We start from the raw sequence: 42,115 nt of genomic DNA, 5'->3' as shown, positions 1-42,115 counted from the left end.
CTGTGATCCTAGCTTTTAAATTTCCTTTTTCTATCTCTTTAGCTGTTGATACTGATTGATTAACAGCAGTAGCATCTTGATTAGCAGTGTCTTGTATCTTTTTGATGTTTTCGTTTATGAGTTGTGCCATAACGCCGAATTCATCTTTAGAATTTATATATATAGGGTCTGCTTTATTTGTCTTATAGTTAAGTAGATCAAAGAAAGATAGTAGGCCTGTTTTTAGTTTGAGGATGATTTTTAAAAGATATGAAGATAGATAAAGTGAGAGTAATAATCCTAAAATAAGCACTACTACAAGCACTCCGACAGATGCATATGCAAGCGAGTTTAGATCCTCTAAAAGCTCGTCTTTATCAAGCTCACCGATAAGATACCAGCCCATATTTTTGATATATTTTGAGCCAATCAATAAATTTCTGCCATCTTTTTCTAGTGAGACATAACCACCATTTTCACTGAGAAGTCTTTTGAGATTTGCATCGCCGACTATATCTTTTAGGTTCCCGCTTACGTCTTTACCGATCTTGATGTCGCCTTTTTCATCGACTAGTAGAAATTTACCGCCACGACCTATCTTTTGTGACTGGACAAAATTTACTATCTCGCTTAAATTTACGCCAGTTGCTGCGATGCCATAAAATTTATCATCTTTTTGAACTTTGTAGTTTATATACATCATTATCTTGCCGCTGCCGTCTTCAGCCTTGTTGATGTCGATTAGGCTTGGGCTGCTGCCATCTTTTAAGGCGTAGTACCATTTGTCATTTTCTGGATTAATGACCTTTAAAATTTTATCTTCGACGTAGTAGTTTAGGGTTCTATCTGAGCCAAACATTATTGTATCTAGCTTTAAATTTTTAGCAAGAGTTTGAAAATAGTCAAACAAGACCTTTCTACCGTGCTCGTCCTCGCCATTTTTGACCCAGTCTATTAAAAAGCTATTTTGAGTTATCTGATAAGAAGCGTCGATTATCTTATCAATGTAAGATTCTATTTTATAACCAACTTCATTGACAGCAAGTGGGAATTCTTTACTTTCGACCCTGTCGGTATATAAATTTTTAGCCATGTTATAGGTCACAAGACCAACCACACTGACACAAACCAAAAGCATGACACTTAGCACAAGTGCCGTTCTCATCCTGAGTGACTTCATTGCGTTCTCCTTAAATTAAATTGACAATTTTATTACAATATATTTAAATAATATTAAATTTTATAAATTAGAAATTTGTGATATTTTTTGCAAGAAGCATTTTTGCCTCTTGCAAATTTATATTAGGATTTATTTTTTAAGGTCGTATTTAGCGAGCATTTTGTCAAATTCGCCAGACTTTTGTAGCTCTTCGATCGCAGTATCTATCTTTTTGATAAGATCAGTATGTTTGCCCTTATCAAATGCCATCGCAAAGCCCTCTGTGCCGTCAGGAAGTCTTAAAAACTCCTCTAAGTCTGGATTTTGTTTTAAAAACTCAACACCTATTGGGCTATCAGTAAGCACAACATCGATTTTGCCGGCATTTAGTGACATTATAGCTGCCGCTACATTTTCAGCTGGGATTGACTGAGTTGTGATATTTTTAGCTGCCTCTTCTTGAAGTGTGCCAACTTGAGCTGAAATTTTCTTATCCTTAAGGTTGTCTTTATTTACATCTGAGCCTTTTTTGCGGATAAATAAATTCTCTGAAAAATAATATGGCTTAGTAAAATCAACAGACTTTCTTCTCTCATCAGTTGCACTCATGCCGCTTATCGCGATATCGATCTTGCCTGTTTTTAAAGCAGGTATTAGCCCATCAAAACTCATATTTGCAATGTCAAATTTTATCCCAGTTTTTTTAGTGATCTCATTTAAAAGATCGATCTCAAAGCCAACGATTTGATTTTTATCATCAAGATACTCAAAAGGAGGATAATCAGCACTTGAACCCACCTTATAAACTACCTCTTTGCTAGCTTCTGGCGCATTTGTAGCGGTTTTTTTGCCACTATCATCACTACAACCTATAAAAAACAGGGCTAACCCTAACGCTAGAACTTTTAATAAATTTTTCATTTTACTCCTTATTAGTGATTTAAAATTTTACCTAAAAACTCTCGCAGGCGCTCGTGCTGCGGATTTGTAAAGACATTTTTTGGTGTGTCATCAACTGCTATCTTGCCTTTATCCATAAAGAAAATTCTATTTGCCACGTTTCTTGCAAAGCCCATCTCGTGAGTTACAACAAGCATCGTTATGCCCTTTGCTGCGACATCTTTCATGATATCAAGCACCTCGCCGATCATCTCAGGATCTAGCGCACTTGTTGGCTCGTCAAATAGTATCACCTCCGGCTCCATTGCAAGGCTTCTAGCGATTGCTATACGCTGCTTTTGACCGCCTGAGAGCTTATGCGGGTAGGCAAATTTCTTATCGCTTAGCCCAACGCTCTTTAGCAGCTCATCTGCCCTCCTCTCAGCACTCTCTTTATCTAAGATCCCAGCTTTTATCGGAGCTAGAGTTAAATTTTGCAAGACGTTTTTGTTTGCAAAAAGGTTAAAGTGCTGAAACACCATGCTCACTTTTTGGCGAATTTTATTTATGTCTGATTTTTTATTGAGGATATCTTTGCCATTTATCTTGATATGCCCGCTATCTGGCTCTTCAAGGCGGTTTATACAACGTAAAAATGTACTTTTTCCACCGCCACTTGGACCAATTATCGCTATGACTTCACCCTTTTTGATATCAACACTAATATCATTTAAAACACGCAAATCGCCATAGCTTTTGTTTAAATTTTTAATCTCAATCATGGCGATTTAGTCTCCTCTCAAGTAGTTTCACCAAAAGAGTGAAAAATTTAACGCTCACATAATATACAATGCCCGTAAAAATAACTGGCTCTGGGCTGTAAAAGACCGCTTGAAGGCTCTTACTTTGCATCGTAATATCAACGACGCTTATGTAGCCAACGACTGAGGTCTCTTTAAAAAGTGAGATAAACTCATTTGCAAGTGCTGGCAAGATATTTTTAGTAGCTTGTGGGAAGACTATCTCACGCATCGAAACGTAGTAGTTTAGCCCCATCGCCCTAGCTGCCTCCATCTGACCTTTATCGACGCTATTTATGCCGCTTCTTACGATCTCGGCTACGTATGCAGAGCTATTTAAGCCAAGTGCGATCACAGCGACGTAGAAGTTATCGCTCCAAGTGGCAAAAATCACCACAGAAAATATTAGAAGTTGAAGTATTACAGGCGTTCCACGCAAGATGTCGATATACTCATCTATGACGAAATTTAAGACCTTGATATCTAAAAATTTAATAAAAGCTAAAATAAATCCAAGTGTGATGCCTATAGCGATACCACCTATCGTAAGGCCAAGTGTTACTCCGTAACTTTTGATATATGCGATCTCTTGCGCCTCACTAAGATCTCTTGGATAGAAAAAGTATGTTCCAAGTGAGACGATTATTATAAAAAATAGAAATTTGGCTAAATTTTGAGCGTTCAACTTCGTCCTTTCTTTAAAATGTAGCCTTAAATGATACGAAAAAAAATATATCATTTTGCTTAAAATTTTTTAAGGAATAAGCCAGCTCATTGAAATTTAAATGAATTTATAATAACATAAGCGTTTTATTTTATTTGAAAGGAATTTTATGAGCTTTGGGTCTTATTTAGCCATCGCCATCTATTTTGGTTTCTTGCTCTTTATCGGACGATATTTCTACGATAAAAACGCAAGTATGAACGAGTATCTACTGGATAACCGCCAAATGGGTCCAGTCGTCACCGCACTTAGTGCTGGCGCTTCTGATATGAGTGGTTGGATGCTACTTGGCGTGCCCGGGGCCTTATACGCAACTGGCGTTGCAAATGTCTGGATGATAGCTGGTCTTATCGTGGGAGCTTACTGCAACTACTTATTTCTAGCAAAAAGACTTAGGGTCTATACTGAGGTTGCAAGCGACAGCATCACGATACCTGATTTTTTAGAAAACCGCTTTAAAGATAGGACGAAAATTTTAAGGATCATCTCAGGTCTTATCATCTTGATATTTTTCACACTTTATGTAAGTAGTGGCATCATCGCTGGTGGCAAGACTTTTGAGAGCTTTTTTGGCTTAAAATTTGCATACGGAGCGGTCTTTACGCTCATAATCGTAGTCTTTTACACATTTTTTGGCGGATTTAAGGCTGTTAGCATAACTGACGCATTTCAGGGGCTTTTGATGTTTTGCGTCCTAGTTTCGATCCCAGTCGTGGCATATCTAAATTTAGACCTGCCAAGCGATACAAATTTGATAAAAGAGATAAGCAGGCTTGATGCAAATCACCTAAATCCATTTAGAGACCAGACTTTTTGGGGCATTTTGGGCCTTCTAGCTTGGGGCTTTGGTTACTTTGGACAGCCACATATCATCGTTAGATTTATGGCGATACGCGACTCAAAAGAGCTTGCAAAGGCAAGAAGGATCGGCATCGGCTGGATGACGATCGGCCTATTTGGTGCTATCATGAGCGGACTTATCGGCTTTGTCTATTTTAGCCAAAGAGGCGGACTAAGCGATCCTGAGACAGTGTTTTTAAAACTTGGTGAGCTACTTTTCCCACCATTTTTTATAGGCATTATCATCTCAGCCGTGCTTTCAGCGATCATGAGTACCATCTCAAGTCAGCTCTTAGTCACTTCAAGCTCGGTCACAAAGGACTTTATCTTTGCCTTTTATAAAAAAGAGGTGAGCCAAAGCACACAAACAGCGATCAGCCGCTACGCGGTCGTGGTCGTAGCGCTAATTGCCACAGTGCTTGCCTTTATCTCGACAGATAACGTTCTAAACGTCGTTGGCAACGCTTGGGCTGGATTTGGCGCGAGCTTTGGTCCGGTGCTGCTTTTTAGCCTTTACTGGAAACGTATGAGCGCACTTGGAGCGCTTGCTGGCATGATAGCTGGCGGTGCGACCGTAATATTTTGGATAACATCAGGACTAAATGCCTATGTTTATGAAATTTTACCTGGCATTTTAACCTCAAGCCTAGCCATCATCATGGTCAGTATCTGGGGCGACGCGATAAATAAAATGACTAGCGAGCCACACGAGCAAGTGATAAAAGATGAATTTGAAAAGATGAAGACAAGGCTTTAAATTTAAGCAAGGTGGCTAGCTTTAGCCACCATCAAATTAATTTTAAATTTCAAACTTCTTAAAACTAACCCTTGGATTTATAGTTAGCTTATCATGCGAGATAAACTCTTTTTTTAGGTATTTTTCTCGACCAGCTCTTGCTATCATCAGCGCGTTATCAGAGCAAAACGCAAGTGGGGCTAGCAAAAGTTCACACTCATTTTTTTGGCAAAGAGTTTCAAGCCTTTTGCGTAAATTTAAATTTGCGCTCGCTCTGCTAAGCATGCCAAAATGTTTAAATTTTATAAAATCAAATTTTATACTTTATCCCCTTTTTCAGTTTTCTTATCAAAAATCTAGCAGGGTGTAGCTCAAAAAATAGCGATCTTTCTATGCAAAGTGGGCGTGCAAGCACAAGATCCGTTATCAAATTTGCTCCAAGTATCGCTGTGCCAAGGCCACGTGAGCCGTGAGCGAAATTTACAAAGAGATTTTTTTCGTAGCTTGCTTTTTTGTTGTTATCTTTATTTTTACTCCAAAATAGCCCTTTGTAGTTTTGCTTGTAAAACTCCTCATCGTGCAGGGCGCCAATTATCGGAAACCTATCTCCACTGTAACTTCTATATCCCACACGTGAGCCGATGATAGTGGCTTTTGTGGTGTCAAAAAACTCGCTCACGTCGCTTAAATTTTTAGCGTTATCCTCGTCTTTAGGCGTGTCGCAAATTTCATTTCTAGCGTAGGTTGCGCCGATGACTTGCACGCCTTTTACGGCTGGGCAGATGTAGCCTTTTGTGCTTAGTGGTAGCTCATTTTTTAGCACTGGTTTTAGGTGCGTGACTTGGCCGCGGACGCTACTTATTTGCATGTCGTAACCTTTAAATATCTCGCTACTCTTGCTGCCTGTGCAAAAGACCAAGATATCAGCCTCCAAGCTTTTTTTATTTTTAAATTTAACGCTTATCTTGCCATTTTGCAGGTGCGTCCTGCTCTCATACTCGTGGTTAAATAAAATTTCAAAGTTACTTGATAGAAATTTACAAATTTCTCTTGGTCTAGCATAAGCCGCCTCTTTTATAAATATCCCAGGATATGGCTTTAAGCTCTCATCAAATTTAAAAAGATCCTCCGCGCTTTGATCCTGCCACGAGGCATATCGCTTGACAAGCTCATCATCAAATGCATAGTCGATGCAGCCATTAAATTTGATGAGACTTTTTGGCAAATTTGCCTTGTAAAATCTCACTGCTTGCAAAAACGCATTTATGTGCATGCGGCCTAAATTTACCCCAGGCTTCGTAACTAGTGGCATCAAGGCGCCGCAGTGGTTGCCTGAGCCATTTGTCGCGACCTCGCTCTTTGCCTCGGCGATCACCACTTTAAAGCCATTTTTGGCTAGCTCTCCAGCAGTGGCAAGTCCAGCCACACCTGCTCCTATAACAAGCGCTGTTTTGCCTTTTACGCTGGCAACTGGCTCGCACCTCGCAAACCAAGCATCCTTTAAATTTTCATCCTTTTTCTCTAGCACGGCGCTGCTCATCTGGCGTTTTCTAGCATAGCCCTCTTTTAGGCTCAGTAAAAAGCCAGCATTTTTTAGCCCTACTTTTACCATTTTTGCGCACGAGTAGGTTCTAACTATGGTGCCAATCCTGCTTAGCCTTGCGATCTGCTTAAAAACCTCTTCGCTCCAGATCGAGCCATTTTTGCTTGGGGCAAAGCCGTCTAAAAACCAGATATCAGCACTAAAATCAAGTTCAGGCAAAATTTGATCTGCCTCGCCGTAGCAAAGATCAAGGGTGATGTTTGGGGCGAAATTTATGCGGTGTATGCCTGAGATTAGCAGTGGATAGAGTGAAACTAGCTTTTTAGCATAAGCTTTAAAAATGCCTAAATTTTCATAAATTTTTAAAAGATCTTCTTTTTTGATAGGACTTTTTTCGATGCTAACGAAGTGAAGTTTTTTGGGGCTAGCTTTAAATTTCTTACAAAGTGTGAAGAAATTTAGCCCAGCACCAAAGCCGGTCTCAGCGACTATAAAGCTATCTTTGCTCTGCCAAATTTCATCAAGTGCGCTCGCAAAGACAAATTCGCTCTCAAGCCAGGGTTTTTCGGTGTTAAAGTAGATGTCGCCAAACTCTTCGTTAAATGGAATTTGCCCTTTAAAGCTTAAATTTGCATTTGTCATCTATTTTTTGCGAAATATCCATCTATGCCGTTTGCAATGCCGTTTGCAAGGGCTTTTTGATAGGCCTCATTAAATAGTTTTTCGCCCTCGACTGGATGTGTGATGTAGCCGATTTCTACAAGAACCGCTGGCATAAGAGCGCCCACGAGTACCCAAAATGGCGCCTCTCTCACGCTGCCGTCGCTGGCTGCATATACCTTTCTAGCGCTTGCTAAAATGTCCTTTTGGATGTCAATACCAAGCTTGTTTGAAGCGATGATCTTCTCGCGGTTTAGCACGTTTAGAAACGTCTGCTGAGAAAAGTAGTTCATCTCTTCGATGTCTGATTTATTTTCAAGTGCGGCTGCGTTTTTACTGCGCTCGCTTCTTGCAGGTGATAAGAAAAATGTCTCGATGCCGTGCATACTCTTTGCTTTTGTAGCGTTTGGAGCGGCGTTTGCGTGGATCGAGACGAAGAGGTCAGCCATCTTGTCGTTTGCAAATTTAGTTCTTGATCTTAAATTTATAAAAACGTCAGTTGATCTGGTGAAATAGACCTTGTAGCCACGAGATTTTAGTATCTCTCCAAGCTTTTTGGCTACACCTAAAACGGCTGTTTTTTCTTGCAGTTTTCCATTTACAGCGCCTGGGTCTGTGCCACCATGCCCTGGGTCGATGACGATCGTTTTGTTGCGTGAAAACTTACCCGCCGCAACTGGAGGTAAAGGCTCTTCTACTGGCTCACTCTGCGCTGGCTCAGACTTTAAATTTGGCTCTACTGCGCTTTGTGCTGGCTTTTCATTTTTATTTTTAAGCTTATGAAGTGGCGCTCTTACATTTTCATTTGAGATGAAATTTTGAGCGCTGATTATTAGCAAGTCCCCAGTTGCATTTGCCTTTATCGTCTTTTGCACCTTGTCAGAAAAAATGATCCTAACGGTGTTTTTGTCATACTGAGAGATGTGGATGTAGTCTGAAATGAAATTTTTATATGTTAGTGGGTTGCCATTTAGCCTGCCATCGATGTCCATGATGTTTTTGTAGGCGTTTTGCTGTTTTAAAAACGATGTTTTTAGCTTTGCGGTATCTAGCTTTGTGTTAAATTTAAGCACCAAGGTGTCATTTACCTTTGTAGCGCTTAGTAGCGTTAAAGCTGGCGAAACCGCTGGCGCGCTGGCACCTTTTACGCCGTTTATCGCATTTAGGTCTCTTATATATGCACTTGAGTCAAAGCCAAGCGCCTTTGAGCTTGTTATTAGCCTAGTAAGTGCCTGCTTTTTTGTGTTTTTGTCGTTTTTGATGATCGCATCAACGTAGATATTTTTTATATCGTTGTGAAGCTTGATCTTAGCGCTTCTATTTAGAGCCATAAAATTTCTATCAAATTTTGCAAAAGTCTCCGAATTTGTCGCCGCAAAAAGAAAGCTAAATGCTAGAAAAAGAGATATTAAAACCCGTTTCATTCACCATGTACCAGCTTATGCATTAGCTCTTTTACGCTTATTAGCTCTTTTAGTTTGTAGCCGTTTGCTCCCGTGAAAAATAGCCCACTCTCCTTTTTGCCGCTATATGCGTCAAATAGCCTATCTGCGATGCAGTATCCCACCTGCTTTGCCTCTTTGCCTCTTTGGCAAGGGCTTACGCAGTTGCTTATGCATTGGATCTTTGGACCCATTCTTTTATCGACTAAATTTATCAAATTTGTTCTTATCCCGCGAGCTGGGTAGCCAACTGGACTCTTTATAAGCTCGATGTCTTTTTCTTCAGCTGCTAGTATGACCTCTTTAAAGCCGATGTCTGCGTCGCACTCGTGTGTGCCGATGAAGCGTGTGCCCATTTGAACGCCATTTGCTCCAAGCGATATCGCCTTTTCGATGTCGTTTTTATCCCAAATTCCACCAGCTGCGATGAGAGGGAAGTCGCCCCACTCTTTGATCTCAGCTTTTACTTGTGGGATGAGGTTAAATAGTGAAAACTCAGGATCAAGGCACTGCTCGTATGTAAAGCCCTGGTGGCCGCCACTTAGTGGTCCTTCAAGCACGACAGCATCTGGCAAGCGCTCATATCGTTGAAGCCAGCGCTTACAGATGATCTTTAGTGCTTTTGCGCTTGAGACGATCGGCACAAGTGCTATCTCTTTAAAATTTTGTGTAAATTCAGGTAAATTTGTAGGCAGACCTGCACCAGAGACTATGATATTTATACCAGCCTCGCAAGCGTCTTTTACAACCCTTGCGTAGTCGTTTGCAGCATACATTATATTTACGCCAAGTGGCAAGTCACCGCAAATTTTACGTGCATTTTCTATGACAGCTCGAAGGCCTCTTGTAGAGTAGAAATTTTCACTTCCAAAAGGCTTTGCGTTTAGCTCTTTATCTATAAATTTGCGGTTTTCATAGTAGCCTGTGCCAACTGAGCTAATTATGCCAAGACCGCCTTCTAAGCTCACATTGCCAGCTAGTTTGTCCCAGCTGATGCCAAGCCCCATACCGCCTTGAAATATCGGGTATTTTATCTCGTATTTACCTATTTTTAACGGCTTTAACTCCATTTATTCAACCTTTATCTTCGCAAATTTACGCTTTCCAACCTGCAAGATATACTCGCCTGCTCCTAATTTTAACTGCTCATCACTAATTTTTTCTTGATTGATGCTAACTGCGTTTGCTTTTATATCTCGCCTTGCTTGAGAATTTGACTCACTTAGCCCACACTGAGATAAGGCTTCAACTATCCAAACTGGAGCTTTTAAGCTAAATTCTTTCATATCTGTTGGGAGCTGATTTTGAGAGTGCACGCTATTAAATTCAGCCATAGCAGCCTTTGCTACCCCCTCGCCGTGATACCTCGCTGTTATCTCATAAGCAAGATCCTCTTTTGCCTTTTTTGGATGATATTTGCCACTATTTACGTCATTCATCAGCTCTTCTATCTCGCCAAGTGTTTTTGTGCTTAGTAGCTCGTACCAGCGCCACATAAGCTCGTCACTTATGCTAAGCGTTTTTGCAAACATATCATTTGCATTTTCAGTTACGCCGATGTAGTTGCCAAGGCTCTTACTCATTTTATTTACGCCATCAAGCCCCTCAAGAAGTGGCATCATGATGACAGCTTGCTCTTTGCCGATATTATATGTTCGCTGCAAGGTTCTGCCCATTAGAAGATTAAATTTCTGATCTGTGCCGCCCATTTCGATGTCACACTTCATAGCAACGCTATCATATCCTTGAAGAAGCGGATACATAAACTCAGAGATTGATATAGGATTGCCCGCTTTTATCCTCTTTTCAAAGTCATCTCGCTCTAGCATCCTAGCTACTGAAAATGTGCTAGTTAGCTCGATCAGCCCAGCAGCGCCAAGCTCATTTGACCATTTTGAGTTAAACATTATCACGGTTTTTTTAGGATCTAAAATTTTAAAAACTTGCTCTTCATAAGTTTTAGCATTTTTTAAAACGGTCTCTTGATCTAGCTTTTTTCTAGTGGCTGATTTGCCTGTTGGATCGCCTATTTGAGCGGTAAAATCGCCTATTAAAAACTGCACGATAGCACCATGTTTTTGAAGCAAAGCCATCTTGTTTAAAACGACTGTGTGACCTAGGTGAAGGTCTGGAGCTGTTGGGTCAAAGCCTGCTTTTACGTAGAAATTTTCGCCTTTTTCATAATAATTTTTAATTAAGCTTTCAACTCTCTCAGCATCGATCATCTCAGCAACGCCGCGGTTTATCTCTTGTAAAATATCATCTATATCTTGAACCATTTTTCTCTCCTAATTATGATATGGGTCGCTTTGCGAAACAAAATCAATAATCTTATATCTATCTTTGATCTTCTCTTTGATCTCGTTTGCATCTATGTTTTCTGCTATTTCGACGCTTATTTCAAACGTATCTCCGCTAAGATCATTTGCTTCGTTTAGCGAGATTGTAGCTAAATTTATATCAAGTCTAGCAAGATATGTTAAAAATTCAGCCAACGCACCTTTTCTGTTTTCTAAATTTAATAAAATTTTATACCTATGTGGGGCATTTCTCGTCCATTTGACAAAGATGATCTCATCGCCTTTATCCATGAGCTTACCAGCGCGCTCGCAAAGCTTGTGATGCACTGTCACGGTGTGACCATTTTTAAAGCCAACTATGCTATCGCCCCTTTTTGGATTGCAGCAATAATCAAACTCGACATTTGAAATTTTGTGATTTGAGTAGATCACTATGTTTTCAAATTTTTGCTTTTTGATCTGGTATTTGTCGCCCAAAGAGATCATAAAAGGGCGCTCCTTTCTAATGTATTTTTTAAGCATATTTGCCACTTCTTGCAAATACTCGCTATCAGTTGCCGCGCGAAAGACCTTTTTGCCTAAATTTTCACTCTCTACCCACTCTAAAATTCTATCTTTTGAGACATTAAATACTGATTTTAAGATATCTATCGCCATTTTGTAGTTTATATCTTTGATCTTTTGCTTGCAAAATGACCTTATCGTCGCCTTTGCCTTGCCTGTTCGCACGCTATTTATCCACGAACAGCGAAATTTAGCCTCTTCGCCAGTTACTATCCTAACGATATCGCCATTTTTTAGCTCTGTTAGAAGCGGCATCCTAACGCGGTTTATATAAGCCTCTTTTGCGTAAAGTCCGATCTCTGAGTGAATCTCATAAGCATAATCAAGCGCCGTAGCACCACGTGGCAATGTAAAGACCTCTCCCTTTGGAGAATAAACTGCGATATCTTCGATATAAAGGCTATCTTTTGCGTATTCATAAAGCTCTTCGACGTTGCCCTCGTTCTCGCTATTTTGCATGCTGATGTCATTTAGCCAGTCAAGCTTTGGATTTAAGAGGCTGCCCTCGCCGTTTTTATATTTCCAGTGCGCAGCAACACCGTATTCAGCGGTTTTATGCATATCATAAGTGCGAACTTGCGCCTCAAAGATGCTTTTGTTATCAAAAATGGTTGTGTGTATCGTTTGATAGCCATTTTGCTTTGGAAGCGCGATATAGTCTTTAAATCTAGAAATTAAAGGGTTAAAGTTTATATGTAAATTTCCAAGTGCCAGGTAGCAATCAAGCGGCTTTTGCACGATGATCCTAATGGCAAGCAAGTCAAGCACCTCTTCGATAGAAATGCCCTTTCTTTGCATTTTTAGATAGATCGAGTAGTAGTGTTTTATGCGTTTTTGTATCTCAAAAGTGCCCTCGATAAAGCCATTTTCAAGTAAAATTTGACTTACCTTTTCGTGAAAAGCATTTAGTTTTAGGCTAAGCTGCTGCTTGTTTTTGTTTAAGTAGCTATCGATCTTGGCGTACTCTTCTGGCATCGCATACTTAAAGCTTAGATCTTCAAGTATGTTTTTGATCGATGAAATTCCCAACCTATGAGCGATCGGAGCATAAACCATAAGCGTCTCTTCAGCTATACGTTTTTGCTTTTCAGGCCTTAGCGCTTCAAGCGTTAGCATGTTGTGAAGTCTGTCGCAAAGCTTTACGACAAGGACTCTGACGTCTTCTATGGAGATTAAGAGCATCTTTCTAAAAGTTAGCGCCGAGCTTGCCAGTTTTTCGTTGCTATCTGAGCTTGCAAGCTTATTTTCTCTAATGGCAACTATCTTTGTAAGCCCTTCAACTAGCTTTGCAACCTCATCGCCAAATTCAGCCTGAAGCTCACCTAACGTTACGTCGGTATCTTCGACCACGTCATGAAGAAGTGCGGCTATGACCATACTTTCATCGCCACCCATGTTTGCAACGATAGAGGCTACTAAGATGGGGTGGATGGCGTATGGTTCGCCGCTTTTTCGGTATTGTCCAGCGTGAGATGTGACGCAGCTGTCGATAGCTTTGTCTAAAATTTCACTTCTTTCACAAAGAGAAAAGAGCAGTTTTATCGCTTCTGAAACGTTTTTACAAGCTAAAATTTGCTCGATTAACTGCTCTAAAAAAAGACTATTTTCCTTCAACTATTGCCTCTAAGCCTATTTTGCCCTCAGCCACTTCAAGTAGTGCGATGTCAGCAAATTTCATCTTTGAAGTATCAACATCGACTAAAGCTATAGCACCATTTGCTAGCGCTTCTGCACGCTTTGCAACGATAAGTGAAAGCTTATATCTGTCATCTCCTACTTGTTTTAGCGCTCTTGCTGTGATTTGTTCTGTTCTCATTTTTATCCTTTTTGAAATTTATTTTACAACTGAGTATAGGGCCGCTTCTTCTTCATTTATTATTTTTAATAAATTTCCAGCCTTAAACATATTACAAACTAAGATCGGCAGTGCGTTGTCTTTTGCTAAAGCTATGGCAGTGTCGTCCATAACCTTGATGTCATCGCTCATCGCCTTTTCGTAGTTTAGCGATTTTAAAAGTTTTGCATCTTTGAATTTTTTAGGATCTTTGTCATAAACGCCATCAACTTTTGTCGCTTTTATGATCATATCTGAGCCGATCTCGATAGCTCTTAGCGTGGCTGCTGTATCTGTTGTGAAGAATGGATTGCCCGTGCCTGCAGCAAAGATGACAACTCTGCCCTTTTCCAAATGGCGCTGCGCACGTCCCACGATGAAAGTCTCGCAGATCGCCTCCATCTTGATCGCGCTTTGCACTCTTACTTCAAGCCCGCTTCGCTCTAAAGCTTCGCGCATCGCGATCGAGTTGATAACAGTTGCTAGCATGCCCATGTGATCGCCACTTGTTCGCTTGATGATACCATCTTTTGCAGCGCTCACACCACGCACTATGTTACCACCGCCTATTACGATGCCAACTTCGATCTCATTGTCGATGAGTTCTTTTATCTCGCTTGCTATAAATTTAAGCACAGCTGTGTCTATACCAAAACCATTTTCTCCAGCCAAGGCCTCGCCTGAAAATTTGACCAATACGCGTTTTCTCTTACTCATTGTCATGCTCCTTGAAATTCACGCATTTTAGCCAAAAAGGCTTTAAATTTAGCTAATAACGATTACAAAGTGACTATTTTGAGATCATTTCAAGCGGGTCGATATGGTAGTTTCTTTGCGTTACTTCAAAGGTTAGATCGTTCCTTACCCTACCTATAACATAGCCTTTTTGCACGACTGAGCCGACCTTTACAGTTGGCGCGATCTGACTTAGGTGGGCGTAGATCGTGTGGATGCCGTTTTCGTTTTCTATGATGACGACGTTTTCAAGCATCGGAGTAGCTTTAGCAAAGACCACCTTGCCATTTAGCACGCTTTTAACCTTCGCATCTGGCGTGGTTGAGCGAAGTATGACTGACTCGTTAAAAATTTTGATGTTATATATTGGGTCTACGTAGTTGCCAAATTTTTGCTTTACGGTGTAGCTATCAAGCGGAGCGATCGTCCTTGCGCCTGAATATCTCTTAACTGAGCTTGTCTGATAGCCTCCGCCCATTGGCTGGCTCTTTTCGCCCTTTTTGCCACCTTTGCTAGCTGCTCTTTCTTGCTTTTCTCTGGCAGCTCTGGCTGCTTCATCCTCTTGCTTTTGCATGATAGCAAGCTGCTCAAGTGTCTTTCTTAGCTCGTCTTGTTGGGCTTGAAGTTTGGCTAGCTTTTTGCTGTAAATTTCTTTATCACGTTTTAGCCCGTTTATTGTATTTTTCTGCGTGCTCTCTAGGCTTTGTAGATCATTTTGCTTGCGCCTATAGTTTTTTATGCTTGAGTTTATCTCATTTATCTTACTTGATTTGTTTTTTATCTTTTCTATCGTATCTTCGTAGTTCTCACTAAGCCTTTTAAAGTCCTCTTTTGCTATGGCATTTAGCTTGGTTAAAATTTGCGATGAGATGATGCTCTCTTCACTTTGTTTGCCCTCGCTTGCAGACATCATAAGATCAAATGAAAGATCTTCTGCGATGATCCTTATCATATTTTGCTCTAGCTCTTTTTGGGTGCGCTCTAGCTCTTTGTTTTGCTTTGTTAGATCATCAAGCTCAAGAAGCGCTTTTGAAGCATTTGTCTCAAGAACTGAAATTTGACCTTTTAAATTTGTGATATCGCCGCTTATGCCGCGCAGTTTTTTCTCGCCATTTACGATATCGCCGGCCAAGTCATCAAGCTTTTTACTAAGCTGCTCACTCATGGCCTGCGTCGATCTTAGCGAGTTTTTGGAGTCTTTTATCTTCTCTTTAGTATTTGATGCAAAAGCTAGACTAAAAGCTAGCAAAAGTGTAAAAATTCCTTTTTTCATATCGTGCTTTTTCTAGCCTTACTCATCACTAAACTAACAGCAAAAATGCTTAAAACCACAGCCACGCCAAATAAGATAAATATATCTCTTGAAAGATCGAGGCTAGGCAAGACTACATCGATGCTTGCGGCATTTTCTCTAAAAATTTCAATGCTAGGCAAGAAAAAGAAAAATGCGCCAACAACAATGGTCGCAACTATGCTATCAACCATGGCTGATTTATAGAGCATGGCTGATTTTAGCCAAAATGGCGCGCCAAAAAGCGTCATTATTTCAATGCGCTCTCTATGCTCAAATAGCCAAATTTTAGTCTGTTTAAGCATAAGCATAAGCCCTACAACACAAAGTATCGCCATAAATGCATACGATATACTTTTAGCTAAATTTAGCATCTTAAAGACCTTGTCATGGGTCTTTGAAAATGTCTCGACCTTGCTTATACCATCAAATTTCAAAAGCTTTTGCTTTATCTCCTCCATATACTCTGGTGATGGAAATTCACTTAACCTTATCGAGTAGAATTTAGGCAAGGCATTTTGAAGGATAGATAAATTTTTAGCTGAGATGTCGTTTGATAGGCGATCTATTATCTTTTGTGGGCTTAGTGGCTCGACGCTAGCTAGCGTGCTAATCACTGGCTTTAGCACTGGCTCACTTAGCTCTTTGTTTGAGACCACCACGATGTTGTAGTCATTTCCCATAAGCCTCTCATACTCTCTTACGATCTTGTCTGCTGTGAGGCTAAACTGCACTGAAAATAAAAGCGCGATTAACGGCAATATAAATCCAAGGTGGTTTTTAAGCGATCTCATGCACGCCTCCATTTTCTATGACGAAGTGGCGGTATGGGATGCGAAGCGTTGATGGGATGTGATGCGTCACCACAACGACGCTTGTACCTAGAAATTCTCTGGCTGATTTTAAAAGCGACCAGATAACGTCGCTTGAGTATTCGTCTAAATTTCCTGTTGGCTCGTCACATAAGAGCAAATTTGGATTGTGCGCGAGTGCTCTTGCCATGGCAACCCTTTGCTGCTCGCCGCCGCTTAGCTCACGAGGATATTTATCAGCTTTGTGAAGCATATTTACATGTTTTAAAAGTTTAGCCACCTGCTTTTTGCTCACATTTTGATTGACGCCTTTGATGATGAGGGGCAGCATGACGTTTTTTTCGACGTTCCACTCATTTATCAAGCGGTAGTTTTGAAATATAATACCAACTCGCTGTCTAAGCTCGCAAAGTCTTTTGTCATCGATATCGTCCATTTGCGTCATGCAGACATTTAGCTCGCCAGCTAGGGGCGAAATTTCTCCGTAAAATGACTTTAAAAGCGTGCTTTTTCCGCTTCCGCTCTTGCCTGTAATAAAGACAAAGTCATTTGCGTAGATGTCTAAATTTACGCTATTGATCACAACCTCGTTGCGCTCATAAGCTAGGCTTAAATTTCTTGCACTAATTATCTCTTGCATCAGCCAAATACTCCTTCAAAAGCTCGTGTGCTGCTAAATTTTCACGTATTAATATCGGTTTTTTTATAAAATATTCGCTTTTCTCATCGCTTATTTTGATAAAACACTGCTCTGGTTTGTTAAACGCTCCAAAGGCGACTTTTAGCAAAATTTCACCCTCATTTATGGTGTAAATTTCCTCAAAATGTAAAAAATGATCCTCTTTTTTGATGATGAAATTTTTAAAATTTTTAATTATATTTTTTACGTTTGTCTTTTCTTTAAAACTAAAATCCCCAGCCAAAACGCTCTCGCTACTTTCAACCTCACAAATATAAATAACGTCGTAGATATCCTTATCTTGGCGTCTCCAGCGGTCTTCATACTTGCTAGTTACTTCTAAATTTCTATTTTTAAAAGCTTCGATTTTTGAGTTTGTGGGCTCTAAAAATTTACTCAAACTAAAGTCGCAATACTCCTTGCTATCAGTCCGTAGCTCAAATTTACCACCAGCTTTTAGTATCCTCTCGCACTCAAGCGCAAAGGCCGTTGAGACAACGCGTCTATGCTCAGCCTTATCCCACGGCACCGGAAAGTGCAAAAACACTCTATCAACTAAATTTGATCCAACAAGTGAGAGCAAAAGCCTTGCGTCAGTGTTTATGAGACGCACATTTTCTAGGCCATTTGCCCTAGCTAGCTTTGCTACTTGCTCGATGCTTGGCTTATAGACCTCTATGCCGATAACTAGGGCTTTTGGATTGTTTTTAGCCTGATAGAGCAAGTGCCTGCCAGAGCCAAAGCCGATCTCTATAAAAATCTCTTTAAATTTATCCTTTAGCTCGCAAAATGCTGGCACAAACTCTTCAAGGCTTAAAATTTCACTAACTTTTTTGGTCAAATTTGTCTTTTTGACGGCAAATGCTTGGCTGATGATACCGTTACAACTTTGCTCTTTAAAAAGCTCAAGTGCCTCTTGCAAAAGTCCAACTTTAGCAGGCTTTGTGAGCTTTTCTCCCTTTACGACGGTGCCATTTTTGCCGCCTTTTACGACTAGAAAAAAGCCTTCATCTTCATTTTTTGTGTAGATGAGCCTCTCGTTTCGGCCATTTGCCTGCCAAAGAAATTTGATCTTGTCGTTACCAAATGGAAACGAGAGCTCTTTTAAGGACGAAGCGATGAAATTTGGCATTATTTTATGCTAACTTCTGCTTTTGATGACTTATCAGAGGCGATGCCGTATTCATCGACTGCTACGACGCTGTAAGAGTAGCTAGCTCCTTTTTGAACGCTGTCATCTCTAAGCCCAGTATCACTTATACCGCTAAAGACTTTCTCGCTAGCACCGCTTCTATAAACCGTATATGAGCTAGCTCTATCAACTGCACTCCAGCTTACATTTACGCCGCTACCATCGTAGCTAGCGCTTATGCTTGGAGTTTTTGGTGCGCCAAGTGTGCTACCAACGATCGGCTCTTCTTGCTTTAAGCTCTCAAGACCGTCTTTATCGACAGCTGTCACTCTATAATACCTTGTCGCTGCGTTTGTATTTATGAGATCCTCATAGGTGTTACTAGTCGTTTTTGCTAGGTATGTGTAAGGCAAAATTTTACTTGTCGTTCTATAAACCTTAAAATAAGCAAAATCCTCAGCCGGCGCGTAATCCCACGTTAAGATGATCTTTTTTGGCGCGTTTTTAGTCGCTTGGACATTTGTTACTGATTTAGGGTAACTCCTTTGTTGTGGCGCTTATATTTTGGCTTGGTTTTGAGATGACGCCTGAAGAAGTTTTAACTAAGATCCTATACTCATAAGACCTGCCAGGTTTTACATCAGTGTCGATATACTCGGCATTTAGTCTGCCATTTACCTCTGCTACTTGGCTAAATTTATTAGCTCCTGCATCGCTTCTTTGGATGATGTAGCTAGCTACTGTGCTATCAGGATGTGGTCTCCAGATCACTTTTACACGGCCTGGAAGCCCAGTGATAGCTTGCGCAAATGGCACAGAGTCAAGTAGTGGCTTAGTTGTCGCAGTTGCGATCGCACCTGGTTGAGAGATGGCGTTGCTTGAGTAGGTTCTCATCTGATATGAGTAAGTGGTCTCTGGAGCTAGGTCGCGATCCACGTAGTGCGTAGCAAAGCGGTCTTTTATGTTTGCAACTAGTTGCATTTTTGAGTTTGCATCGTTTGGATTTGAGCGGTAAAGATAGTAGCCAACGACGCTCTCGTCGCTCACTGGGTTCCACTCAAAGCCAACTTCTGTCATATCTGAAATGGTTTTTAAGCTTGTAATCGTTGGTAGTGACGTGCTTTGCTGAGTTGGTACGCTAGAGCCGCATCCCGCTAAGAAAGCTACTAAAAATGGTGTCAATATGCGTAGGGCAAATTTTTTCATCAAAAATCTCCTTGGGAATTTTTTTGTAAATTATTTGGTTAAAGTCATCATACGTTTTTGCGGTAAATTCTACCCTTTTGCCAGTTCGCGGATGGATAAAATAGAGCATATAAGCGTGAAGCATAACCCTGCTTATTTTATCGCCTTGGCTCTTAAATCCGTATAAATCATCGCCTAAAATGTGGCGATTTATGCTAGCAAGGTGCACTCTTATCTGGTGTGTCCTGCCTGTAAAAAGCTTTGCTGCTATCAAATTTACACCGCCTTCACTTAGCAAATTTACAAAGGCGCTTTTGGCAAATTTAGCGTCTGCGACGATCGCTTTTTTTAGGCGGTTGTTTGGATTTCTGCCGATTGGCTTGTCGATGATGACGTCCTCTTTTAGCGGTAGATCAGTGAGCGCTAGATAAATTCGTCCCATGCTTTTATCGCTTAGCTGCTCGCTTAGTTTTGCGTGGGCGAAGTTGTTTTTAGCAACGACGATAGCGCCGCTCGTGCCCTTATCTAGGCGGTGGACGATGCCAGCTCTTACGTCGCCGTTTAAATTTGAGAGCATAAAGCCCTTTTTGTTTAGCCACTCAACAAGTGTCGCCTCTTTGACGCTTGGGGCTTGGTGAACGACGATTTGCGGGGGCTTGTTTAGCACTATGAGATCGTCGTCTTCATAGATGATCGGGATGTCAAAATTTACTTCGTACTCGTTTTGCACCTCTTTTTTTGGGGCAAAATTTACGCAAATTTCATCGTTTTCGCTCAGTAAAAAGCTTGGTTTTGAGATAGGTTTTAAATTTACGCTTACAAGGGAGTCTTTTATCAAATTTAAAGCTTGATTACGTGAAATTTGAAGCTCATGTGCTACTGCAACGTCGAGTCTTGAGCTATTTAAAACATTAAATTTAACCAAAATCAAAGCCTTGTTTGTGATATAATCTAGCCCAAAAATTAAGGTTTGCTTCTTGATAAAACTAGATCGGCGTATTTTAACACATTTTGATTTTATTCAGCCGTTTTTAATCATCCCAATCATAGCCATCTCATACATCCTAGTCTCCGAAGCAAACGACATTTTGGCGAACAAACAGCTTGTATATTTTGGCATCGGATTTGTCTCATTTTGCATCGCATTTTTACTGCCTATTAGACGCATCGACTGGATCATCCCGATGTTTTACTGGGTCTGCATCGTGCTGCTTTTAAGCGTTGATATATTTGGCGTTAGTAAGCTTGGAGCTAGGCGCTGGCTTGAAATTCCATTCGTTCACTTCACGCTTCAGCCCTCAGAGCTCATGAAGCCAGCCTTTTTGCTGATGCTAGCCTATCTAGTTAAGCAGCGCCCGCCAGAGGTCGATGGGTATGGGCTAAAAGACTTTTTAAGACTTAGTTTTTACATACTTTTGCCATTTGCGCTCATCATGAAAGAGCCTGATCTTGGCACCGCGCTCATACTTTTGATAGTTGGCTACACCATCCTTTTTGTCATCGGCGTAAATAAGAAAATTTGGATCTGCATCATCCTTGCCATAGGCTTTTCGGCGCCAGTTTTGTATGAAAATTTGCATGATTATCAAAAAAAGAGGATCCACGACTTCATCGCCGAAGAGCCAAGCTACCACGTCAAACAAAGTATCATCGCCATAGGTAGTGGCGGACTAAAAGGCAAACCAAAAGACGAGGCTACGCAAACGCACTTTAAATTTTTGCCAATCGCCACTAGTGACTTCATCTTTGCCTACAATATCGAGCGTTTTGGCTTTTATGGGGCGTTGCTTTTGCTTGGGCTTTATGGAGCGCTTATAACGCACTTACTTAGCCTAAACTACGGGCTTAAGAATGATTATTTCACGCAGGTGACCGCCACTGGCATAGCCGCGCTCATCTTTGTCTATGTGGGGGTAAATGTCTCGATGACGATCGGCTTTGCGCCGGTTGTGGGCGTGCCACTGCCATTTTTTAGCTACGGCGGAAGCAGCTTTGTCACCTTCATGGTACTTTTTGGGATACTGCAAAATCTGCTAACGTTTAGGTTTGATCAGACCTACCGCTCGGTGAAATTTAAATTTTAAAATTTGTGACCACAAACTAAAAATATTTAATTTTTTTACAAAAATGTTCAAGCGAATTTTAAAATTTATTTTGTCAAATCAGGTGGGTATCAGGTAAATTTTAAAATTTATGAACGAGTAATTTCGGCTCTAAAATTTGAGCTAAGCAGCAAGCGAAGTCAAATTTTAGTAGTCAATTCTTGCGAGTGAATGAAAGTTTTAAAATTTGCTGAGAATATATACTTTTTTACTAAAATTCAAAAACAAATTTTGCAAAAAAGCTTAGGTTTAGAAATTTATCTCAATTATCTTTTGTAAATTTTTGATATTTTCTTTGATGTTACCATCTTTGTAGATCGCTGAGATGATAGCGATAAGATCGGGTTTTATGTGAGAGAGTGAGCCGATATTTGTCTCATTTATGCCACCTATCACGCAAACTGGTAGGTTTAAAATTTGCTTTGCTTCTCTAACCACTTCAAGGTCGCATTTTGGGGCATTTGGCTTTGTAAGGCTTGCGAAAACTGAGCCAAAAGCGATGTAGCTAGCCCCATTTTTAGCGGCATTTATGGCTAAGCTTATATCGCCATAGCAACTAACGCCAACATATGCGTCTTTGCCCAAAATCTCAAACGCCTCTTTTATACCCTCGTCCTCTTTGCCTAGATGAACGGCCTTTGCGCCTATCTTTTTAGCAAATTTGACATCGTCATTTACGATAAATTTCGCCCCAAATTTCTCACATAAATTTAAAATTTCACTTGCAAGCCTTTCGTTTTTGACCGCTTTTTTTGACCTAAACTGAAAAAATTTTACCCCGCATTCTAAAATTTCTCTAGTGTACTCCAAAGCCAAATTTTCAGGCATTAAAATATCATCGCTAATAGCGTAAATTTCAGCCATTAAGCCCTGCTTTATGGTCTATAAGTCTTGCGCCAAATTTACTTTTATGAGTATTTTTTATCCCATTTGCCACAAATTTTTTAGCCATTTTTATGGCGCTTATTAGATCGTTTTGTTGCGCTAAAATGGCCGCTAGCGAGCTTGAGAAGCTACAACCAGCGCCGTGCATCACCCTAGGCTCAAAAAGCTCCTCGCTAAATTTCATCACTTCACCACCTTTTAGATAGAGCGTATCCTCGCAAATTTCATCAACTCTCGTTCGCTTTAGTACCATATCGCAAGGCAAATTTGCAAAGTCAATCCCCAAAATCCTAGCCTCATCTACATTTGGCGTGGCGACACTTGCGAGCTTTAAAAGCTCTTTTAGTGCTTCGATCGCTGCGTATTCAAGCAGTTTTGCACCTGATTTTGCCACGCAAACTGGGTCTATGACAACTGGCACATTTTTAGCTCTAAATTCTTTCAAAAACGTGCTTACAACGGCTATTATCTCCTCGTTAAAGAGCATGCCAACCTTCACAGCGTCTATATCAAGCTCAGCTAGCACCATCTCAAACTGAGCTTTCACCATCTTTGCTGGCATCGCAAGTACGCTACTAACGCCATTTGTATTTTGCGCTGTCACGGCTGTGATGACGCTTGCGCTAAAACAACCAAACGCTTCGCAGCTTTTTATATCCGCCTGAACGCCTGCACCGCCGACGCTGTCGCTTCCCGCAACTATCAAAACATTTTTCTTACTCACCCACACACCCACTTATCTCTTTTACGTCAAAAGGGTCTTTGACCTGCCACGAAAGTGCGTATTTCTCGATACTTTTCTTTATCGCACTCACCAAATAATCAATATCCTCAAAGGTATGCGTATAGTGCAGGCTAACTCTCACCCAGCCTGGCTTGTGGGTGAAATTTGGATCCTCTTTTAGCCCCAAAAGATCATGTCCGTATGAGCCTGCGCACGAACAGCCGGCGCGTGTTTGTATGCCATACTCTTTGCTTAAAATTTTTGAAAGCTCGTATGGGGCTACGTTTTTTACATTAAATGAAAAAATGGCAAGGCGCTTTAAATTTGGCGGGCAGTAGCTTATAAGCTCTGGGATTTCTCTTAGCCTTTGGCAAAGATAGTCGCTAAGCTCGCTCTCGTTTTCATAAATGGTAGCAAGCCCTATCTCTTCTCTTAGTCTGTAGGCTAAATTTGCACGTATAAGCCCCAAAATAGGCGGTGTGCCAGCCTCCTCAAGTGCCTCTTGATCCTTTAAAAATATATGGTAGTTTTTGCTCACGTAGCTTACCGTGCCACCGCCTGCAAAGCTTGGCACATCGTCATTTGCTAGCACTTTTTTGATGGCCAGTAGCCCACAACTGCCAACTCCTCCAAGAAGCTTATGCGGCGAGATAAAGAGAGCGTCAAAATAGTCGCAGTCTAAATTTGCATAGGCACTAAGGCTCGCCACGTCAAATGCCACGATACCGCCAAATTTCTTAACCATCGTGTAAATTTGCTTGTAGTCGCTTATGACGCCTGTGACGTTTGAGGCTGCGCTAAAGCTAGCGATGATCTCACGCCCTTGGTTTATCTTTAAAATTTGCTCCAAGTGACCAAAATTTATGCCGCCATCTTTTGCGAGCCTTATACGCTCAACCTCGCAAAGCGCCTCTTTAAAGCTCACCTCATTTGAGTGGTGCTCGTATGGTCCAAGAATGACTAGCGGCGAGTCGTTGTTTGGCTTTAGATCAAACCTTCTTTTAGCAGCTGGAGGCACGTAAAGCCCCAAAAGCTCCTGAAATTTCTTGATCGCACCAGTGGCGCCATATCCAGTGGCTATGAGATAAAATCTATCATCAAGCCCAAGCGCGCGCTTTAGCTCGCTTCTAGCGTTATCATATAAAAGCTGCGTTTTATAGGCGTTTGAGGATGTTAGCGAGTGGGTGTTAGCGTAGGTTTTTAAGATATCAGCGACTTCGTCCTCGATAGGCTTATACGCAAGTCCTGAGGCGGTGTAGTCGAAATAATGTATCCCTTTTTTTAAAATAATATCTCTTCTAATGTGCTCTAAATTTACCAACTTTAGCCTTTTAGTTTTTGCGTGATTATAATTAAAATTTTCTAAAAATATGCTACAATCCGCCACACAAAGGATACGAAATTTTAGCCATAAAATCGACATTTGAGCGGATGAAGCACCTTGGTATTGCTGAAGTTATAAAATTTCATCTTGTTTTTGATGACTTTTTATTAAAGGGCTCATACTACGATGTTTTTGAGGCGATTAGGGCTGAAATTTTAGATGATTATAAAAATTTGATGGCTAGGTTTTACTTTGACGAGGACAGCGACGAGGCCATCAAAATGGCTCTCATTAAGCTTGCTAGAAGCGATAGGAAGAAATTTAGCGTAAATAAAATTTTGCCCCAAAGCATGACAAATAGGGTCTATGCAAAACTTTTTAGTAAGGATTTTTTAGTGCTTGAAAAGAGCCAAGAAAAGCCACGAGTAAAAAACAAGCGTCAAATTTTAAAAAAGAGCGAGCGAGCTTATAAGATAGAGGATAAAATTCACTTTAACAGCCATTTTTCAAGATTTTGGTTTAGATTTATCGAGCCAAATTTAAACCTTTTAAAAGAGGGTAAGAGTGAAGAAATTTTAGAGCTTATAAGAAGAGAATTTGACGAGTACGCGAGCCTTGGCTTTGAGCTTTTAAGCGGCGAGCTAATGGCTAAAAAGCTCGGATTTAACGGCATTTTGTTAAGTTCATTTTGGAGCAAAAACATTGAGCTAGACATGCTTTTTAGCATAAATGGCAAGATAATCGTTGGCGAAGCAAAGTATAAAGAGCGAAAAATTTGCAAAAATGTCTTAAATTTAGTCCTTCACAAGTGCGAAAGGCTAGGCATAAAGCCTGATATCGTGGCGCTTTTTTCAAAAAGTGGCTTTAGCAACGAGCTTTTGGGCTTAAAAGATGAGCGGCTTAGGCTTTATGAGATAAAAGATTATGAGGAGTTGCTGTGAGTGATATCGATATACAAAATGGCCTAAAAAGCCTGATAGAGCAGACCTATCTGATAGAGCGTGAGTATAAAAATTTGACCGCTTCTTATATGAGCTTGCAAGGTTTTATAAAAGATATCGTGGAAATTTTGCCAAATGCCATTTGGGTGCTTGATGAAAATGATGAAATTTTCTTGCAAAACTCAGAGGCGCAAAAGCTTGGCAAGGCGCTAAATTTCGTCCCAAAAGATGAGGGCGAGCTAAACTTTGGCTCACAAATTTATCTAGTAAAAAAGGTGGTTAAAGATGATAAAAAGATCATCTCAGCTACCGACATAACGCAGGAAAAACGCACCGAGCGCCTAGCCTCGATGGGTCAAGTAGCAGCGCACCTAGCTCACGAGATAAGAAACCCCATAGGCTCTATCTCGCTTTTAAATTCCACCCTTTTAAAAAGGGCTGAGCCAAAAATTTTGCCTATCGTCGAGCAGATACAAAAGGGGATCTGGCGAGTTGAGCGCATCATCAAAGCCACACTTCTTTTTACAAAAGGGCTTAGTATCACGCCAAAGGAATTTAACTTTTTAGATATCAAAAGCGAGTGCGAAGAGGCGCTTAAATTTTATGAGTATTCAAAAGAGATAAGTTTTGAGCTAAATTTCCCTGACGCCCTTTATAGTGGCGACTTTGACCTCATCGCGATGGTCTTTCAAAACATTTTATTTAACGCCATAGACGCCATCGAAGAGGACGAAAACGACGAAGGCGTGGTGAGACTAAGCTACGAAAAGACGCCAAATGAACATAAATTTATAGTCTATGACAGCGGAGTTTCTATAAAAAATGAAAACATCGTCTTTGAACCATTTAAGACGAGCAAACTAAAGGGCAATGGCCTAGGACTACACCTTTGTCTGCAGATAATAGAGGCGCACAAGGGCAGCATAGAGATAACCCTTGAGCCAAAGACATTTTGTATAAATTTACCTATAAAGGAGAAGTGATGAGTGAAATTTTAGATGAGCTAAATGCGTGGCAAAATGGCCTAAAAGCGCTTAAATTTAGTGAAATTTTTAAAAATGGCAGCGAAAAAGTGGTCTTTATAAGCGTTGATATGATAAATGGCTTTTGTTGTGAAGGCGCACTAGCTAGCAAGCGTGTAGGTGAGCTCTCAAAGGGCATAGCAGAGACTTTTAAGCTAGCAAGGGATAAATTTGACCTTAAAAATTTCATCCTCATTCAAGATGCTCATGAGCCAAATTCAGCTGAGTTTGCGAGCTTCCCAGCTCATGCTTTAAAAGGGCAAAATGAAGCACAGGCAGTTGATGAGCTAAGAAATTTAGACTTTTTTAATGAGATGAAAATTTTTTATAAAAACTCACTTAGCATCGCTTATTCGCAGGAGTTTAATAAATTTATAAGTAAATTTGACAGCTTTGTCATTATGGGCGACTGCACCGATATGTGCATCTATCAGCTTGTTTCTCACCTAAGGCTTAGCGCAAATGAGCAAAATTTAAAAAGAGAGATCATTGTGCCTGCAAATTTAGTCCAAACCTACGACGCCCCAGGGCATAGTGGGGATTTTTATCAAAATGTATTTTTACACCACATGCAAATGGCACTAAATGCACGTGTGGTAAAAGAGCTAGAAATTTAGCCATATATTTATATTAAAAACAATTATCAAGTTATAAAATTTAGCGCTTATCTATCGTATTTATATAATTAATAACGCAGATTTGCGCTAATTTTCAGATCTATTTTCTTTAAATTTCTCTTCTTATAAAATATTTTTAGATTACATTTTTACAATATATTTGACATTAACTATCAATATAGTTATAATCACGCTCAAATTTTAAAAATAAGAGGCATTATGGAACTTTTAAAACACAACATTGACTATATAATCATCAGTATTTTGGGCGTTATGAGCTTTTTTGTGCTTTGGTATACGATAGAGCGTATCATTTTTTACTCACGCGTCGATATAAATAGCTACAAAAACATCGAAGAGCTCGATGAGGCGCTGACAAAAAATTTAACCACACTTTACATCATCTACTCAAACGCCCCATATATCGGACTTCTTGGCACGGTTGCTGGCATCATGATCACATTTTATGACATGGGTATGGCTGGCGGCATTGATACAAAAAGTATCATGATCGGTCTTTCTTTAGCGCTAAAAGCGACGGCATTTGGCCTACTTGTGGCGATCCCGACGCTTATGATCTACAATGGCTTTGTTAGAAAAGTCGATGTCATGATAAATAGATACAAGGCCGAAAATGCGTCTAAATAAAAAAGATGGGCTAAATATCGTCCCATTTATCGATATCATGCTCGTTTTGCTAGCCATCGTGCTAAGCATCTCGACCTTTATCGCCCAGGGCAAGATCGCAGTCGATCTACCAAGCGCCAAAAGCGCACAGCAGGATAAAGAAGATGAGAAAAAAGTGAGTGTCGTTATCGATAAAGATAATAAATTTTTCATAGATGATGTGGAAATTTCAGAAGATGAGCTAAAAGATAAGCTAAATGCTGTGGATATAAAAACCTTAATCGAGCTAAAAAGCGACAAAAATGCTAAATTTGACAGCTTTGTCAAAGTAATTGATATCTTAAAAGAAAAAGGTCACGAAAACTTTGCAATCCAAACAATCTCTGAGTAAAATTTCAAACTATAGTGGCCTAGCGGTATCAGCAATAGTGCACGTGGCAGCGGCTTATTTCTTGCTTTCACATAATTTTAGTGAGATAAAGATAGGCGAGCAAAAACCTATAAAAATAGCTCTAAATTCTTTTACTCCGGTGCCGCAAACTACGGCTCCGCAGATAAGCGAACAAGTAATGATCCCAGAGCCAACACCCCCAGCTCCACCACCGCCGCCAGAGCCGCCAAAACCAGAGCCCAAGCCTGAGCCAAAGATCGAGCCAAAGCCACTACCAAAACCAGAACCTAAAAAGATAGAAAAACCTAAACCTGAGCCAAAAAAGATGGAGAAAAAGCCACTGCCAAAGCCTGAGCCTCGCCCTGAACCTAAAATCGAGCCAAAGGTGGAGCCAAAACCTGCTATCACTGCACCATCTCCTGCCGCGACACCAGCACCTGCTGTAAATACAAATTTACCAGCAAATAACAAGTCTATCGCCGCAGCACCAGCTCAAAAAGTAGCGCAAGAGCTAAATTTAGCAAATGCGCAAAGCGACGAGGACTTTAGCAAGGTCATAGCAGCTGTGAAAAAGCATAAAAGCTACCCAAATAACGCTAGAAGGATGAAGCATCAAGGCGTTGTTGAAGTTAGATTTTTGCTTAAAACAGACGGCAGCATAGATGAGCTAAAGGTTACTAAAAGTTCAGGCTTTGAGTCGCTTGACAATGGTGCTTTAGAAAATGTCAAAAAAGCAAGCTCTGAGTTTCCAAAGCCAAAAGAAGCTCGCTATCTCCGCTTTCCTATAGCATTTACATTAAGATAAATTTTAAGCTCATTTGAGCTTAAAATTTCTTAGATCAAGTGTTTAGATCAGGATAGTCCCAAGTGTTAAATTCAGTGCTCAAGTCGTCATTTTCTTGCCCTTTGCAGCATAGCCACTCAAGCCCTGCGCGCCTCTCCATAACGACCTCTTCGTCAAGTCCAGCCACCTTTTTGCCATTTACCCTTGCATCTACGCAGGCCCAGTGGTAGCGATAAACTAGGTCAAGTTTGCTTAAAATTGCATCCATGCTGCGAAGCTTTGAACGGCTTTTTAGCCCGCCCTCTCTAAAGACATTCATCACAAACTCGCAGTCACAAATTTTATCCATCTGGCCGATATCTTCAGCGATGCCAAGCGCCCAAAGAAGTACCCAAAGCGACTCATATTTCCAGCCCATATTCACAGCCGTATCCATATCAGCTCTGTCCTCAATGACCTCTTTTTCTTTTACGCTTAGTTCGTCGTAAGCTTCACCTAAAAAGCTCTTTGCCCACGCCATATTTTCTTCGCCCAAAGAGCCTTCATCACGGATCGTGCAAGCACACATTATCGCTGTAAATGAGCAAACTGCGCGCTTTATTATCTCATCGATATCTCTTGGTGTAACCTCGCTGTTTTCATAGCGAAGCGGCAAGCTCTCAAGCACTGCCACACCCTCTTGCTTTAAAATTTTTATGTTCTCATCTTTTCTTTGTTGCGCTGTTTTTGGCATATCCACACCTCTTTTAAAAATATCAAATACTCCCATTTTCTACCCAAAAAACTCGGCGTTAAATTTCTCTTCGTTGAAATTTTTGCCCAAAAATTTGCAAATTTCCTCCATATCGGCCCTCGCCGTCTCAAAACAGCTAGTAGCCCCCGGGCTTGGTGTCATGTTAAAGCTTATGCCCTCGCCTGTGCTGATCTTGCCCTCGCCAAGCTCTAGCCTTTTTTTATTGCGGTCGATCACTTGTGGCCTTACGCCACCAAAATTTACAGCGTAGCTTAGGTCGTTTTCGCTTAGGCTTGGCACGATCTTTCTGGCGTCTTTAACAAATTCTTTTTTGTTGATAAATGGCACTTCAAATAAGAAATTTCTTAGTATATATGACCTGATGTCTTCGTCTTTTAGTAAATTTGTAAAGACTTCAAGGACGTTTTTGTCAAATTTTAAGCACTTTAAAAAGTCAAAAAAGCTAGAACAGCCGTGAAATCTCTCAAGCTTTGGTATGACAAGAGCTGTTGGGCCAAAGCGAGTGTTGTCATTAGCTAGGATGTCTGGGTCGCCGTGAAGTGCGGCAAATGGCAGCTTGTCGTTTTGCACCATATAGACTTTGCCGTTTAGCAGGCGCTTATTAGCAAAGTAAAAGCTTCCAGCAACTGGCAGCGTGCTAAGATGTAGCCCATAGCCCATCTTGTGAGCTAAAAATAGCGAGTGCGCTCCAGCATCGACTACGACGTAGTTTGCTGTGATCACTTCGCCGTCATTTATCTTGATGTGAAAGGTATCGCCCACCTTTTTCATATCAGTCACTTCTGAGCTTAGGCTGATCTCATAGCCATCTGCGCCTAAATTTAGCGCATTTTGCACGAGCGAATTTGCCACGCCACCAAAGTCCATCGTCGTGTACTGCCCATTTTGCGCACCTATTGCGATGATGTTTTCTGGGCGCTCATTGCCATTTGCGTCAAAAACGACATTTGGCTCGATCTGCTTTAACTTCTCTTTGTCATAAATTTCAAGATAAGGAAATAGCTCCTTAAAGCTCTCATATCGCTCCTTGATGCGCTCTACTTCGGCATCTCCGATGGCTAGCGTCATCTTTTGATGAGCGAACATATATTTACCATCTAAGTTGTATTTTAGAGCGTATTTTACCGGCATGTTTGCCACTTGTGAGACCTTTTTTGCCTTTTCTAGCGTGTAGTTTGTCTCGATATCGCCGCAGTGGATGGTCTGTGAGTTGCCCTTGCCGCTTGAATTTAGCGTCGCTACGCCGTCATATTTTTCTAAAAGCGCGACCTTTTTTATATCACTAAATGCAGCCAACTCGTAAAAGAGTGCCGTCCCGCTAATACCCGCTCCAACAATTGCCACTTCAAAGTGCTTTTGCCTCATTTTCTCCCCTGAAAGTTTAGTCGCACAAATGATACTATATTAAATTTAAATCAAACAGCAAAAAGCGAGGCGTGAAAAACAGGCTGTGTAAAAGTGAAATTTGGCAAGGCTATTACCTTGCCATAAAATCTTAGTATGCCCTTTTATAGGCGTTTTCTATTTTGTCATTTTCGCCAAATTCTTTCATGGAGTTAAAAGCAAAATATGGGTTGCGTAGTAGCTCCCTGCCAAGCGCCACGCCGTCGCAAACATCGCCAAGCAGCAACGCCTCGCACTCGCTTGCCTTTGTGATAAGGCCCACTGCAAGGACTGGAATTTTAACTGCGTTTTTCACCGCTTTTGCGTAGCCAGCCTGATAAAGAGGTGTAAATTTAGGTGCGCTATCAACTTTTGCATAGACACCGCCAGCTGAGACGTGGATGAAGTCAGCTCCATTTTTCTCTAGCTCGCGTGCTAGCTTTACGCTCTCCTCTACGTCCCAGTCGCCCTTAAGCCAGCTACTTGCACTTATCCTAACACCAACAGTGATATTAGCGCCAGCCTTGATCTCTCTTAAAATTTCAAGCAGCAGCCTTATGCGGTTTTCAAAAGTGCCGCCGTATTCGTCATTTCGCTTATTTGTGCCAGCACATAAAAATTGATTTATCAAATATCCATGCGCTGCGTGTATCTCCACAGCCTCGTATCCTGCGCTCTTTGCACGCACTGCCGCCTCCACAAAGCTTTGCTTGACGATTGTGATATCCGCAGCGCTCATCTCTTTTGGCGTGGCGTATTCATCACTAAATTTTATCTCACTTGGCGCAATGATGTCTTCACACGTGCCCTTTCTGCCAGCGTGAGCAAGCTGGACGGCCATTTTGGCGCCGTATTTAGCGCAGCCTTTTACTAGCTCTGCGTGAGCCTCGATCTGCTCGTCATTCCAAAGGCCAAGGTCTTTTTTGGTGATCCTGCCACGCGCCTCAACAGCCGTCGCCTCAACGATGATCATGCCAACACCGCCGATCGCCCTTGTAGCGTAGTGGAGCTTGTGAAAACACCTTGGACGGCCATCCTCTTTTTTGACCTCATACATGCACATCGGAGCCATGATAATGCGGTTTTTGATCTCGATACTGCCTATCTTAAGCGGCGTAAAAAGCTTATTTTGCATGAAATTTCCTTTAAATTTTTTGGTTATTTTAGGATATTTGTTTAAATTCTTGGATTTATAAAGATTTGCGTTTTATGATCTTAAAAGAGTTTAGTAAATTTTAAAAATTGCAAATTTGTTTTGTCAAATCGAATGAGTGTCAAGTAAATTTTAAAATTTCATGAACGAGCAATTTCGGCTCTAAAATTTGAGCTAAGCTACAAGCGAAGCCAAATTTTAGTAGTCAATTCTTGCGAGTAAATGGAATTTTAAAATTTGTCAAAACTACTAAAATTTATCTATTTCTCCCCCTTAAACAAAGAAACAAAATACTGATCGATATTAACGCCGTCTTTTTTCATATCTTTTAGCCTTGCCCTTATGTCAGCGTCTTGCCAAAGAAGTGGTGGTAGCGCAACCATAACCTTATCAAGGCTAAAATTTCTCACATCTTCGCGCCAGCCATCCCAGCGGTAAAGCTCGTAAAATTTAGATATATCCCCACTTAGCGCCCAGTATAAAAACTTCGAGTAGCCAAGCTGCGTATCTTCCCATTTGCCGCTGTCTGGTGCGTAGTAAAAGACGTTGCCAGCTTTGCCACCAAATGCGCCGCCATTTACTGCGAAAAATCCACCCAAAACATCGTCTGCCACGAGCAAATAGCCAGGCATCTGCCCTGCTTGGCTAAAGCTTTTGCCAAAGTTGAAGCTGTAAATTCCGCGCTTCATTTGCTCGCACCCTGAGCCAAGAAGACGCAGCCAACCGCCATCTATCACGATACCGCCGCACCCATAAACAAGTGCTCCCATCGGTGAGCGAGTAGTTACCTGAAGTCCTAAAAGCTCGCTTTGCGCCCTACTCTCATCGCGAGGCAAAATTTCATAGTCGTTTTTGGCCTCTTTTAGCCACTCTTCTATTAGCGCCCAGCCTGGCTCATTTACGTCTATAAGCTCGTCTAAAGCTCTCATTTTCTGTCCTTTCGATAAATTTGGTGAAATTTAAAAGAAGAATTTGGCGAGTCGCCCCGCCAAATTTATATAGATAGGTTATTTTGCGTCCCAAGCTAGGATAGTGTTGCCCTCGGCGTCGGTAGCCACGTCGCCCATGCCCATGATGTTGTAGCCGCAGTCTACGTAGTGAACCTCGCCCGTTACGCCGCTAGCTAGGTCGCTAAGCAGGTACATAGCGCTGTTGCCGACGTCTTCAGTGGTGACGTTGCGTTTTAGCGGGCTATTTACTTCGTTGTAGCGCAAGATCATCCTAAAGTCGCCTATTCCGCTTGCGGCAAGCGTTTTGATAGGGCCTGCACTGATCGCATTTACGCGGATATTTTTAGCGCCAAGGTCGTGTGCTAGGTAGCGAACTGAGCTCTCAAGTGCCGCTTTTGCAACGCCCATGACGTTGTAGTGTGGCACAAATTTTGGTCCACCAAGATATGTAAGAGTTAGCACCGAGCCGCCCTCTTTTAGCACCGGCAATACCGCGCGAGTAAGGCTTAACAGCGAATAAACACTAGTACCCATCGCTATGTCAAAGGCTTCTTTTGTAGTATTTACAAACTCGCCCTCAAGCGCCTCTTTTGGTGCGTAAGCCACTGCATGCACGACAAAATCGATCTCGCCAAGGTCCTTTTTGATTTGGCTAGCGAGCCCATCTAAATGTGCTTGGTTATTTACGTCAAGCTCGTAGACAAATTTGCTGCCAAACTCCTCAGCGATCGGCTCAACGCGCTTTTTAAGAGCGTCATTTAGGTATGTAAATGCCATCTGCGCACCTTGATCGTGACAAGCTTTTGCGATGCCGTAAGCTATTGACTTGGCGTTGGCAACACCGACGATAAGACCTTTTTTACCCTTTAAAATCATTATTTCTCCTTTAAAATTTTGCAATTCAAATTTTAAACCAAATTTAATAGCGGCAGTATCACGCAACTCCAGATGTTTAAATTTGCGTTTCGAAATTTAAATAAACCAACAAGCGGATATATCGCTAGGTAAATTTAAATGTTTCGCAGCAAATTTCATCCCAAGACTAGGCAGGTAGCCTGTCGCAGGGTGAAATTTGCAAGATCGTTTAAATTTATCAGCGAGATGCCGCGTGAATAAGCCCTAGAAAATTATTCGCATCCCAGCTGGCTGTGCCTACCAAAACCCCATCGCAGCTCTTTATACCTGCGATATCAGCGATATTTGCTGCATTGACGCTTCCGCCGTAAAGTAGCGGCACGTTTGCCTTTGTCTTTAAAAAACTTAGCACCTCATCTATCTGCTCTATGCTCGCACTCTTGCCAGTTCCTATCGCCCATATCGGCTCATAGGCGATGACTAAATTTTTATAGCCAAGGTCTATATTTTCAAGCTGGCGGCTTAGAAATTCTTTGGTCGCTCCGCTCTCGTTTGTGCTTAAATTTTCACCGATGCAGTAGATGACATTCCAGCCATTTTTTGCAGCAAAGTCAAATTTCGCTCGCAAAAACTCCTCGCTCTCTTTTAAAATTTCACGCCTCTCAGAGTGGCCGATTAGCACGTCTTTGATATCAAATTCATCAAGCATTACCTTGCCGATCTCGCCAGTAAATGCCCCACTCTCGCAAGGGTAGAAATTCTGCGCCCCAAGCCTAAAAAGATGCCTTTTTTCATCAAAGGCACTAGCTGGTGCAAATACGCTCACGTCGTCATTTGCGCTTAAATTTGCGTCTAAAATTTTCGCGTACTCTCTAAAGCTCTCTCTTGTGTGGTTGCACTTTAAATTCGCTAGAAATTTCAAGACCTACTCCTCTTTTCTAAGCGGCTTTATGCCAGGCAGCTCTTTGCCTTCTATGAGCTCCAAGCTCGCACCGCCACCAGTTGAGATAAATGTCATTTCATCAGCATCTCCCGCGCGCTCGACCACGTCAGCCGTATCGCCACCGCCAACGACGGTTGTCGCGTGAGTATCGATGATAGCGTGGCTCATTTTGATACTACCTTTGCTAAATTTATCCATCTCAAAAACACCCATAGGTCCGTTCCACCAGATGGTTTGTGCATCGGCGATGACCTCTTTAAATAGCCTAATAGACGCTGGTCCGATGTCAAGCCCCATCCAGCCATTTGGGATCTCTTGAGCTGGGACGTATTTTACGGCGCTTTCAGCTGAAAATGTCTGAGCAGCGACGACATCCACTGGTAGGTAAATTTTCACTCCCAGCTCTTTGCCTTTTTGTAAAATTTGCCTTGCATCTTCGATGAGTTCTTCTTCAAGGAGCGAATTTCCGATGTTTTCGCCAAGTGATTTTAAAAATGTAAATGCCATGCCACCGCCAATTATGAGCTTATCGACGCGTGGCAAAAGGTTGTGCAATGCTTGAAGCTTGCCACTCACCTTTGAGCCACCAACAACTGCGACAAATGGACGTGATGGATGTTTTATCAAATTTTGAGCGAAATTTATCTCTTTTTGTAGTAAAAATCCTGCCGCCTTGTGCTTTTCATCGTAAAATTTAGTGATCGCTTCAACCGATGCGTGAGCTCTGTGGCAAACGCCAAATGCGTCGTTTATGTAAAATTCGCCAAATTCTGAAAGCTCTTTTGCCAAAGCCTCGTCATTTTTGGTTTCGCCTTTTTCAAAGCGTAAATTTTCTATCATCAAAATTTCGCCAGCTTTTAGAGCTGCAGCCTTTGTTTTAGCGTCATTTCCGATCACATCTTCAGCAAATATCACCTCTCTGTCAAGCAGCCTTGATAGCCTCTTAGCCACACCCTGAAGTGAAAATTTCTCTTCATAGCCATTTTTTGGACGACCAAGGTGACTAGCCAAAACCACGCTGCAGCCATTATCTAGGCAGTAGCGGATAGTTGGTATCGCTGAGCGGATCCTACGGTCATCAGTGATGTTTAAAAACTCGTCCATAGGTACGTTAAAATCGCACCTTATAAAGACTTTTGCGCCGTTAAGTTCAAGGTCGTTGATCGATAAAATATCACTCATTTTTCACCCTTTAAATTTACTTTGTAACCACGATCTTAGCAAGATCTACAAGCCTTGTTGAGTAGCCCCACTCATTGTCGTACCACGCAAAGACCTTCACCATATCATCAGCGATAACCTGCGTAGTGTCGCTCGCTACAATGCTGCTAAAGGTGCTCGTGCAAAAGTCGCTGCTAACTCTGTAGTCGTCATCGACAAATAAAATTCCCTTTAAATTTGACTCCGCAGCCGCTCTAAATGCCTCGTTTATCTCCTCTTTGCTAGCCGGTCTTTTTAAAACCGCCGTTAGATCGACCATAGAGACGTTTGCCACTGGCACGCGCACTGCTTGGCCGTGTAGTTTGCCACTTAGCTCGGGGAGCACTTTAGCGATAGCTTTGGCGGCTCCTGTGGTCGTAGGTCCGATATTTAGCGCTGCAGCGCGTGAGCGGCGGAAGTCTTTAGCCTTTACATCTACTAAGCTCTGACCGTTTGTATAGGCGTGGATAGTGGTCATCAGCCCTTTTACGATGCCAAATTTATCGTTTAGCACCTTTGCTACTGGAGCTAGGCCGTTTGTAGTGCAGCTTGCGTTTGAGACGATCACTTCGCCTGCGTATTTATCGTCATTTACGCCAACTACAAATGTGGCAGTGTCGTCTTTTGCTGGAGCGCTCATGACGACTTTTTTGACGCCGCGAGCAAGATATGGCTCACACTTTTCAGTGGTTAAAAACTTGCCAGTGCACTCTAAAACCACGTCTGCGCCGTAGTCTGCGTAGCTAAGCTCGTTTAGATCCCTTGTTGAAAAAACTCTTATCTTTTTGCCATTTACTTCTATAAAATCGTCGCTTATCACCTTAACGTCTTGCTTAAATTCGCCATGCACGCTGTCGTATTTGAGCAAGTACCTCGTCATATCCCTTGTTGCGGTGTCGTTAATAGCGACAAGCTCAACATCGTCTCGCTCTAAAACAATACGAGCAGCACACCTACCGATACGCCCAAAGCCGTTTATTGCTATTTTAACTGACATCTTAGCTCCTTTTGATATAATTACGCCTAATTCTACAAAAAAGAATTTTAAAACAAATATAAACAAGGCACTTTAATAGATGAAGTTAGCACTTTTTGGCGGGAGCTTTGATCCGGTTCATTTAGGACACGACAGCATTGTGAAAATGGCACTAAGTGGCCTTGATATCGACAAGCTCATCATCATGCCAACTTTTATAAGTCCCTTTAAGAGCGAATTTTCAGCTCCACCAGAGCTTCGCCTAAAATGGATAAGAGAAATTTGGGGCAGTCTAGAGAAGGTCGAGATCTCAGACTATGAGATAAATTTAGCTCGCCCAGTGCCTACCATAGAGACGGTTAAGTATTTGTATGAGAAATTCAAGATAGAGAAATTTTATCTCATAATAGGCGCGGACCACCTAGCCACGCTTGATAAGTGGCATGGTTACGAGGAGCTAAAAAATTTAGTGCAGTTTGTGATCGCCAAGCGCAATCACATAGAAATTCCACGTAATTTACAAAAAATGGACGTGCACGTGGATGTTAGCTCGTCACAGATCAGGCACCAAAAGGGGCTTGACGAGCTGCCTAGCGAGATAAAAGATGAGATTATAAATTTTTACCAAGGATTAAAGATGCAGGAAAGATCGATGCAAGAGCGCACCGAAAGTATAGTTAAGGTTTTAGACGCAAAAAAAGCTGAAGAGATACAAGTGTTTGATATGAGCGGGGATGATTATTTCGTAAAGGCCGTAGTTATCGCTACTACGCTTGGCGAGAGGCACGCTTACTCGCTGGCTGAGGATCTAAAAGAGGAGCTTAAGCCTCTTGGAGAGAAATTTATAGGTACGGAGAGCTCGCCTGATTGGATCGTGATGGACCTTGGCGACATCTTGATACACCTTTTAAGCCCAGCTTACAGAGCAAAATACAACATCGAAGAGTTTTTGCAAAAACTAAAAACTAGCAAAGAGTCTTAACAAAGACGAGCGATGAGCAAATAAGCCATAAAAATATCAAAAATGCTAACAAAAATGGCTTTTTGCCCGTCGCTTTAAATATACTCCTATCTATCCCAAATCCCAAAGCACACATCGCGACGCAAAGGCAGATGCTAGCGGCTAGCTTTAAAATTTGCACCAAATTTTCAGGGAAAAATGGCAAAGATCTAACGCAGATCGCCACTAGGAAAAATAGCGCGAACCATGGTATGCTCTTTAGCTTTGAGCCGTCACTATTTTGGCTTAAATTTAAGAAATTTAGCAAAAACAAAAATGGCACTAGCATGATGACACGAAGCATTTTTATGATGACAGCAGCGCTGCTTGTTGCGCTGTCAAATGCTGCTGAGGCTGCGACAACGTGAGCTACCTCGTGAAGTGAGCCGCCGATAAAAAAGCCAGTTTGCTGAGGCGTGAGAGCTAGAAATTTAGCGATAAATGGATAGATAAACATGCCAATCGTCCCAAAGAGCACCACCGTGCAAATAGCGATAGCAAGCTTGTTTGCGTCTGCTTTTATCTCATTTTGAGTAGCCATAACAGCAGCTGCGCCGCATATACTTGCCCCTGAGCCAATGAGCACGGCACTATCCTTGCTAAGCCCCAAGGCTTTGGCTACAAAAAGTGCAAAGCAAAAGGTCGCAAATACCATAAAAGCTGCGTATATCACGCCTAGAGTGCCGACACTTGCGATCTCGCTAAGGCTTATGTTAAAGCCAAAAAGTATGATGCCTAGCCTTAAAATTTGCTTCCCAGCGATCGCCACGACGCCACTACTTTTTAAAATTTGAGTTTGTTTTGTGAAAAGATTTGCAAAAATGGCGCCTAAAATGATAGAGATGATGAGCGGGCTGGTGTGAAATTTAGCCAAAACCGTGTTTGAGAGCGCAAAAGAAACGCCGCAAATCAGCGCCAAAACAAGCACAGCAAGAAATTTATGAGACATATTTTAACCTTAACTCTTTTTTTAAAAATGCAATTAGCACGTTTGGGTATAATTAGACGAATTTTATAATGCAAATTTAAAATAAAGATAAAGGGATAGGCCCATGATCATCCTTGGCGAAAAATATACTTTCACCAAACTCGAGTTAGAGAAGCTTAGGAAGAAATTTGGCCAGGTGAATTTTTTATCCCATGAAAATAGCGATGCTAAAGCCCTGCGAGGTGCGTTAGAAAATCTCATAAAATCAGGCGATCAAAGGCTAATAGTGCTAAATACCGAAAAGCCTGTTGATAGCAAGCTGGTGAGATTTCTCACGCTTTTGCAGTTTAAGACTAAGTATAAAAAGATCAAATTTCTAAATGTGGAGAGCTTTTTAGAAATTTACTTGCAAAAGTGCTACATCCCAGAAAATGGCGAAAATTTAAACTTTTTAAACGATATCAAGCCTTATAATGCCTTTGAGTACACCTTAAAACGAGTGATCGACTATGTAAGCTGCTCGCTGCTTCTTGTGATACTTTTTGTGCTTAAATTTTACGTAAAGAAAAAGATAGACGAACAGTCCCCTGGTAGCCTTTACTTCTTGCAAAACAGGGTTGGACTGGATACTAAAATATTTAAGTGCTATAAATTTAGAACGATGCATGAAAACTCAGAACACAACCCATCAAAATATAAAAATAGCTTATTTGCACATAACTTGCAAACGCATCGTTTATATTACAAATGAATCTAAGAATACCATCTTAAAGTTCGTAAAATTTTTGAGATAATTTTATGTAAAACAGTTAAAGAAAAAGCATCTTTAAAAGACATATCTCGTAAAATTCTTAGAATTTCTCTTGTATTAAGATCCTTCAAAGAAAATAAAATTTCTTTTATATCCATTATAGCCTTTGCTTCATCTAGCCTCTTTAATATATCCTTCTCACTATACATATTCTTTAATTTTTTTAATACAACTTTCACCTCTTTGATGTTATCAAGGCGTTTTGTATTAGAGATACTATTTGCATTAGAAGCCCTATAATACGCAAGTGGCTCATCTATATAGCATGCCTTTTCGTTTTTTAAAAGCCTAATAAAAAGATCATAATCTCCTGGAAAATTTAGGCTTGAATCAAACTTATCTTCAATATTATCATATGCTTTCTTGGAAATCATAACTGTTAAAATTCCGATAGAATAATTGGCTATTTGTTGTTTAAAAATATATCCCGATGGCTGAGTTTTTACAAATAATTTCTTATTCTTATTTTGACCCATAATATAAAAGTTAGTGTAGCAAAGCCCAAAATCACTATTATGCATTAATGAAATTTGTTTTTCTAACTTATCATTTTTCCACAAGTCATCACAGTCTAAAAATGCAATGAAGTCACCCTTGGCTTCTTTGACGGCATAGTTTCTAGCACCATAAAGTGGAGCAAACTTTGGAGCATAGAAATATTTTATTCTACTATCATTATATGATTTTGCAATACTTGCACTATTATCGGTTGATTGGTTATCCCAAAAAATTAATTCCCAATTTTTATATGTTTGATTTATTATACTCTCGATACTTTCTCTTAAGAATTCATCACTATTAAAACAATTCATAATCACCGAAACTAGTGGTTTATCTTGCATAAAATGTCCTTATCTTATTTACAATAAATTTTATATCGTCCATTTCCAAGTCAAAATGACACGGAAGCGTTAAAATTTCATTATATATTTTTTCGCTTCTTGGCAGTGAATAACTGGTATTAAATTTTGTTAGAATATGATTTGGCTTATAGTGAATACCTGTTTCTATGCCATTCTCTAGTAAAAAATTTCGCAATCCATCTCTATTTTTTGCCTTTATGACAAAGATATATGGAGCAACATCATCAAAATCAAATTTTAAATAATCAACTTCATCTACATCTTTAAGCAAATCCACATATAGTTTGGCAAATTCTTTCCTTTTAGCTATGAAGCCATCTATTCTAGAAAGCTGAGCTATTCCAATTGCAGCCATAATATTGCTCATGTGATATCTGAAACCTTGAAGCTTCACATCAAAATCCCAGCTTCTTTGACCTGAATACCTTTTTTCACTATCTTTTTCAACTCCAAGAAGTCTCATATCTCTAACTTTTTGTATAAATTTTAAATCGCTAGATAAAATAGCTCCACCTTCACCACAAGTAATATTTTTCACTCCATCAAAGCTAAAACAAATTATATCTCCACTGCTGCCAACTTTTTTACCATTCCTAAGACAGCCAAATCCTTGAGCAGCATCTTCGATAACCCTTAGCTCAAACTCATTTGCAATTTCATAAATACTCTCCATGCCCTTAGATGAGCTGGCATAATGCACTGGCATAATGGCTCTAGTTTTTTTAGTAATTCTTCTTTTAATATCATCTTTATCGATAAAAATCGTGTCTGGATCTATATCACAAGGAATAGGTTTTAACCCCAAAGCAGAAATAGCCTGAAAAGACGCAACATAAGTAATAGTTGGAACTAAAATTTCACCGCTTTCGTTAAAATCAAGCGCTGCAAGGGCCAAATGAAGAGCAGAGGTTCCAGTGTTTACACATACCACTTCCATATCGGTAGCTAAATACTCTTTAATAGCAATTTCAAATTGCATAACATTTTTGCCCATACCAAGATACTCTTCATCAAGTACCTTCAAAACGGCCTGTTTTTCTATATCACCAATTGAAGATTTCGAAAGTCTAATCTTTCTCATTTTTAATCCTAATCCAATACGATCCATGTTTATGCGCGCCACAAGTTATATTTTTAAAACCAACTTTCTTAAGAAGCATGATATGTTCATCAATATTTCTTAAGTATCCCCAAAACTGACCCTTATTATATAATCCAAGTAGTGATAAAACAGTTTTTACAATCTCTTTTATACTTGCAACAAATCCTTCTGCTGGCGTAATAACCTCAGCTAAATAAAATTCTTTAAATCCATATTCATAAACACTTTTTAAAAAATTAGTATACTCTTCATTATTAAAAACATAGTCTATAGTGCTACAATAACCAAATTCATATTTTTTCTCATCTTTGACACATTCCGGGAAAAAGCCTATCACGGTTTTACACCCCCCCCCATTTGTCAACCACTTAAAATTATTAGAAGGCTCTATTGCTAATATATTTTTATCGCTATTTTTAATTATAAAATTTTCAATAAAACCATTACCGCAACCTATAGACAGAATATCCTTATAATTTTTTGAAA

General features: G+C 40.7%; 43 protein-coding genes and 1 pseudogene. 10 read left to right on the top strand and 34 right to left on the bottom strand.

Annotated elements, in window-relative coordinates; translation table 11 throughout:
• The 4 genes from FZ945_RS09420 to FZ945_RS09405 all read right to left on the bottom strand — a co-directional run.
• On the bottom strand, positions 1-1,159 hold a 1,159-nt coding region (locus FZ945_RS09420; protein WP_148804128.1), incomplete at its 3' end, for a cache domain-containing protein.
• A 129-nt stretch (positions 1,160-1,288) separates the two neighbouring features.
• Complete coding sequence (locus FZ945_RS09415; protein WP_148804095.1) at positions 1,289-2,059, bottom strand: basic amino acid ABC transporter substrate-binding protein; 771 nt, start codon at positions 2,057-2,059, stop codon at positions 1,289-1,291.
• A gap of 11 nt (positions 2,060-2,070) precedes the next feature.
• Entirely contained in the window at positions 2,071-2,799 is a 729-nt protein-coding gene (locus FZ945_RS09410) for an amino acid ABC transporter ATP-binding protein (protein WP_148804093.1), read from the bottom strand.
• Positions 2,792-3,502, bottom strand: coding sequence for an amino acid ABC transporter permease (locus tag FZ945_RS09405; RefSeq protein WP_012140157.1), 711 nt, complete (start codon positions 3,500-3,502; stop codon positions 2,792-2,794). The genes FZ945_RS09410 and FZ945_RS09405 overlap by 8 nt, the downstream gene beginning before the upstream one ends.
• Positions 3,503-3,650: 148 nt before the next feature.
• Here FZ945_RS09405 and putP point away from each other — a divergent pair, with 148 nt between their 5' ends.
• Positions 3,651-5,138, top strand: a complete 1,488-nt coding sequence (gene putP, locus FZ945_RS09400) for a sodium/proline symporter PutP (RefSeq protein ID WP_148804091.1) — start codon at positions 3,651-3,653, stop codon at positions 5,136-5,138.
• A 42-nt stretch (positions 5,139-5,180) separates the two neighbouring features.
• Here the strand turns inward: putP and FZ945_RS09395 are convergent.
• From FZ945_RS09395 to FZ945_RS09325, 15 genes and pseudogenes are all read right to left on the bottom strand, one after another.
• Positions 5,181-5,417: pseudogene (locus tag FZ945_RS09395) on the bottom strand (tRNA (adenosine(37)-N6)-threonylcarbamoyltransferase complex transferase subunit TsaD); the annotation flags it as partial.
• Positions 5,418-5,427: 10 nt separating this feature from the next.
• Entirely contained in the window at positions 5,428-7,302 is a 1,875-nt protein-coding gene (mnmC, locus tag FZ945_RS09390; RefSeq protein ID WP_148804089.1) for a bifunctional tRNA (5-methylaminomethyl-2-thiouridine)(34)-methyltransferase MnmC2/FAD-dependent 5-carboxymethylaminomethyl-2-thiouridine(34) oxidoreductase MnmC1, read from the bottom strand.
• Positions 7,299-8,744 carry an N-acetylmuramoyl-L-alanine amidase family protein gene (locus FZ945_RS09385; RefSeq protein ID WP_148804087.1) on the bottom strand — a complete coding sequence of 482 codons (1,446 nt, stop codon included), beginning with the start codon at positions 8,742-8,744 and terminating at the stop codon, positions 7,299-7,301. Before FZ945_RS09385 ends, mnmC begins: the two co-directional genes overlap by 4 nt.
• Positions 8,741-9,832: a nitronate monooxygenase gene (locus tag FZ945_RS09380; RefSeq protein ID WP_103615368.1), complete on the bottom strand. Its 1,092-nt coding sequence runs from the start codon at positions 9,830-9,832 to the stop codon at positions 8,741-8,743. The genes FZ945_RS09385 and FZ945_RS09380 overlap by 4 nt, the downstream gene beginning before the upstream one ends.
• A complete protein-coding gene (gene tyrS, locus FZ945_RS09375; RefSeq protein ID WP_148804085.1) occupies positions 9,833-11,041 on the bottom strand; it encodes a tyrosine--tRNA ligase in 1,209 nt (402 codons plus the stop codon).
• Between the two features lie 9 nt (positions 11,042-11,050).
• Positions 11,051-13,240: a RelA/SpoT family protein gene (locus FZ945_RS09370; protein ID WP_148804083.1), complete on the bottom strand. Its 2,190-nt coding sequence runs from the start codon at positions 13,238-13,240 to the stop codon at positions 11,051-11,053.
• Positions 13,227-13,442, bottom strand: coding sequence for a DNA-directed RNA polymerase subunit omega (locus tag FZ945_RS09365; RefSeq protein WP_021092120.1), 216 nt, complete (start codon positions 13,440-13,442; stop codon positions 13,227-13,229). The genes FZ945_RS09370 and FZ945_RS09365 overlap by 14 nt, the downstream gene beginning before the upstream one ends.
• A gap of 18 nt (positions 13,443-13,460) precedes the next feature.
• A complete protein-coding gene (gene pyrH, locus FZ945_RS09360; protein WP_004317255.1) occupies positions 13,461-14,177 on the bottom strand; it encodes a UMP kinase in 717 nt (238 codons plus the stop codon).
• A gap of 73 nt (positions 14,178-14,250) precedes the next feature.
• The gene (locus tag FZ945_RS09355; protein ID WP_148804081.1) at positions 14,251-15,468 is read right to left on the bottom strand and encodes a murein hydrolase activator EnvC family protein; all 1,218 of its coding nucleotides are present in this window, start codon (positions 15,466-15,468) and stop codon (positions 14,251-14,253) included.
• Positions 15,465-16,280 carry a cell division protein FtsX gene (locus FZ945_RS09350; RefSeq protein ID WP_148804078.1) on the bottom strand — a complete coding sequence of 272 codons (816 nt, stop codon included), beginning with the start codon at positions 16,278-16,280 and terminating at the stop codon, positions 15,465-15,467. The genes FZ945_RS09355 and FZ945_RS09350 overlap by 4 nt, the downstream gene beginning before the upstream one ends.
• A complete protein-coding gene (locus tag FZ945_RS09345; protein WP_004317228.1) occupies positions 16,267-16,938 on the bottom strand; it encodes a cell division ATP-binding protein FtsE in 672 nt (223 codons plus the stop codon). Before FZ945_RS09345 ends, FZ945_RS09350 begins: the two co-directional genes overlap by 14 nt.
• Positions 16,922-18,109, bottom strand: a complete 1,188-nt coding sequence (trmB, locus tag FZ945_RS09340) for a tRNA (guanosine(46)-N7)-methyltransferase TrmB (protein ID WP_148804077.1) — start codon at positions 18,107-18,109, stop codon at positions 16,922-16,924. Before trmB ends, FZ945_RS09345 begins: the two co-directional genes overlap by 17 nt.
• Entirely contained in the window at positions 18,109-18,522 is a 414-nt protein-coding gene (locus FZ945_RS09335; protein ID WP_004317176.1) for a fibronectin type III domain-containing protein, read from the bottom strand. Before FZ945_RS09335 ends, trmB begins: the two co-directional genes overlap by 1 nt.
• A gap of 118 nt (positions 18,523-18,640) precedes the next feature.
• On the bottom strand, positions 18,641-19,315 hold the full coding sequence (locus FZ945_RS09330; RefSeq protein WP_187153557.1) for a fibronectin type III domain-containing protein: 675 nt from the start codon (positions 19,313-19,315) through the stop codon (positions 18,641-18,643).
• Entirely contained in the window at positions 19,248-20,219 is a 972-nt protein-coding gene (locus FZ945_RS09325) for an RluA family pseudouridine synthase (protein WP_148804075.1), read from the bottom strand. The genes FZ945_RS09330 and FZ945_RS09325 overlap by 68 nt, the downstream gene beginning before the upstream one ends.
• Positions 20,220-20,271: 52 nt before the next feature.
• Between FZ945_RS09325 and FZ945_RS09320 the strand changes: the two genes are divergently transcribed.
• On the top strand, positions 20,272-21,378 hold the full coding sequence (locus tag FZ945_RS09320) for an FtsW/RodA/SpoVE family cell cycle protein (RefSeq protein ID WP_021088649.1): 1,107 nt from the start codon (positions 20,272-20,274) through the stop codon (positions 21,376-21,378).
• Positions 21,379-21,645: 267 nt separating this feature from the next.
• Here FZ945_RS09320 and thiE read toward each other — a convergent pair whose 3' ends face one another.
• Genes thiE through FZ945_RS09305 form a run of 3 tightly spaced genes read right to left on the bottom strand, consistent with a single transcriptional unit; the run spans position 21,646 to position 24,326 of the window.
• On the bottom strand, positions 21,646-22,260 hold the full coding sequence (gene thiE / locus FZ945_RS09315) for a thiamine phosphate synthase (RefSeq protein ID WP_148804073.1): 615 nt from the start codon (positions 22,258-22,260) through the stop codon (positions 21,646-21,648).
• Positions 22,253-23,005: a bifunctional hydroxymethylpyrimidine kinase/phosphomethylpyrimidine kinase gene (thiD, locus tag FZ945_RS09310; RefSeq protein ID WP_410369050.1), complete on the bottom strand. Its 753-nt coding sequence runs from the start codon at positions 23,003-23,005 to the stop codon at positions 22,253-22,255. Before thiD ends, thiE begins: the two co-directional genes overlap by 8 nt.
• Positions 22,998-24,326, bottom strand: a complete 1,329-nt coding sequence (locus FZ945_RS09305) for an aminotransferase class V-fold PLP-dependent enzyme (RefSeq protein ID WP_103608667.1) — start codon at positions 24,324-24,326, stop codon at positions 22,998-23,000. The genes thiD and FZ945_RS09305 overlap by 8 nt, the downstream gene beginning before the upstream one ends.
• A 110-nt stretch (positions 24,327-24,436) precedes the next feature.
• Here FZ945_RS09305 and FZ945_RS09300 point away from each other — a divergent pair, with 110 nt between their 5' ends.
• The 6 genes from FZ945_RS09300 (at position 24,437) to FZ945_RS09275 (ending at position 28,732) form a co-directional block, all read left to right on the top strand.
• Positions 24,437-25,270, top strand: coding sequence for a DUF234 domain-containing protein (locus FZ945_RS09300; RefSeq protein WP_148804071.1), 834 nt, complete (start codon positions 24,437-24,439; stop codon positions 25,268-25,270).
• The gene (locus FZ945_RS09295) at positions 25,267-26,253 is read left to right on the top strand and encodes a sensor histidine kinase (RefSeq protein ID WP_148804069.1); all 987 of its coding nucleotides are present in this window, start codon (positions 25,267-25,269) and stop codon (positions 26,251-26,253) included. Before FZ945_RS09300 ends, FZ945_RS09295 begins: the two co-directional genes overlap by 4 nt.
• On the top strand, positions 26,253-26,909 hold the full coding sequence (locus tag FZ945_RS09290) for an isochorismatase family protein (RefSeq protein WP_148804067.1): 657 nt from the start codon (positions 26,253-26,255) through the stop codon (positions 26,907-26,909). Before FZ945_RS09295 ends, FZ945_RS09290 begins: the two co-directional genes overlap by 1 nt.
• Positions 26,910-27,128: 219 nt before the next feature.
• Complete coding sequence (gene exbB / locus FZ945_RS09285) at positions 27,129-27,557, top strand: TonB-system energizer ExbB (RefSeq protein ID WP_148804065.1); 429 nt, start codon at positions 27,129-27,131, stop codon at positions 27,555-27,557.
• Complete coding sequence (gene exbD, locus FZ945_RS09280; RefSeq protein WP_087583736.1) at positions 27,544-27,927, top strand: TonB system transport protein ExbD; 384 nt, start codon at positions 27,544-27,546, stop codon at positions 27,925-27,927. The genes exbB and exbD overlap by 14 nt, the downstream gene beginning before the upstream one ends.
• A gap of 61 nt (positions 27,928-27,988) precedes the next feature.
• On the top strand, positions 27,989-28,732 hold the full coding sequence (locus tag FZ945_RS09275) for an energy transducer TonB (protein WP_262367212.1): 744 nt from the start codon (positions 27,989-27,991) through the stop codon (positions 28,730-28,732).
• Between the two features lie 34 nt (positions 28,733-28,766).
• Here the strand turns inward: FZ945_RS09275 and FZ945_RS09270 are convergent, their stop codons facing one another.
• From FZ945_RS09270 to gap, 8 genes are all read right to left on the bottom strand, one after another.
• On the bottom strand, positions 28,767-29,480 hold the full coding sequence (locus FZ945_RS09270; RefSeq protein ID WP_262367211.1) for a DUF4272 domain-containing protein: 714 nt from the start codon (positions 29,478-29,480) through the stop codon (positions 28,767-28,769).
• A 3-nt stretch (positions 29,481-29,483) separates the two neighbouring features.
• Positions 29,484-30,830 carry an FAD-dependent oxidoreductase gene (locus FZ945_RS09265; protein ID WP_148804059.1) on the bottom strand — a complete coding sequence of 449 codons (1,347 nt, stop codon included), beginning with the start codon at positions 30,828-30,830 and terminating at the stop codon, positions 29,484-29,486.
• A 130-nt stretch (positions 30,831-30,960) separates the two neighbouring features.
• Positions 30,961-31,983: an NADH:flavin oxidoreductase/NADH oxidase gene (locus FZ945_RS09260; RefSeq protein WP_148804057.1), complete on the bottom strand. Its 1,023-nt coding sequence runs from the start codon at positions 31,981-31,983 to the stop codon at positions 30,961-30,963.
• 278 nt (positions 31,984-32,261) lie between these two features.
• Positions 32,262-32,930, bottom strand: a complete 669-nt coding sequence (locus FZ945_RS09255; RefSeq protein WP_148804055.1) for a DUF2625 family protein — start codon at positions 32,928-32,930, stop codon at positions 32,262-32,264.
• Positions 32,931-33,008: 78 nt separating this feature from the next.
• Positions 33,009-33,827, bottom strand: coding sequence for an enoyl-ACP reductase FabI (gene fabI / locus FZ945_RS09250; RefSeq protein ID WP_021088025.1), 819 nt, complete (start codon positions 33,825-33,827; stop codon positions 33,009-33,011).
• 217 nt (positions 33,828-34,044) lie between these two features.
• Positions 34,045-34,728, bottom strand: coding sequence for a triose-phosphate isomerase (locus tag FZ945_RS09245; protein ID WP_148804053.1), 684 nt, complete (start codon positions 34,726-34,728; stop codon positions 34,045-34,047).
• Positions 34,729-34,731: 3 nt separating this feature from the next.
• The gene (locus FZ945_RS09240) at positions 34,732-35,931 is read right to left on the bottom strand and encodes a phosphoglycerate kinase (protein ID WP_021088692.1); all 1,200 of its coding nucleotides are present in this window, start codon (positions 35,929-35,931) and stop codon (positions 34,732-34,734) included.
• A 16-nt stretch (positions 35,932-35,947) separates the two neighbouring features.
• On the bottom strand, positions 35,948-36,946 hold the full coding sequence (gene gap, locus FZ945_RS09235; RefSeq protein WP_148804051.1) for a type I glyceraldehyde-3-phosphate dehydrogenase: 999 nt from the start codon (positions 36,944-36,946) through the stop codon (positions 35,948-35,950).
• A gap of 79 nt (positions 36,947-37,025) precedes the next feature.
• Here gap and nadD point away from each other — a divergent pair, with 79 nt between their 5' ends.
• Positions 37,026-37,907: a nicotinate (nicotinamide) nucleotide adenylyltransferase gene (nadD, locus tag FZ945_RS09230; protein ID WP_148804049.1), complete on the top strand. Its 882-nt coding sequence runs from the start codon at positions 37,026-37,028 to the stop codon at positions 37,905-37,907.
• On the opposite strand, the gene FZ945_RS09225 is transcribed toward nadD, so the two are convergent.
• Positions 37,891-38,874, bottom strand: coding sequence for a YeiH family protein (locus FZ945_RS09225; protein WP_148804047.1), 984 nt, complete (start codon positions 38,872-38,874; stop codon positions 37,891-37,893). The genes nadD and FZ945_RS09225 overlap by 17 nt on opposite strands.
• A gap of 175 nt (positions 38,875-39,049) precedes the next feature.
• Between FZ945_RS09225 and FZ945_RS09220 the strand changes: the two genes are divergently transcribed.
• Positions 39,050-39,604 (top strand): sugar transferase, encoded by a 555-nt coding sequence (locus FZ945_RS09220; RefSeq protein ID WP_262367210.1) that lies wholly within the window; start codon positions 39,050-39,052, stop codon positions 39,602-39,604.
• A 2-nt stretch (positions 39,605-39,606) separates the two neighbouring features.
• Here FZ945_RS09220 and FZ945_RS09215 read toward each other — a convergent pair whose 3' ends face one another.
• From FZ945_RS09215 to FZ945_RS09205, 3 genes are all read right to left on the bottom strand, one after another.
• Positions 39,607-40,506, bottom strand: a complete 900-nt coding sequence (locus FZ945_RS09215) for a glycosyltransferase family 2 protein (RefSeq protein ID WP_148804045.1) — start codon at positions 40,504-40,506, stop codon at positions 39,607-39,609.
• Positions 40,496-41,608 carry a DegT/DnrJ/EryC1/StrS family aminotransferase gene (locus FZ945_RS09210; RefSeq protein ID WP_148804043.1) on the bottom strand — a complete coding sequence of 371 codons (1,113 nt, stop codon included), beginning with the start codon at positions 41,606-41,608 and terminating at the stop codon, positions 40,496-40,498. Before FZ945_RS09210 ends, FZ945_RS09215 begins: the two co-directional genes overlap by 11 nt.
• On the bottom strand, positions 41,595-42,115 hold a 521-nt coding region (locus FZ945_RS09205), incomplete at its 5' end, for a hypothetical protein (protein WP_187424192.1). The genes FZ945_RS09210 and FZ945_RS09205, both read right to left, overlap by 14 nt.

Origin of the sequence: Campylobacter concisus (assembly GCF_902460535.1) — a bacterium.
Lineage (GTDB): Bacteria > Campylobacterota > Campylobacteria > Campylobacterales > Campylobacteraceae > Campylobacter_A > Campylobacter_A concisus_AS.
The sequence above is the reverse complement of the archived record's forward strand: the minus strand, read 5'-3'. Positions and strand labels throughout refer to the sequence as shown.

Coding starts and splice junctions, on each gene's coding strand:
- FZ945_RS09300 (WP_148804071.1), top strand. CDS start 24,437: ATGAAGCACCTTGGTATTGCTGAAGTTATAAAATTTCATCTTGTTTTT.
- FZ945_RS09380 (WP_103615368.1), bottom strand. CDS start 9,832: ATGGAGTTAAAGCCGTTAAAAATAGGTAAATACGAGATAAAATACCCG.
- FZ945_RS09265 (WP_148804059.1), bottom strand. CDS start 30,830: ATGAGGCAAAAGCACTTTGAAGTGGCAATTGTTGGAGCGGGTATTAGC.
- mnmC (WP_148804089.1), bottom strand. CDS start 7,302: ATGACAAATGCAAATTTAAGCTTTAAAGGGCAAATTCCATTTAACGAA.
- pyrH (WP_004317255.1), bottom strand. CDS start 14,177: ATGAGTAAGAGAAAACGCGTATTGGTCAAATTTTCAGGCGAGGCCTTG.
- nadD (WP_148804049.1), top strand. CDS start 37,026: ATGAAGTTAGCACTTTTTGGCGGGAGCTTTGATCCGGTTCATTTAGGA.
- gap (WP_148804051.1), bottom strand. CDS start 36,946: ATGTCAGTTAAAATAGCAATAAACGGCTTTGGGCGTATCGGTAGGTGT.
- FZ945_RS09355 (WP_148804081.1), bottom strand. CDS start 15,468: ATGAAAAAAGGAATTTTTACACTTTTGCTAGCTTTTAGTCTAGCTTTT.
- FZ945_RS09260 (WP_148804057.1), bottom strand. CDS start 31,983: ATGCAAAATAAGCTTTTTACGCCGCTTAAGATAGGCAGTATCGAGATC.
- FZ945_RS09290 (WP_148804067.1), top strand. CDS start 26,253: ATGAGTGAAATTTTAGATGAGCTAAATGCGTGGCAAAATGGCCTAAAA.
- FZ945_RS09330 (WP_187153557.1), bottom strand. CDS start 19,315: ATGAAAAAATTTGCCCTACGCATATTGACACCATTTTTAGTAGCTTTC.
- trmB (WP_148804077.1), bottom strand. CDS start 18,109: ATGCCAAATTTCATCGCTTCGTCCTTAAAAGAGCTCTCGTTTCCATTT.
- exbB (WP_148804065.1), top strand. CDS start 27,129: ATGGAACTTTTAAAACACAACATTGACTATATAATCATCAGTATTTTG.
- FZ945_RS09210 (WP_148804043.1), bottom strand. CDS start 41,608: ATGAGAAAGATTAGACTTTCGAAATCTTCAATTGGTGATATAGAAAAA.
- thiE (WP_148804073.1), bottom strand. CDS start 22,260: ATGGCTGAAATTTACGCTATTAGCGATGATATTTTAATGCCTGAAAAT.
- FZ945_RS09365 (WP_021092120.1), bottom strand. CDS start 13,442: ATGAGAACAGAACAAATCACAGCAAGAGCGCTAAAACAAGTAGGAGAT.
- FZ945_RS09415 (WP_148804095.1), bottom strand. CDS start 2,059: ATGAAAAATTTATTAAAAGTTCTAGCGTTAGGGTTAGCCCTGTTTTTT.
- FZ945_RS09350 (WP_148804078.1), bottom strand. CDS start 16,280: ATGAGATCGCTTAAAAACCACCTTGGATTTATATTGCCGTTAATCGCG.
- exbD (WP_087583736.1), top strand. CDS start 27,544: ATGCGTCTAAATAAAAAAGATGGGCTAAATATCGTCCCATTTATCGAT.
- putP (WP_148804091.1), top strand. CDS start 3,651: ATGAGCTTTGGGTCTTATTTAGCCATCGCCATCTATTTTGGTTTCTTG.
- FZ945_RS09225 (WP_148804047.1), bottom strand. CDS start 38,874: ATGTCTCATAAATTTCTTGCTGTGCTTGTTTTGGCGCTGATTTGCGGC.
- FZ945_RS09410 (WP_148804093.1), bottom strand. CDS start 2,799: ATGATTGAGATTAAAAATTTAAACAAAAGCTATGGCGATTTGCGTGTT.
- tyrS (WP_148804085.1), bottom strand. CDS start 11,041: ATGGTTCAAGATATAGATGATATTTTACAAGAGATAAACCGCGGCGTT.
- FZ945_RS09255 (WP_148804055.1), bottom strand. CDS start 32,930: ATGAGAGCTTTAGACGAGCTTATAGACGTAAATGAGCCAGGCTGGGCG.
- FZ945_RS09270 (WP_262367211.1), bottom strand. CDS start 29,480: ATGGGAGTATTTGATATTTTTAAAAGAGGTGTGGATATGCCAAAAACA.
- FZ945_RS09345 (WP_004317228.1), bottom strand. CDS start 16,938: ATGCAAGAGATAATTAGTGCAAGAAATTTAAGCCTAGCTTATGAGCGC.
- FZ945_RS09215 (WP_148804045.1), bottom strand. CDS start 40,506: ATGCAAGATAAACCACTAGTTTCGGTGATTATGAATTGTTTTAATAGT.
- FZ945_RS09240 (WP_021088692.1), bottom strand. CDS start 35,931: ATGAGTGATATTTTATCGATCAACGACCTTGAACTTAACGGCGCAAAA.
- FZ945_RS09385 (WP_148804087.1), bottom strand. CDS start 8,744: ATGAAACGGGTTTTAATATCTCTTTTTCTAGCATTTAGCTTTCTTTTT.
- fabI (WP_021088025.1), bottom strand. CDS start 33,827: ATGATTTTAAAGGGTAAAAAAGGTCTTATCGTCGGTGTTGCCAACGCC.